The organism is Neptuniibacter marinus (assembly GCF_965223595.1).
In the GTDB taxonomy this organism is placed as follows: domain Bacteria; phylum Pseudomonadota; class Gammaproteobacteria; order Pseudomonadales; family Balneatricaceae; genus Neptuniibacter; species Neptuniibacter marinus.
Genome location: NZ_OZ245004.1, coordinates 3049155 through 3106087 on the forward strand (window position 1 = coordinate 3049155; position 56933 = coordinate 3106087).

64 protein-coding genes and 1 pseudogene (2 of these 65 cut by a window edge) are annotated in these 56933 nt (G+C 42.7%); 31 read left to right on the forward strand and 34 right to left on the reverse strand.

The window, feature by feature from the left end; genetic code table 11:
* The 4 genes and pseudogenes from ACOQOE_RS14290 to ACOQOE_RS14305 all read left to right on the forward strand — a co-directional run.
* Nucleotides 1-496, forward strand: a pseudogene (locus ACOQOE_RS14290) (DUF2057 family protein) (it extends 173 nt beyond the left edge of the window).
* Nucleotides 497-619: 123 nt separating this feature from the next.
* Nucleotides 620-1513, forward strand: a complete 894-nt coding sequence (locus ACOQOE_RS14295) for a porin (RefSeq protein WP_420555486.1) — start codon at nucleotides 620-622, stop codon at nucleotides 1511-1513.
* 199 nt (nucleotides 1514-1712) lie between these two features.
* Nucleotides 1713-3107 (forward strand): AmpG family muropeptide MFS transporter, encoded by a 1395-nt coding sequence (locus ACOQOE_RS14300; RefSeq protein WP_420554320.1) that lies wholly within the window; start codon nucleotides 1713-1715, stop codon nucleotides 3105-3107.
* Nucleotides 3108-3180: 73 nt separating this feature from the next.
* The gene (locus ACOQOE_RS14305; RefSeq protein WP_067868706.1) at nucleotides 3181-3402 is read left to right on the forward strand and encodes a hypothetical protein; all 222 of its coding nucleotides are present in this window, start codon (nucleotides 3181-3183) and stop codon (nucleotides 3400-3402) included.
* Between the two features lie 21 nt (nucleotides 3403-3423).
* On the opposite strand, the gene ACOQOE_RS14310 is transcribed toward ACOQOE_RS14305, so the two are convergent.
* Nucleotides 3424-3906, reverse strand: a complete 483-nt coding sequence (locus tag ACOQOE_RS14310; protein WP_067868708.1) for a YajQ family cyclic di-GMP-binding protein — start codon at nucleotides 3904-3906, stop codon at nucleotides 3424-3426.
* Nucleotides 3907-4054: 148 nt separating this feature from the next.
* On the opposite strand from ACOQOE_RS14310, the gene ACOQOE_RS14315 reads away from it, so the two are divergent.
* From ACOQOE_RS14315 to ACOQOE_RS14325, 3 genes are all read left to right on the forward strand, one after another.
* On the forward strand, nucleotides 4055-4945 hold the full coding sequence (locus ACOQOE_RS14315; RefSeq protein WP_420554321.1) for a 2-dehydropantoate 2-reductase: 891 nt from the start codon (nucleotides 4055-4057) through the stop codon (nucleotides 4943-4945).
* A gap of 144 nt (nucleotides 4946-5089) precedes the next feature.
* Nucleotides 5090-5665, forward strand: coding sequence for a cob(I)yrinic acid a,c-diamide adenosyltransferase (locus ACOQOE_RS14320; RefSeq protein WP_420554322.1), 576 nt, complete (start codon nucleotides 5090-5092; stop codon nucleotides 5663-5665).
* A 12-nt stretch (nucleotides 5666-5677) separates the two neighbouring features.
* The gene (locus ACOQOE_RS14325; protein ID WP_067868720.1) at nucleotides 5678-5968 is read left to right on the forward strand and encodes a hypothetical protein; all 291 of its coding nucleotides are present in this window, start codon (nucleotides 5678-5680) and stop codon (nucleotides 5966-5968) included.
* Nucleotides 5969-5996: 28 nt separating this feature from the next.
* Here ACOQOE_RS14325 and ACOQOE_RS14330 read toward each other — a convergent pair whose 3' ends face one another.
* The 4 genes from ACOQOE_RS14330 to cobU form a co-directional block, all read right to left on the reverse strand.
* Nucleotides 5997-7538: an HDOD domain-containing protein gene (locus tag ACOQOE_RS14330; RefSeq protein WP_420554323.1), complete on the reverse strand. Its 1542-nt coding sequence runs from the start codon at nucleotides 7536-7538 to the stop codon at nucleotides 5997-5999.
* A 73-nt stretch (nucleotides 7539-7611) separates the two neighbouring features.
* Nucleotides 7612-8220, reverse strand: a complete 609-nt coding sequence (locus ACOQOE_RS14335) for a histidine phosphatase family protein (RefSeq protein ID WP_420554324.1) — start codon at nucleotides 8218-8220, stop codon at nucleotides 7612-7614.
* Nucleotides 8221-8239: 19 nt separating this feature from the next.
* Nucleotides 8240-9286 carry a nicotinate-nucleotide--dimethylbenzimidazole phosphoribosyltransferase gene (cobT, locus tag ACOQOE_RS14340; RefSeq protein ID WP_420554325.1) on the reverse strand — a complete coding sequence of 349 codons (1047 nt, stop codon included), beginning with the start codon at nucleotides 9284-9286 and terminating at the stop codon, nucleotides 8240-8242.
* Nucleotides 9283-9810 (reverse strand): bifunctional adenosylcobinamide kinase/adenosylcobinamide-phosphate guanylyltransferase, encoded by a 528-nt coding sequence (gene cobU, locus ACOQOE_RS14345; protein WP_067868733.1) that lies wholly within the window; start codon nucleotides 9808-9810, stop codon nucleotides 9283-9285. The genes cobT and cobU overlap by 4 nt, the downstream gene beginning before the upstream one ends.
* 145 nt (nucleotides 9811-9955) lie before the next feature.
* On the opposite strand from cobU, the gene ACOQOE_RS14350 reads away from it, so the two are divergent.
* Nucleotides 9956-11134, forward strand: coding sequence for an NnrS family protein (locus tag ACOQOE_RS14350; protein WP_420554326.1), 1179 nt, complete (start codon nucleotides 9956-9958; stop codon nucleotides 11132-11134).
* Nucleotides 11135-11173: 39 nt separating this feature from the next.
* Here the strand turns inward: ACOQOE_RS14350 and ACOQOE_RS14355 are convergent, their stop codons facing one another.
* Nucleotides 11174-12157 (reverse strand): MDR family oxidoreductase, encoded by a 984-nt coding sequence (locus ACOQOE_RS14355; protein WP_420554327.1) that lies wholly within the window; start codon nucleotides 12155-12157, stop codon nucleotides 11174-11176.
* Between the two features lie 137 nt (nucleotides 12158-12294).
* On the opposite strand from ACOQOE_RS14355, the gene ACOQOE_RS14360 reads away from it, so the two are divergent.
* Nucleotides 12295-13026, forward strand: a complete 732-nt coding sequence (locus ACOQOE_RS14360) for a FadR/GntR family transcriptional regulator (RefSeq protein ID WP_067868742.1) — start codon at nucleotides 12295-12297, stop codon at nucleotides 13024-13026.
* A 261-nt stretch (nucleotides 13027-13287) separates the two neighbouring features.
* Nucleotides 13288-13812, forward strand: a complete 525-nt coding sequence (locus ACOQOE_RS14365; protein ID WP_067868745.1) for a YhcB family protein — start codon at nucleotides 13288-13290, stop codon at nucleotides 13810-13812.
* Between the two features lie 168 nt (nucleotides 13813-13980).
* Here ACOQOE_RS14365 and ACOQOE_RS14370 read toward each other — a convergent pair whose 3' ends face one another.
* Entirely contained in the window at nucleotides 13981-14319 is a 339-nt protein-coding gene (locus ACOQOE_RS14370) for a thioredoxin family protein (RefSeq protein ID WP_067868747.1), read from the reverse strand.
* 122 nt (nucleotides 14320-14441) lie between these two features.
* Entirely contained in the window at nucleotides 14442-15203 is a 762-nt protein-coding gene (locus ACOQOE_RS14375) for a Nif3-like dinuclear metal center hexameric protein (RefSeq protein WP_420555487.1), read from the reverse strand.
* Nucleotides 15204-15280: 77 nt separating this feature from the next.
* On the opposite strand from ACOQOE_RS14375, the gene ACOQOE_RS14380 reads away from it, so the two are divergent.
* Together ACOQOE_RS14380 and ACOQOE_RS14385 are read left to right on the forward strand one after the other, a co-directional pair.
* Nucleotides 15281-16429, forward strand: a complete 1149-nt coding sequence (locus tag ACOQOE_RS14380; RefSeq protein WP_067868749.1) for a S1C family serine protease — start codon at nucleotides 15281-15283, stop codon at nucleotides 16427-16429.
* A gap of 120 nt (nucleotides 16430-16549) precedes the next feature.
* A complete protein-coding gene (locus ACOQOE_RS14385) occupies nucleotides 16550-17692 on the forward strand; it encodes an IS4 family transposase (RefSeq protein WP_420554328.1) in 1143 nt (380 codons plus the stop codon).
* Between the two features lie 65 nt (nucleotides 17693-17757).
* Here the strand turns inward: ACOQOE_RS14385 and hisD are convergent, their stop codons facing one another.
* The 9 genes from hisD to ACOQOE_RS14430 all read right to left on the reverse strand — a co-directional run bounded on the left by hisD (nucleotide 17758) and on the right by ACOQOE_RS14430 (nucleotide 24374).
* Complete coding sequence (gene hisD, locus ACOQOE_RS14390; RefSeq protein WP_067868882.1) at nucleotides 17758-19065, reverse strand: histidinol dehydrogenase; 1308 nt, start codon at nucleotides 19063-19065, stop codon at nucleotides 17758-17760.
* Nucleotides 19062-19715 (reverse strand): ATP phosphoribosyltransferase, encoded by a 654-nt coding sequence (gene hisG, locus ACOQOE_RS14395; RefSeq protein WP_067868884.1) that lies wholly within the window; start codon nucleotides 19713-19715, stop codon nucleotides 19062-19064. Before hisG ends, hisD begins: the two co-directional genes overlap by 4 nt.
* 20 nt (nucleotides 19716-19735) lie before the next feature.
* Nucleotides 19736-20998 (reverse strand): UDP-N-acetylglucosamine 1-carboxyvinyltransferase, encoded by a 1263-nt coding sequence (murA, locus tag ACOQOE_RS14400; protein ID WP_067868886.1) that lies wholly within the window; start codon nucleotides 20996-20998, stop codon nucleotides 19736-19738.
* 19 nt (nucleotides 20999-21017) lie between these two features.
* A complete protein-coding gene (locus ACOQOE_RS14405; protein WP_067868889.1) occupies nucleotides 21018-21260 on the reverse strand; it encodes a BolA family protein in 243 nt (80 codons plus the stop codon).
* A gap of 114 nt (nucleotides 21261-21374) precedes the next feature.
* Nucleotides 21375-21665 (reverse strand): STAS domain-containing protein, encoded by a 291-nt coding sequence (locus ACOQOE_RS14410; RefSeq protein ID WP_067868891.1) that lies wholly within the window; start codon nucleotides 21663-21665, stop codon nucleotides 21375-21377.
* The gene (locus ACOQOE_RS14415) at nucleotides 21665-22294 is read right to left on the reverse strand and encodes an MlaC/ttg2D family ABC transporter substrate-binding protein (RefSeq protein WP_231867996.1); all 630 of its coding nucleotides are present in this window, start codon (nucleotides 22292-22294) and stop codon (nucleotides 21665-21667) included. The genes ACOQOE_RS14410 and ACOQOE_RS14415 overlap by 1 nt, the downstream gene beginning before the upstream one ends.
* 28 nt (nucleotides 22295-22322) lie before the next feature.
* Entirely contained in the window at nucleotides 22323-22781 is a 459-nt protein-coding gene (gene mlaD, locus ACOQOE_RS14420; protein WP_420554329.1) for an outer membrane lipid asymmetry maintenance protein MlaD, read from the reverse strand.
* Between the two features lies 1 nt (nucleotide 22782).
* Nucleotides 22783-23562, reverse strand: coding sequence for a lipid asymmetry maintenance ABC transporter permease subunit MlaE (gene mlaE, locus ACOQOE_RS14425; protein WP_197468072.1), 780 nt, complete (start codon nucleotides 23560-23562; stop codon nucleotides 22783-22785).
* Nucleotides 23562-24374 (reverse strand): ATP-binding cassette domain-containing protein, encoded by an 813-nt coding sequence (locus ACOQOE_RS14430; protein WP_067868900.1) that lies wholly within the window; start codon nucleotides 24372-24374, stop codon nucleotides 23562-23564. The genes mlaE and ACOQOE_RS14430 overlap by 1 nt, the downstream gene beginning before the upstream one ends.
* Before the next feature lie 216 nt (nucleotides 24375-24590).
* Between ACOQOE_RS14430 and ACOQOE_RS14435 the strand changes: the two genes are divergently transcribed.
* The 13 genes from ACOQOE_RS14435 (at nucleotide 24591) to yjgA (ending at nucleotide 34408) form a co-directional block, all read left to right on the forward strand.
* Nucleotides 24591-25547 (forward strand): calcium/sodium antiporter, encoded by a 957-nt coding sequence (locus ACOQOE_RS14435; protein WP_067868903.1) that lies wholly within the window; start codon nucleotides 24591-24593, stop codon nucleotides 25545-25547.
* A 19-nt stretch (nucleotides 25548-25566) separates the two neighbouring features.
* A complete protein-coding gene (locus tag ACOQOE_RS14440; protein WP_067868906.1) occupies nucleotides 25567-26538 on the forward strand; it encodes a KpsF/GutQ family sugar-phosphate isomerase in 972 nt (323 codons plus the stop codon).
* A complete protein-coding gene (locus ACOQOE_RS14445; RefSeq protein ID WP_067868908.1) occupies nucleotides 26538-27062 on the forward strand; it encodes a KdsC family phosphatase in 525 nt (174 codons plus the stop codon). The genes ACOQOE_RS14440 and ACOQOE_RS14445 overlap by 1 nt, the downstream gene beginning before the upstream one ends.
* Entirely contained in the window at nucleotides 27063-27635 is a 573-nt protein-coding gene (gene lptC, locus ACOQOE_RS14450) for an LPS export ABC transporter periplasmic protein LptC (RefSeq protein ID WP_067868910.1), read from the forward strand.
* Entirely contained in the window at nucleotides 27619-28149 is a 531-nt protein-coding gene (gene lptA, locus ACOQOE_RS14455; RefSeq protein WP_075107984.1) for a lipopolysaccharide transport periplasmic protein LptA, read from the forward strand. The genes lptC and lptA overlap by 17 nt, the downstream gene beginning before the upstream one ends.
* A gap of 4 nt (nucleotides 28150-28153) precedes the next feature.
* A complete protein-coding gene (gene lptB / locus ACOQOE_RS14460) occupies nucleotides 28154-28879 on the forward strand; it encodes an LPS export ABC transporter ATP-binding protein (RefSeq protein ID WP_067868921.1) in 726 nt (241 codons plus the stop codon).
* Between the two features lie 56 nt (nucleotides 28880-28935).
* Nucleotides 28936-30444, forward strand: coding sequence for an RNA polymerase factor sigma-54 (locus tag ACOQOE_RS14465; protein WP_420554330.1), 1509 nt, complete (start codon nucleotides 28936-28938; stop codon nucleotides 30442-30444).
* Between the two features lie 49 nt (nucleotides 30445-30493).
* Nucleotides 30494-30784, forward strand: coding sequence for a ribosome hibernation-promoting factor, HPF/YfiA family (gene hpf, locus ACOQOE_RS14470; protein ID WP_067868926.1), 291 nt, complete (start codon nucleotides 30494-30496; stop codon nucleotides 30782-30784).
* A gap of 21 nt (nucleotides 30785-30805) precedes the next feature.
* Nucleotides 30806-31264 (forward strand): PTS IIA-like nitrogen regulatory protein PtsN, encoded by a 459-nt coding sequence (gene ptsN / locus ACOQOE_RS14475; protein WP_067868929.1) that lies wholly within the window; start codon nucleotides 30806-30808, stop codon nucleotides 31262-31264.
* 8 nt (nucleotides 31265-31272) lie between these two features.
* Complete coding sequence (gene rapZ, locus ACOQOE_RS14480; protein WP_067868932.1) at nucleotides 31273-32130, forward strand: RNase adapter RapZ; 858 nt, start codon at nucleotides 31273-31275, stop codon at nucleotides 32128-32130.
* Nucleotides 32131-32135: 5 nt separating this feature from the next.
* On the forward strand, nucleotides 32136-32405 hold the full coding sequence (locus ACOQOE_RS14485) for an HPr family phosphocarrier protein (RefSeq protein ID WP_067868936.1): 270 nt from the start codon (nucleotides 32136-32138) through the stop codon (nucleotides 32403-32405).
* A gap of 120 nt (nucleotides 32406-32525) precedes the next feature.
* Nucleotides 32526-33875 carry a magnesium transporter gene (mgtE, locus tag ACOQOE_RS14490; RefSeq protein WP_420554331.1) on the forward strand — a complete coding sequence of 450 codons (1350 nt, stop codon included), beginning with the start codon at nucleotides 32526-32528 and terminating at the stop codon, nucleotides 33873-33875.
* An 8-nt stretch (nucleotides 33876-33883) separates the two neighbouring features.
* On the forward strand, nucleotides 33884-34408 hold the full coding sequence (gene yjgA, locus ACOQOE_RS14495) for a ribosome biogenesis factor YjgA (protein WP_067868950.1): 525 nt from the start codon (nucleotides 33884-33886) through the stop codon (nucleotides 34406-34408).
* On the opposite strand, the gene ACOQOE_RS14500 is transcribed toward yjgA, so the two are convergent.
* The 7 genes from ACOQOE_RS14500 to ACOQOE_RS14530 form a co-directional block, all read right to left on the reverse strand.
* Complete coding sequence (locus ACOQOE_RS14500) at nucleotides 34405-35223, reverse strand: carbon-nitrogen hydrolase family protein (protein ID WP_067868953.1); 819 nt, start codon at nucleotides 35221-35223, stop codon at nucleotides 34405-34407. The two genes, yjgA and ACOQOE_RS14500, sit on opposite strands and share 4 nt — an antisense overlap.
* Entirely contained in the window at nucleotides 35216-39115 is a 3900-nt protein-coding gene (locus ACOQOE_RS14505) for a YhdP family protein (protein ID WP_420554332.1), read from the reverse strand. The genes ACOQOE_RS14500 and ACOQOE_RS14505 overlap by 8 nt, the downstream gene beginning before the upstream one ends.
* Nucleotides 39116-39127: 12 nt before the next feature.
* Nucleotides 39128-40597 carry a ribonuclease G gene (gene rng, locus ACOQOE_RS14510; RefSeq protein WP_420554333.1) on the reverse strand — a complete coding sequence of 490 codons (1470 nt, stop codon included), beginning with the start codon at nucleotides 40595-40597 and terminating at the stop codon, nucleotides 39128-39130.
* Between the two features lie 19 nt (nucleotides 40598-40616).
* On the reverse strand, nucleotides 40617-41192 hold the full coding sequence (locus tag ACOQOE_RS14515) for a Maf family protein (RefSeq protein WP_067868962.1): 576 nt from the start codon (nucleotides 41190-41192) through the stop codon (nucleotides 40617-40619).
* Nucleotides 41193-41209: 17 nt separating this feature from the next.
* On the reverse strand, nucleotides 41210-41710 hold the full coding sequence (gene mreD / locus ACOQOE_RS14520; RefSeq protein WP_067868965.1) for a rod shape-determining protein MreD: 501 nt from the start codon (nucleotides 41708-41710) through the stop codon (nucleotides 41210-41212).
* Nucleotides 41707-42516, reverse strand: coding sequence for a rod shape-determining protein MreC (mreC, locus tag ACOQOE_RS14525; protein ID WP_067868968.1), 810 nt, complete (start codon nucleotides 42514-42516; stop codon nucleotides 41707-41709). The genes mreD and mreC overlap by 4 nt, the downstream gene beginning before the upstream one ends.
* A 145-nt stretch (nucleotides 42517-42661) precedes the next feature.
* Nucleotides 42662-43699 carry a rod shape-determining protein gene (locus tag ACOQOE_RS14530; protein ID WP_067868972.1) on the reverse strand — a complete coding sequence of 346 codons (1038 nt, stop codon included), beginning with the start codon at nucleotides 43697-43699 and terminating at the stop codon, nucleotides 42662-42664.
* 221 nt (nucleotides 43700-43920) lie between these two features.
* Between ACOQOE_RS14530 and gatC the strand changes: the two genes are divergently transcribed.
* From gatC to gatB, 3 genes are read left to right on the forward strand one after another with little or no spacing between them, the layout of a single operon-like run.
* Nucleotides 43921-44208 carry an Asp-tRNA(Asn)/Glu-tRNA(Gln) amidotransferase subunit GatC gene (gene gatC / locus ACOQOE_RS14535; RefSeq protein WP_067868975.1) on the forward strand — a complete coding sequence of 96 codons (288 nt, stop codon included), beginning with the start codon at nucleotides 43921-43923 and terminating at the stop codon, nucleotides 44206-44208.
* A gap of 57 nt (nucleotides 44209-44265) precedes the next feature.
* Complete coding sequence (gene gatA, locus ACOQOE_RS14540) at nucleotides 44266-45717, forward strand: Asp-tRNA(Asn)/Glu-tRNA(Gln) amidotransferase subunit GatA (protein ID WP_067868978.1); 1452 nt, start codon at nucleotides 44266-44268, stop codon at nucleotides 45715-45717.
* 13 nt (nucleotides 45718-45730) lie between these two features.
* Complete coding sequence (gene gatB, locus ACOQOE_RS14545; protein ID WP_420554334.1) at nucleotides 45731-47185, forward strand: Asp-tRNA(Asn)/Glu-tRNA(Gln) amidotransferase subunit GatB; 1455 nt, start codon at nucleotides 45731-45733, stop codon at nucleotides 47183-47185.
* A gap of 123 nt (nucleotides 47186-47308) precedes the next feature.
* Here the strand turns inward: gatB and ACOQOE_RS14550 are convergent, their stop codons facing one another.
* The gene (locus ACOQOE_RS14550) at nucleotides 47309-47938 is read right to left on the reverse strand and encodes a TorF family putative porin (RefSeq protein ID WP_420554335.1); all 630 of its coding nucleotides are present in this window, start codon (nucleotides 47936-47938) and stop codon (nucleotides 47309-47311) included.
* A gap of 268 nt (nucleotides 47939-48206) precedes the next feature.
* Here ACOQOE_RS14550 and msrA point away from each other — a divergent pair, with 268 nt between their 5' ends.
* The 3 genes from msrA (at nucleotide 48207) to ACOQOE_RS14565 (ending at nucleotide 51164) form a co-directional block, all read left to right on the forward strand.
* The gene (msrA, locus tag ACOQOE_RS14555) at nucleotides 48207-48677 is read left to right on the forward strand and encodes a peptide-methionine (S)-S-oxide reductase MsrA (protein WP_067868988.1); all 471 of its coding nucleotides are present in this window, start codon (nucleotides 48207-48209) and stop codon (nucleotides 48675-48677) included.
* 487 nt (nucleotides 48678-49164) lie between these two features.
* On the forward strand, nucleotides 49165-49932 hold the full coding sequence (locus tag ACOQOE_RS14560; RefSeq protein WP_420554336.1) for a class II aldolase/adducin family protein: 768 nt from the start codon (nucleotides 49165-49167) through the stop codon (nucleotides 49930-49932).
* A gap of 56 nt (nucleotides 49933-49988) precedes the next feature.
* Entirely contained in the window at nucleotides 49989-51164 is a 1176-nt protein-coding gene (locus tag ACOQOE_RS14565) for a mandelate racemase/muconate lactonizing enzyme family protein (RefSeq protein ID WP_420554337.1), read from the forward strand.
* Between the two features lie 69 nt (nucleotides 51165-51233).
* On the opposite strand, the gene ACOQOE_RS14570 is transcribed toward ACOQOE_RS14565, so the two are convergent.
* The 9 genes in view from ACOQOE_RS14570 to lepB are tightly spaced (at most 26 nt apart) and all read right to left on the reverse strand, a layout consistent with a single transcriptional unit that may run on beyond the window.
* The gene (locus ACOQOE_RS14570; protein ID WP_420554338.1) at nucleotides 51234-52079 is read right to left on the reverse strand and encodes an amidohydrolase family protein; all 846 of its coding nucleotides are present in this window, start codon (nucleotides 52077-52079) and stop codon (nucleotides 51234-51236) included.
* 26 nt (nucleotides 52080-52105) lie between these two features.
* Nucleotides 52106-52846, reverse strand: coding sequence for an SDR family NAD(P)-dependent oxidoreductase (locus ACOQOE_RS14575; protein ID WP_420554339.1), 741 nt, complete (start codon nucleotides 52844-52846; stop codon nucleotides 52106-52108).
* Nucleotides 52847-52871: 25 nt separating this feature from the next.
* Nucleotides 52872-53249: a holo-ACP synthase gene (gene acpS / locus ACOQOE_RS14580; RefSeq protein WP_420554340.1), complete on the reverse strand. Its 378-nt coding sequence runs from the start codon at nucleotides 53247-53249 to the stop codon at nucleotides 52872-52874.
* Nucleotides 53246-54019 carry a pyridoxine 5'-phosphate synthase gene (gene pdxJ, locus ACOQOE_RS14585; RefSeq protein ID WP_420554341.1) on the reverse strand — a complete coding sequence of 258 codons (774 nt, stop codon included), beginning with the start codon at nucleotides 54017-54019 and terminating at the stop codon, nucleotides 53246-53248. Before pdxJ ends, acpS begins: the two co-directional genes overlap by 4 nt.
* Nucleotides 54020-54029: 10 nt before the next feature.
* Nucleotides 54030-54725 (reverse strand): DNA repair protein RecO, encoded by a 696-nt coding sequence (gene recO / locus ACOQOE_RS14590; RefSeq protein WP_067869010.1) that lies wholly within the window; start codon nucleotides 54723-54725, stop codon nucleotides 54030-54032.
* Nucleotides 54726-54737: 12 nt separating this feature from the next.
* On the reverse strand, nucleotides 54738-55679 hold the full coding sequence (gene era, locus ACOQOE_RS14595) for a GTPase Era (protein ID WP_082792451.1): 942 nt from the start codon (nucleotides 55677-55679) through the stop codon (nucleotides 54738-54740).
* A 1-nt stretch (nucleotide 55680) separates the two neighbouring features.
* The gene (gene rnc / locus ACOQOE_RS14600) at nucleotides 55681-56361 is read right to left on the reverse strand and encodes a ribonuclease III (RefSeq protein WP_067869012.1); all 681 of its coding nucleotides are present in this window, start codon (nucleotides 56359-56361) and stop codon (nucleotides 55681-55683) included.
* Entirely contained in the window at nucleotides 56358-56735 is a 378-nt protein-coding gene (locus tag ACOQOE_RS14605; RefSeq protein WP_067869015.1) for a DUF4845 domain-containing protein, read from the reverse strand. The genes rnc and ACOQOE_RS14605 overlap by 4 nt, the downstream gene beginning before the upstream one ends.
* Nucleotides 56736-56751: 16 nt before the next feature.
* A protein-coding gene (gene lepB, locus ACOQOE_RS14610; RefSeq protein ID WP_067869018.1) for a signal peptidase I crosses the window boundary here: on the reverse strand, nucleotides 56752-56933 show its 3' end. 631 nt of this gene lie beyond the right edge of the window; the window shows 182 of its 813 coding nt (coding positions 632-813); its start codon lies beyond the right edge, outside the window — the gene reads right to left on this strand; it ends in the stop codon at nucleotides 56752-56754.

Sequence of the window (56933 nt, forward strand, 5' to 3'; positions counted from 1 at the left end):
ACTTCCTAATGGGATCAACCAGATTGTTGTTAGTTATACCGCTGAAATAAAAAACGGAAGCGAATATGAACTTGAATATACTAACGCTTTTGTTTTGTTATTCGATCAAAAAGATGAACAGTTACTTATCGCGGCCCCAGAAATAAAAAAGATAAAAGATATCAAATAATTAGAAGAAAAAGGAAACTGGATACTAACCGCTAAAAGTGGACAGCCCGTCGATTACAAAGTCTCTTTAATAAAAAATAATGGCTTTCAATTAAGTAGAGATTACGAACGGGAATTAGAAGATTTTAATAAAACGGATGCCGCAGCAGCACTGCCTAACAAGCCTTTATTCAACCCAAACCAATTAACCAAAAACAATACGGCAAAAGCGAAAAATAATAATACTAACGCCAAGAAAAACATGCCTGCTCAGATGCTTATATTTTGGTACAACCAGGCAGACGAAGAAACAAGAAAATCTTTCAAAAAATTAATTAACAATCATTAATTAAAAACCTCAATTAAGAAAATTAATTATTTATTTAAAACTCTTGGAGAGTATTGAAATGAAAAAGCTGATTCTGGCTTCGCTATTGCCGCTCTTGCAGCAAACTCTGCTACTGCAGCGACTATTTATGAAGATAAAGGTCTAACTTTCAAAATTAAAGGTGACTGGCAGGTTCAGCTACGTGATAACGCTAGCAAAACCAAAGACGCTGAAGTTGAGTTTGACGACCTAGAGATCAAAAACTCTATAATTTACGATCTAGGTAATGGTCTGACTGCTTACGGCCAACTAGATTTTGGCTTTAAAAAAGCAGCTGAAGACGACGGTACCGACGGCGATCAGCTAGAAGAAGCTTACTTAGGCCTTAAATCTCACGGCTACTCTGTTCAAGTTGGTAAAATGGACAATGCTGCCGATGACTTTGGTATTGAAAATGCAATTGAAAACAACCTAGGCGACGACGTTTTTGATGAGTTCGGTTCTGTAGATGGCGACGACGTTATCCGTTTTGATGCTGATTTTGATGTAGCACACGTAGCGATCTCTCACGAGCTTGAAGCTGATGGCGAAAAAAGTGCTAACGGCGAATCAACTGAAATATACGTTGAAGGCGGTTTTGACGCGATTACTCTAGGCGCGGCATACCAAACGCTTAAAGCAACACCTACATCCTCTTCTGTTGATGTATGGGGTGTAAGCGCATCTTTTGACGCTGGCTTCGCTGAGTTTGGTGTTGATTATGGTGAGTCTGATCAAGGTGGATCAAACAACGATGTTGCAATGACAAACCTTGTAGCAACATTTAAAGCATCAAAAACCACAAAAATCGCGGTAGGTTATGTTGACCATGACTATGATGCAGCAAATATGGATGAAGATGCTATCTACGCAAACGTTGTGTACAAATTCCCTGCCCAGAAAAACGTTTCTGTATTTGCAGAAATCACTAACCGTGACGACGACGCAGGTACTGATTACGACCTAGACGTTCTAGCAGGTATGCGTATTAAGTTCTAAGCAGATATAAGGCATCGGTTTACTTCCCCCCCTTCAGTAAACCGATGTTTTTATGAAAAGCCCAACAATCTAGCCGAGTGTTGGGCCTTTTTGTTTTCATTCTTCCGCTCATCACTTCTCTTATAAACCTTTTAGAAACCATTGCCTTGCTGACAGCAGATAGGGACAATAGACGCTTATTCATGGAAGGCGTTCTCAGATGTCATCAGTCGAACCTCAGCCGGTATCTTGGCTTCAATCCGCAAAAGTTTATCTACACCCCCGAGCCATTACACTTCTTCTTTTAGGCTTTTCATCTGGGCTGCCCTTATTATTAGTCTTCGGCACACTATCATTTTGGTTAAGAGAAGCTGGCGTTGAACGCAGTGTAATAACTTACTTCTCATGGGTTGGGCTTGCTTACGGAATCAAATGGCTCTGGGCTCCTTTAGTCGACTGCCTGCCAATCCCACTTCTTTCACGTTTGCTCGGTCGCCGCCGTAGCTGGCTATTTTTAGCTCAAAGCATGTTACTTGCGGGACTTGTTGGCTTAGCCTTTTCTAATCCTCTAGAGCATCTGGAATTTATGGCGTTTATGGCCGTATTAGTTGCGTTTAGCTCAGCAACTCAAGATATTGTTATCGATGCTTACCGTATAGAGTCAGCTGAGGAGCGCCTTCAAGCGGCGATGGCGGCAACTTATATGGCAGGCTACAGAATCGCCATGATTGTCGCGGGCGCAGGAGCCCTCGCCATTGCAGCATGGGTTTCGCCTACACCGGACAGCTATGACCAAGACTCATGGCGGATTGCGTATCTAGCTATGGCCTCTTTGATGCTAATTGGTATTGCAACAACCTTATCGGTATCTGAGCCTCAAGCGATTTCTATTGACGAAGAGACGCTTGAACAGAGAAATAAGGTTATTCAATACAGCGAAAAATATGCCCACCTACCGAATATCCTTTCGCGGTTTATCAGCTGGGCTTATGTCGCCGTGGCCTGCCCCTTTATCGACTTTATAAAGCGTTACGGAAAACAAGCGATTATCATTTTGGCCCTGATTGGCACCTATCGTATATCTGATGTGATTCTTGGCATTATGGCGAATGTGTTTTACGTAGATATGGGGTTCACTAAAGGGGAGATTGCACAGTTCATAAAGATCTATGGTGTGGTTATGACGATTGTAGGAGCCGGTTTAGGTGGCATTTTAGTCAACCGTTTTGGTGTAATGAAAATCCTATTTACAGGGGCTTTAATGGTCTCTTTGACTAACCTGTTATTCGCATGGTTAGCCACACTTGGTCATAACACAACCGCACTCACTATTGTGATCTCTTTGGACAACCTCAGCGGAGGCATTGCAACCGCAGCATTTATTGCTTACCTATCCAGCTTAACCAATATCCAATATTCTGCGACACAATATGCGCTTTTTAGCTCAGTCATGCTGCTGTTCCCTAAATTTTTAGGGGGATTTTCCGGTGGCTTCGTTGATGCCTATGATTATGAATGGTTTTTTATATCTGTTGCTCTTATTGGGCTACCCGTACTTTTACTGATTGTCTTAGCCGCCAAAACGATAAAACCCACAAATATAAATGATAATTAATATCATTTACATTTAAAAAATACTGTACTATGCTCAACGCTCTACTTCAGTTCACTTAAACAAGGAGAAGAGCATGACCTACGTAATTGATGCTTGGTTTGAAAGAAGTAACCCTTACCTAAGAGTGATTCATCGCTCTACCGGTATTCCTATCGTGCATTGGCAGGGTAGCTCACTAATGAGAAAGCTAGAGAACGGTAGTATCTGTGTTGAAGACTTTGCCGAAAGCCCCTCTCAAGAATTAGTAAAGGAGCTTTTTTTATTGGATTGTCTTGAGCAAAAGGGAGAGGTTTAAAACACCTCCCTACTCATCCCTTTAGTCTCGGAAATTATTAAACTGCAAAGGAAGCTCTAAATCGGCTTCACGCAAAAATGCCATGACGGTTTGCAGGTCATCTCGTTTTTTTCCTGTTACCCGGACTTGGTCACCTTGAATTTGAGACTGGACCTTAAGCTTTGCATCTTTAATCATTTTGACAATTTTTTTAGCAAAAGGCTGATCTAAGCCTTGTTTAAGCACAACTTCTTGGCGAGCTCTCATATTGGCTTTTTCTGGATCTTTGACCTCTAGACAACGAATGTCAATTTTACGGCCAACCATCTTTGTCCGCAGAACATCTAATAATTGCTGTAATTGAAATTCTACTTCTGCATGCATAATGACTGAGCTATCGTTTTGCTCAAAGCGAGCATCAACCCCTTTAAAATCATAGCGCATCTGTATTTCACGATTAGATTGATCAACAGCATTGGAAACTTCGTGCATATCCAATTCAGAAACGATATCAAATGATGGCATCTATTAACTCCTCAATTTTTTCAAATTCTAGCTGACCTGTATTGGCTTTTCACGTCACGATAATCATAAAATCTACAAACAGGTTAGAATAGACAATAATGATATGGAATTTTGCTCTAATTCCACAGCCTACTTTGATGGAGATATAATGAAACAACCATGGTATATCCTAGGTGCAGGGGCTATTGGATCATTATGGGCCTGTCATCTTACCGATCTAGGCTTACCTGTTAGCTTGATTCTGCGCAATCAAGCTAAAGTTGATCTGTTTCAGAAACAAAATTCAATTTTACTCGCAGGTCAGTGTTATCCAATGACTGCAGAGCTTGCTAGCGCTCCTAAAACAATTAAGCAGCTTATCATTACGACTAAATCAATCGATACAGAAAATGCCTTTAATAGCATTAAAAACCGTTTAGACCCTCACGCTAAAATCATCGTTTTACAAAATGGCATGGGCAGCCAACAGTGGATCCAGTCACAATGCCCCCATGCAGAGGTTGCTTGGGCTTCGACAACCGATGGCGCTTGGCTCAAAGCCCCCTTTAATTTGCAGCATGCTGGTAGAGGAGTAACACAGATAGGCGCTCCCGACCAAACATATACCTGGATCGATGACCTAATAAAGGGCGGTTTCCTCAATGTAGTGCAAGATAAGAATATTTCATTAACCTTATGGAGAAAACTCGCCATCAATTGCGCGATTAATCCTCTGACCGCTATCTTTGATTGTAAGAATGGTGAATTAATTAATAACCCTGACTACCTTTCAACCATGGCGGCGATCTGTCGAGAAGTGGAACTCGTTGCACACGCATTTGATATTGACCTTTTTGATGGTCCACTCATTGAGCAAGCCTGTCATGTAACGGAAATTACTGCTGAAAATTACTCGTCGATGCTACAAGACGTACGCCAAGGCCGTCAGACAGAAATTGATAGCATAACGGGCTATCTTTGTCGTCAGGCCAAAGCGCGAAGTATCCCTGTCCCCATCAATTTGGCATACCTTAAAAAGATTCAGAAAGTTCACCGATAGTAAAATTTCACCTCAAAAAGATAAAGTAGCTAAATCGCGGACAAGCTTGTAAAAATGAACCTAACATCGCTTTCTTGTTATTATGATGGAACCCTTTACCCTAAAAACAATCCAATTAAAGTATTCACTAATATAAGGCCCCTCATGTCTAATAGATTGACACGTATCTACACGCGTACAGGTGATCAAGGAACTACTGCCCTAGCCAATGGCAAACGCATTAGTAAAACAGCCCCACGCATTGAAGTATTAGGTACGGTAGATGAGCTCAATAGCTGTATAGGGCTGATTATTTCAGGCCTAGACCCAGACGATCCTTTACACTCTACTCTAACACTGATTCAACACCAGTTATTTGATTTAGGCGGTGAGATCGCAGTGGCTGATCAAAGCTATACAGTTATTGATCAAACAGAGATAGAATACTTAGAGCATCAGATAGATAAACTTAATGCTGAACTTCCTCCCCTTAAAGAATTTATTCTTCCGAGTGGTTCAGCTTCAGCTTGTTATACTCATTTAGCCCGTAGTATCTGCCGACGGGCTGAAAGACAAATTACAGCACTATTATTGGATGACGAAGAACAGGTTAATTCAGATGCAGTGGCTTACCTAAACCGTTTATCCGATCTACTTTTTGTGGCAAGTAGAACAGTTGCGCTGAGGCAGGGCGGCAAAGAAATCCTCTGGCAACCCAGAGATCAACGTAACCGCCTTTAAAAGGAGTACTTTATGAAAGCAATATATGGTCTTGGTCTACTATTTTTAGCCTCATTCACTTGGGCTGATTGCTCCACCGAGCAAACCTTGTGTGAAACACAATGTGCCGTTGTACATTTCACAGATGAGGCAGCCGAGCTAGGCTGTAAATCCAAGTGTGTCGCCAAACGCGCGCTCTGCTCAACGGAATCTGGTGCAAAAACAGCCGTTGACGCTGGAGGCGAGGTAATCGATTCAGGTGTTGAGGTGAGTAAAGATGCTTGGCAAGATACTAAGTCTTTCGTTAAAGGTTTGACTGAGTAGTTACCTGAGTAAGATTCAATTCAGCCCCCTAACGCTTAGCTTTACTATCAGCGTACATTAACGCTAAGCGTGTTTGGGTGGCGAAGCGATTGAAAATATTAAAATCATTGTCCGATACTGGGCCGTTACCTTTCAGACGATCGGCGTACAACATACCAATTACCCGCTTACCCATGACTAATGGAATCAGTACAAATCCTTGGCATTCAGTTTGGGAGACAAAGTCTTGAGGTAAACGGTCGCTCCAACCCTCGTCCTCAAGATCATTCACTAAAAGTGTAACCTGCTTTTCCATCACTCTAAAAAATAGATCACCACCTTTACTAGAGCGATCACGCTCAAAATAACGCTGCAAGGCTTCTATTTTTTTACCTTCAATCATCTTAACAGCAAGATGGTCTTTCTTTTTATTAAGCAGACAAAGTAAGCTTCGATCAAAATCACTACACTGATGAATCGCCTCTACAACCAATTTAAATATATCGTGTATAGTTCCTTCAGAACCGATTAATTCAGTCAGCTGATTGAGATACTCTAACTGCCCCTGACTACATACAACCGGTGTATCAGAGCTTTGTATATTATCACTAAGTTCAGATTCACCTTGCTCAGCTTCATCATGGGCTAAAAAAGCTAATTTACGCACCATCTCATCTTTAACAGCATTACCTGACTCAACATATTCCGGAATCAATAACTGAGCTTTGAGACCATAAGAGCGACTCACCTTAGAGACCTGCCGGAAACATTGTATGGCGACCTCTCCTACATCATCAAAGGATATGCCTGAAACACCCGATACTGCATCGATCAATTGATCATAAGATAGTTCATCACGTATATCGTGCCCATAAATCTGTTGAACTAAACCATTACAAAGAAACGGTAGACTAGTCAGTAAGTTACTATGCTCATCAAGTTTATTCATATCCACTTCAGACATGGTCTGAAGTACCTGTTTAGGGTACCCCCAGCCTGCAGCCATTTCTCGGCCTAATGCGTTAAAACTAATGCCTAACACCTCGGTCTGGATAAGTGGCCAGCTTTTATTACTGGTTTTTTTCAAGCTAAGTAGCTTTCGATATTCATCTGGTAAAGTACAAGCAACAACGATCTCACCCAAACCAAATAATAATGCTGCAAGATAAGCTTCTTCAGGATCTATACTTTTTTTACTTTTCAGAGCCAGTTCTTTCGCCATGTTTGCGCTAAGGAACTGCTTCATCATCATCCCAGGCACATCAAGGTCTGGATGCTCATCATGAAAGCTCTCTATCAGCTTAAGCGTTAAACTGATGCTCTTAATCTGGTTGAACCCCATCAGCACAACGGCACGGGATATAACACTTACATTCCCTTGTCCCCGTTTATATGCCGATGAATTAGCAAGTTTCAATAAACGAGCAGACAAGCCCGTATCTTTCATGATTGCCATAGCCAGCGCCATAGCATCGCCCTCATCCGATGAACTAATTTGTTGAATACGATTAATCGTTGCGCTAAACACAGGGAGGTCGCCTAAGCGATCAAGGCTATGATGAATATTCTTAAGCGTTTCTGTGTACTTCATAATTTCCCGTTTTAAGCCAATGTCCTTAATAGAGTAAGGCTTACTATGTGTTAGCACTCAACTCATGGAAAGACTAAATAGGAGACTTCACATTACTGCTAATTAATTGTGGCCAACTGTGTTCCAAGTCGGCATCAAACCTTAACTGAGTAAAGTAAGCATAGTCTACTTTTATTCTTCCCCAATACTGGGGCTTAATATCAAGTAAATCAGCTACCATTGCTCTAATTACTCCACCATGGGTAACGATAAGTATTCGCTTCTCATCTCTCGCTAAAAGCTGTGTCTTCGCAGCCCGAACTCGGCTGGAGAAATCAGCAACAAGCTCACCTGACGGGGGCGGATTAGCTTCGGGATCTAACCAAAAATTATCAGCCAAATGGGACTGTTGAGCATAAACAGCTTCAAACCGCTGCCCATCCCACTCACCAAAATTGTACTCTTGTAGCTGATCAAGTATCAAAAGGTTAAGACCTAATCGCTGGGAAACCGTTTCTGCTATATAACGGCAGCGCTGAAGCGGTGAACTCACCACCAAATCCCAGCCAGGATTATGCTCGATAGCAGTTAAACTATCACGCACACCCTGTTCTGAAAGTTCAGAATCAGTATGTCCTAAATACACACCCTTCAATTCAGGTTCGCCATGTCGCAATAGGTCAAACTGCGTGGATTTCAGCAAAACAATTTTCTCCGCCAACTTATTGGCTGACACCCGCATCAGCAAACGTGGCCATATCACGATGCAGCGCGCATGCGGTTCTCATGATATTAACGGCGACAGCCGCACCACTGCCCTCCCCTAAACGCATACCTAAATCAAGCAGAGGCTGAATATCTAAAGAGTCTAAAATACCTTGATGGAACGCTTCTGGCGAACAATGGCCAAAGACCATCCAATCTTTACTATTCGGGTTAATCTGAATCGCAATATAAGCCGCAACCGTACTAATAAAGCCATCCACCACTATAGTGATACCTAGATTAGCCGCCTTTAAATACGCTCCCACCATCGCTGCAATTTCAAACCCTCCTAGGCATTTTAGAATATCCATTGGTGAGGAAAATTGCGTTCGATGTAAAACCAATGCTTGATCAATCACTTTGGCTTTATGCTGAACCCCTTGCGAACTTATACCTGTCCCTGAGCCTGCAACATCGGCCCCACTCAAATCAAGAAAAGCAGCCATAAGCGCTGAAGCTGATGTGGTATTAGCAATCCCCATCTCGCCCGCAACAAATAACTCAACCCCTCGGCGCCCTGCTCTAATTACAGCGTCCGCTCCAACATTAAGAGCGGCTTCTAATTGAGGTACACTCATCGCCGCTGTCTCAGTAAAGTCAGAGGAGCTAGCGGCTATAACTTTACTAATCACATCAGGGTGTTCAACAGGTGTAACCGTACCAAGATTAATAACCTCAAAATCAGCGTTTAACTGTTGGGCTAAAACAGAAATTGCAGCCCCTCCTGATGCAAAATTAAGAATCATTTGGGTCGTAACTTCTTGAGGAAACGCGGACACTTTCTGTTTCGCTACACCATGATCCGCTGCAAAAATAGAGATGGCTACACGATCACATGAGGGACATTCAACCGCTTGCAATCCTGCTAAACGAACCGCTATATCCTCCAATAAACCTAACGAACCTAGTGGCTTAGTTAATTGTGACTGCCGTTCAGTTGCTAGCGCCTTATAATGAAGATCAACGGGCTGAACACTAATCGCTAACCAATCTTTTAAATTCACAAACCCACCTGTTTTTCTGTTTTAACATCTAAAGGAATACCTGCAACACTCAAGGTAACGCGCTCCGCAATTTTGGCCAGTTCTTGATGTAAACGTCCAGTATTATCTTGGAATTGACGGCTTAGCTCACCCATAGGCACTATCCCCCATCCCACCTCATTGGAAACTAAGATCAAATCACCTTTAAAAGCCGTAACCACCGCTATCATATCTTGCATTCCTTGCTGCATGACTGATAAATCTTTTAGCAATAAATTGGTAAGCCAAAGCGTAAGACAATCAACCAAAACAGTCTCACCGGAGCCGCTTAATTCAGAAAGCGCTTGGGGTAAATCAATAGGTACTTCTTTAACCCTCCATTCCGCTGGACGATCTGAGCGGTGAAGCGCGATTCGCTGCTGCATTTCCGCATCACCCGCATCGGCTGTAGCAATATAAATAACAGGTTTATTAATCGCTGTAGCTCGCTCTTGTGCCAAACGACTCTTACCAGAACGAGCTCCCCCTAAAATCAATTGCCGCACACAACCTCCCAACAGACTATATTAACTATACTAAACCGCTACTCTAACCTGTTTATAGGATAGATATTTATTAACATGTATGGATAATACATAATATAAAAATAGATCCCTAGTATAACACTAGAGTCCTTCAGCGGAGATTTCGATGATTCAATTACAGGAACGCAGAGAACCTTCAGCTTTCTCGCTTTTCAATCTAGGCTTTAGGCCATTTTTCTTAGCCGGAGCTGCCAGCGCTGTTATCCTAATTACTCTTTGGCTTGTTATATATAGCCAAGGTTACCAACCTCATTATTATGATTTAGCTATCACTTGGCATGCTCATGAGATGATATTTGGATTTAGCATTGCCATCATTGCAGGTTTTCTGCTCACAGCCGTTCGCACTTGGACTAATGTACAAACCCTGTATAGCTGGCCCTTAGCAGCGCTTTTTTTAGTGTGGCTCTTAGCTAGGCTACTCCCTGCATTTGAAAGCATACCCAAAGCAGTCATCGCTATTACAGATTTAATCTTTATACCTCTCGTTGCCATCAGCATCGCTTGGCCCATTATTAAATCCAAGAACTATAGAAATTTTCTATTTCTCCCTATTCTTTTCGCCTTTTTTATCGCTAATTTACTCATCCATCTAAATCTAATGGGCATAACAGAAGACACTATAGCAACAGGCATTCAATTAGGTTTATTTCTGATTGTTATGATCATTAGCATTGTCGGCGGACGCGTTATACCCTTTTTTACAGAAAAAGGGGTCGCAGGCACTCAAAGCAGAAAGTTTCCAATAATTGAACGCTCAATTATTCCGATGACCGCCATTTGGGTTATATCTACGCTGACCAGCTATACTGGAGTTATTGTTTTTTTCAGTGCACTTGTTGGGCTGATGAATTTAATTCGGCTCGGCGGCTGGTTCAACAACAAAGTTTTTACTGTTCCACTGGTTTGGATCCTTCAGCTTAGTTACCTATTTATCACTTTTGGCTATCTACTTTATGCTTTAAGCACCTTAAACTTGGTTAATCAGTCTATCGCTTATCATGCGTTTGCTACCGGTGGGATTGGCGGACTGACCTTAGGGATGATGTCTAGAGTTTCCCTCGGCCATACAGGACGAATACTAACCGCTGGCCCAATGATAATATCTGCATTTGTATTACTTATGCTCTCTGCGGTATTCCGTATCAGTATTGATATACTGCCACTACCCTACATGAGTACCTTGCACATTTCTGGCAGTCTTTGGGTTATCGCTTGGGTTTTATTCTTAATTAAATACACAACGATTCTAATCAAACCAAGAGTAGATGGGATCTACGGATAAAAAAAGGCCTCATATGAGGCCCTTTTTTAACCTTAAGGGTTATGCATTAAGATCAATAACAACACGGCCCTTTACTTGACCATTAGTGATTTTCTCTGCGTATTCAGGCACATTATCTAAAGCAATTATCTGAGCAATTTCACCTAAAGCATTCTCTGGTAGCTGAGTCAGTAAGCGTTGCCAAGCAATATTACGACGCTCGTAAGGGCAACTAACCGAATCGACACCCTGAAGGCGCACATTACGTAAAATAAAAGGCATAACAGTAGAAGGGAGTTTAAAACTAGCCGCTAAACCACAAGCGGCAACAACACCGCTATAATTTGTTTCAGCAATCATTCTAGCTAGTATAGTATCACCCGCTGTATCAATAGCCCCCGCCCATCTCTGTTTCTCTAAAGGTCTCGGCGGCTGCGCCATCTCATCGCGACTCAAAATTTCACTTGCACCTAAACCACGCAGGTAACCTTCAGTCTCAGCACGCCCAGTAATCGCTGCTACCTGATAACCGAGTCCAGCTAATATCGCGACTGCAACACTCCCTACTCCACCCGCAGCACCACTCACCACTATAGGACCACTCTCAGGTGTTACTCCGCCCTCTTCTAAAGCCATAACACATAACATAGCAGTTAAACCGGCAGTGCCTATTTGCATAGTACGAATCGGATCCATACCTTCAGGCAAAGGTACCAACCAATCAGCTTTCAAACGCGCATACTGGGAATATCCGCCCCAATACATTTCACCTACGCCCCACCCCGTTAAAACAACCTTATCTCCCTTTGAATAACGCGCATCTGCACTATCTTCGACAGTACCGACTAGGTCTATTCCAGGCACCATTGGGAAATTGCGAATGATTTTACCTTTACCTGTAACAGCCAGACCATCTTTATAGTTCAACGAAGAGTAATCCACTTTTATAAGGACATCTTCTTCCGGTAGGTCGCTCATCGCTAACTGCTCAATAGCAGACGTTGTTTTACCTTCATCTTGTTTCAAAACCAGTGCTTTGAACATACTAATCTCCGTTGAACGCTTAAATAAGTTAATTTGTCATACAAATATAAAATACTATAAATATTGAATCAATAGGCTATAATTAAATTTATCTTCTACCTTAGGTTAGTAAAGAATTTAAACGAGCGGAGTAAAAGGTGAATTTAGAGATAGGGCCAATCAACAAAAGCAGCTTATCAAAACAGGTAGCTGACCAGCTTCAAGAGGCAATTTTAGAAGGTACTCTGAAAGCCGACGACCGACTTCCCACAGAGGAGGAGCTCGCGCAACGCTTCCAAGTATCTCGCCCAACTATCAGAGAAGCGCTTAAAAGATTAGCCGCAAAAAACCTCATCCGCTCACGCCGCGGCCCAACGGGAGGGTCCTTTGTCAATCATTTAGGAACAAATGAACTCAGTGACCACTTAACCACCGCCACCACCCTTTTTGTCAGTATGAATGATGTCTCATTAGATGAGATCAGCAGCACTCGGCTTGAAATGGAAAGTTACTGCTTTCGCCTTGCCTGCCAACATCGTACCGAAGAGGACCTTAAACGATTAGAACAGCACCTCATCTATCAAAAAAATAAAAATATCAGCCCTGAAGAATTCTGTGCAGCAGATGTTCGTTTCCATCGTGCAATTGCGGATTCCAGTCACAATAAAATGCTGAGCTTTATTATGTACACTCTAATTGAAGCACTTCAACCTGTATCAAATATGATCGCTTACAGGTTTAGAGAAAGAGAAATCATTACCAGTCAGCACGAGAGAATATTTAACGCTATCAGCAATCAAGACAGAAAATTAGCTTGCGCTATTTTAGAAGAACAGATTAATTACCTGCAGCAATTACATGAAGAAGCCCAAGAGAACCACCAACAATAACAAAGCATATGATGAGTTCCGAAAAGCTAGTTCCTTATATAAAGCACCAAAAAAACACCTAAACGACTACAAAAAGTAGAATGCTCAAACCATAGGCATCACGCAAGATTTGTTTTATGCTAAGCACTTATTATACAACAGCCAAAACAAGCAATTTCTGCTACTCAAACTAAGCTCTGGGCTGCCTAAAATAGGGAGCAACTCTGTAGAATGAATGGCATAGTGTATCAGTTAATATTCGCAAGTTATTAAGGAGATCCCGTGGAAGATTTATGGTTAATCAGCATTATTTCTTTACTTATAGGTGCTGTTATCGGCTTTTTAATGGGGCGCTCAGGCAACACCTCTAATCGCCAAGCAGAACTTACTGAACAATTAGACAGTACAACCAAAGAGCTTGAGAACTATAAAGAAGAGGTCAATGAACACTTTGAAAAAACAGCTGCACTAGTTAACAACCTCACCAACAGCTATAAAGAAGTTCATGAGCATTTAGCAACCAGTGCCGTAGATTTATGTAAAGCAGGTACCATTGATCTCGCCTTAGAACCGGCTATGCATGCAAAAATCGAGAGTCAGGACAATGAGTCTGAAGAACCTGCTGAAAAAACAGAAGAAGTTACAGCTGACATTCCTCGAGACTACGCACCCAAAAGTCCTGAAGATGAAGGCACCTTATCTGAAACCTTTGGTCTGAAAGAAGAAACCGCTGAGGAAGAGCCTACTAAAGAAGGGAATGAATCTACTACAGCGGAAATAGTACCTCCTATTGCCAAGAATAAATAAGCCATCATCCTTTTATCTCGGCACCAGATTTTCGTATATCAATTAAAGGTTGCGCTATTTTTAGCCCAGCCTTTTTTTGTATTTATTGCTTTTCCACGAGCAAAAAAACAGAAAAAACTGCACAATAACCAAGTCCCCTCTGGAGTGTTTTGCTAAACGACTAATCCATCAGTGGGCGGATAAGAATAAATGACGAACATAACCACTATTTGTAGGTCTTATTAAACGGCCAATCTCTAAGCCATTGTGCAACAAGATCAAAGTTGGCCAAAGCTTAACTTTAAATGCTCGTCCCAACGGCTTACCCTTCCCATCATATAGTTTGATATGGGTAAGCTCAGGGTGATCTTTTAACTCCTCCTGCACTATCGGCTGTGCTAATTGACAATGCGGACACCAAGGCGCACCAAACTCAAGTAGAATATTTCCCGGCATCTCATTAATTTGCTCAAGAGTCGGCGCTTCTTCTAAATAATTTGCGTTAATTTCAGTTTGACCTCTACTCATATAAATTAAACCCCTCATATTTATTAAAATTAACCGAAAAAACGCCATGCTATGACTCCCACCGTTATAACAGAACAATACACTGCCTCTAAGTCAGACAAGCTTTAGACGGTTAATTTAGTCTATACAGGATTATCTATCTCTATATAGTGATGCTCTATACCAAAATGCAGCGCAAGCTCCTCTCCCAGTGCTTGCACACCATACCTTTCGGTGGCGTGATGCCCAGCGGCAAAGTAATGAATACCATTCTCTCTAGCACTATGGACTGTAGGCTCAGAAATTTCACCTGAGATGTAAGCATCCACCCCTAAATCCACTGCTTTATCTATATAGCCCTGAGCGCCTCCTGTGCACCAACCAATCGTTTTAATCTTATGCTCGCCCCCACAAATCAATAGAGGTTCTCGTCCTAAAATAGAACCTATATGCTCTGCTAACTGCTCTGCAGTAAAGGTACGCTGGAACTGGCCAATATTACCAATACTCCGAGGGTTATCAGGCTCCAGCCCTGACAGTATTTCAATCCCTAAGCGTTCTGCCAATTGCGCATTATTACCCAGTAACGGATGTGCATCTAAAGGTAAATGGTAAGCGATCAAACTGATATCATGGTCAAGTAACGCCTTAATCCTTTTTTTCTTAATTTTAGTAATACAACTATCTTCACCTTTCCAAAAAAAACCATGATGAACCAAAATAGCATCCGCCTTCTCAGCTATAGCTGCCTCAATCAGCGATTGAGATGCTGTCACACCAGAAACCAGCTTACCTATGACCTCTTTTCCCTCCACCTGAAGGCCATTGGGACAATAGTCTTTAAACTGCGATGGCTCCAAAAGAGCATCGATATAATTCATTAAATCTTCACGTTTCACTGACATTATTATCTTATCCATTCACAAAACTTTAATACGCCGTATAATTCTATGCTTATTCTGGGTAATTGATTACATAAGACATGCGTAAATTAAATTTTCTTGTTTGGCCGGTTCTAGCAGGAGTTCTCGTAGCGGTGTTACTTCTACAGCTATTCCCCAGCCTACTTTCATCAGAATCTCAGGCTATAAAATTCAGAGAAGCCCCCACTATACCTAAGAGTGGCATAGGGCTAGGACCAGTCTCATATGCTGATGCTGTCGAAGTTGCCGCACCAGCGGTTGTAAACATTTATACACGTACTATTATTCAACAGAAAGTACACCCTCTCTTCAATGACCCTTTCTTTCGTAACTTTTTTGATGCTGATAGCATCCCCCAACAAGAGAGAATCCAATCAAGCTTAGGCTCTGGCGTTATCCTTACCTCCCAAGGGTATATAGTTACTAACAACCATGTAATCACCGGCGCCGATAGTATTATAGTTGCGTTAAAAGATGGCCGTGAAGCTGTAGCTGAAGTGATTGGCACCGATCCTGAAACAGACTTAGCCGTTCTAAAAGTTGCCATGGAAGACCTTCCTAGTATTGCTCTAACCCAATCAGATAATAGCCGAGTGGGTGATGTTGTTTTAGCCATCGGCAACCCTTTTGGCGTCGGCCAAACGGTAACTATGGGAATTATAAGCGCAACAGGCCGTCATAGTTTAGGCATCAATACTTATGAAGACTTTATCCAAACAGATGCTGCCATCAATCCAGGCAACTCTGGTGGTGCACTAATCGACGCATACGGCAACTTAATTGGTATTAATACAGCTATATTCTCAAAATCGGGTGGATCCCAAGGCATTGGGTTTGCCATTCCTTCCAATTTAACAAAACAGGTTATGCAAGATCTGATCAAATATGGAAGGGTTGTACGTGGCTGGCTGGGGATTGAGATTCAGGAATTAACACCGAAACTAGCTGAATCCTTTGGCCTTAAAAACATGCAAGGGCTTATTATTGCGGGCGTATTTAGAAATGGACCAGCACACTTAGCAGGGCTTCAGCCTGGCGATGTTATGTTAACGATAAATAAACAACCCATAATGAACGGTAGAAAGTCTATGACTGAAATCGCTCGTTTCAAACCCGATGAAAGCATAGATATTGAAATACTTAGAGATGGTGAAAAACTTTCTTTCAAAGCGGTGATTGGTGAACGACCTAGAACACAAGAGCAATAAAATAAAAAAACAGGCATTCGCCCATTGCTGTCCCATAGTTTTGGATGGTAAATGAAAAAGCCTGAGATCCACTGGTAAACTGTTGTTACCACACACCAGTTAAACCAAAGGACTCAGGCTTTGTCACATCATAACACCGCTTTTCATCAGTTGCTGCAACCTCTGCCGAGACATGAATTCGAGGCGCTTGCAAAACAACATCACCAGGGGCAAAAATTACGTTCAGCATCTCGCTGGGATCAGTTCATTGGGATGTCCATGTCACAAATTTCTGGCCGTCAAAGCCTGCGTGATATTGAATCCAGTCTACGCAGCCAGCAGCACAAGCTTTATCATCTGGGCGCCAAACCCATCGCCAGAACAACATTAGCTCGCCTGAACGAAAAACAACCCGCTGAACTTTATGAAGCTGTATTTTATAAACTACTACAGCGCTGTTCATTAAGGGATAATAACCATAAGTTCCGCTTTAAAAACCCTCTCTATTCATTAGATGCCAGCGTGATCGACCTGTCTCTCAAGCTCTTTCCATGGGCACAGTGCCACCAAACTAAAGCGGCTATGAAACTACATGTCGGGTTGAATAACGCCTCACTCATTCCTGAGTTTACTGCCCTCAGCCACGGGCTGGAAAGCGAGCTAATCAAAGGCCGTCAGTTCCGTTTTCCGAAAGGCAGTATTGTTGCATTTGATAAGGGGTATAACGACTACAGCTGGTATGGATTACTGTCAAAACAAGAAGTTAGCTTCGTGACTCGCTTAAGACCCAATGCGGTCTATGAGGTTATCGAACACCATCAAAGCGCAGGTGTTGATTATGACCAGAGTATTAGGCTAACCAGTCAGCACGCCCAAAAACAAGGCGCGCCCAAGTTGCGCCTAGTGGGATTTACCTGCCCTGAAACCAAGCGACAGTATCGTTTTATAACTAATAACTTCAAATTAGCTGCCAGCACAATTGCGGCTATTTATAAAGACCGTTGGCAGGTGGAATTGTTCTTCAAAGCGATTAAGCAAAACCTGAAAATTAAAGCATTTTTAGGTAGTTCCCAAAATGCAGTCATGACGCAGATCTGGATCGCAATGATCAGCTATCTCTTGTTAGCGTATGCGCGGCACTGTGCGAAAAAGGGGTGGACCGTACAGAGAGTAATGCGGATTCTTCAACTAAGCTTATTTGAACGAAAAGCTCTGAAAGAGTTGCTAAACCCGTCACCGCCAGAGCGACAAAAAAGGGACCCTCAGATGAGGATCCCTTTATGATTAAAAAATTGTGGGACAGCAGTGGGCATTCGCCTGTTTTTTTTATTTATATAAGAGACAAGCGTTTAATCTTTAATTCGGTACTCAGCAGAACGAGCATGAGCGGTTAAACTTTCACCCCGAGCTAATACCGAAGCAACTTTCCCCATCTCAGACGCCCCATCTTCTGAAAACATAATCAAAGATGAGCGTTTTTGAAAATCGTACACGCCTAAGGGAGAGGAGAAACGCGCAGTGCCTGAAGTTGGTAGTACATGGTTAGGACCTGCACAGTAATCCCCAAGCGCTTCAGCGGTATAACGACCCATAAAAATCGCACCAGCGTGACGCACTTTAGGTAAAAGGCTTTCAGGATCTTCTACCGATAGTTCCAAATGCTCTGGCGCTATCCGGTTGGCAACGTCCATAGCTTCATCTAAATCTTTCACTTTTATAAGCGCTGCACGTAGACGTAACGAGATTTCAATAATCTCTTTACGTTCCATCGTCGGCAACAGCTTATTAATGCTTTGTTCTACAGCATCAATAAAGTCAGCATCAGGCGTCACTAAAATAGGTTGCGCATCCTCATCATGTTCAGCCTGAGAGAATAGATCCATAGCAACCCAGTCGGGATCCGTTTGACCATCACAAACCACAAGGATTTCAGAAGGCCCAGCAATCATATCGATGCCAACAGCACCAAAGACCGCACGTTTAGCTGTAGCAACAAAAATATTTCCTGGACCTACGATTTTATCCACTTGAGGAATCGTATCAGTACCGTAAGCAAGTGCCGCCACAGCCTGCGCCCCACCTATACAGAACACACGATCAACGCCCGCTAAACAAGCCGCAGCCAAAACTAGCTCATTCACCACACCACCAGGTGTCGGCACAACCATGATGATCTCTTCTACACCGGCAACTTTTGCTGGCATCGCATTCATCAGTACAGATGAAGGATAAGCTGCTTTACCACCTGGAACATAAAGCCCCACGCGATCAACAGGTGTAACTTTTTGACCCAGCATAGTGCCATCAGCTTCAGTATACTGCCAAGACTCACCTTTTTGACGTTCATGATAAGTCTGAACTCTTTGCGCTGCCGTTTCTAAAGCTTTACGTTGATCTGCTGGCAATCCATCCAATGCTTTCTGTAAACGCTCAGCGCTCATTTCAAGCTCAGCAATACTGCTAACCGAGGTACCATCAAAGCGGTTGGTATACTCTACAACAGCGCTATCACCTTCAGTACGAACACGATGTAAAATTTCATTTACTATTTGATTAACTTTATCATCAGACACCGCTTCCCAAGCCAACAGCTTGTCCATCTGTTCGTTGAAGTCCGATTGGTTTGAATCTAAACGCTTAATATTTACCTCACTCATTTAGTAACCTCCGCATCACGACGGTTAATAGCATCAGCTAGCTTATCTAAAATGGGTTGAATCTGACGATACTTCATTTTCATAGACGGCTGACCAACGACTAAGCGAGAACTGATATCTGCAATCTCCTCCATTGGCTCTAAACCATTAGCACGAAGCGTATTGCCCGTATCAACAATATCAACAATACGGTCAGCTAACCCCATTAATGGTGCGAGCTCCATAGCGCCGTAAAGCTTGATAATATCTACTTGTGCACCCTGTTTCGCAAAATAATCGCGGGTAACATTAACGAACTTACTAGCTACCTTCATACGACCTTCGACCGGCTGAGCATCTGTCGGACCAGCAACCATCAGTTTACATTTCGATATTTTAAGATCTAAAGGTTCATAGAGACCTGCTGCACCATGTTCAAGCAGTACATCTTTACCTGCAATCCCCATATCTGCACCGCCATACTCAACATAAGTTGGGACATCCGTTGCGCGAATAACAACCAATTTTATGTTCTCATGGTTAGTATCAAAAATGAGTTTACGGCTGCTATGAATATCCTCAGCTGGAACAATGTCAGCTTCTGCCAATAAGGGCAGTGTTTCTTTAAGGATACGTCCTTTAGACAGGGCAATCGTAAGTTGCTGCTTCATAGCTCTATTTATACCTGTATTTAACCTGGTACACGCTTAATACGTGCGCCTAATAACTGTAATTTCTCTTCTATACACTCATAACCACGGTCGATATGGTAGATACGATCAATAATCGTATCGCCATCAGCAACCAGCCCAGCAATCACTAAGCTTGCCGAAGCCCTAAGATCAGTTGCCATCACGGGAGCAGCTTGCAATCTTTCTACCCCTTCAACAATCGCGGTATTGCCATCAATATTGATTTTAGCGCCCATGCGAATCATCTCTTGCATGTGCATAAAACGATTTTCAAAGATAGTTTCTTTTAGAATACTGACGCCTTCAGATACCGCATTCATAGCAGAAAACTGTGCTTGCATATCTGTTGGAAAAGCAGGATACGGCGCTGTTGTAATGTTAATCGCCTTAGGTCTTTGACCTTTCATATCCAGCTCAATCCAATCCTCACCCGTTGTAATATGTGCGCCCGCTTCTTCAAGCTTCTGCAATACCGCATCAAGAATTCTAGGATTCGTGTTTTTAACTTTAACCTTACCGCGCGTAGCTGCCACAGCAGTTAAATACGTTCCGGTCTCTATTCGGTCAGCGACAACAGGAAATTTACAACCATGTAAAGTCGCCACACCATTAACGGTAATGGTGTCGGTCCCATGACCACTGATATCAGCCCCCATCGCGATCAAGCATTCAGCCAGATCAACCACTTCTGGCTCACGAGCTGCATTTTCTATAATACTCTGCCCCTCAGCTAGCGTAGCGGCCATCAGAATATTTTCAGTACCCGTTACTGTGACTGTATCAAAAAAGATACGCGCACCTTTTAAGCGACCATTACTTTTAGCGCGAATATAACCCGCTTCAACAACCACATCCGCGCCCATAGCACGCAAACCTTGGATATGAAGATCCACAGGACGAGAACCTATAGCACAACCACCAGGTAAAGACACTTCAGCCTCACCAAAATGGGCGAGCATTGGGCCTAATACAAGAATAGAGGCCCTCATTGTTTTTACTAGTTCATAAGGCGCAACTAACTGTGTAATCGTATTCGCATCAATCTCAACATTAAGCTTTTCGTCAATAACAAGCTCAACACCCATACGGCGAAGCAACTCAAGCATGGTTGTAATATCATGCAAATGAGGCAGGTTGCAGACAGTTACCGGCTCAGATGCTAGTAGTGTCGCAGCCAAAATTGGCAGTGCCGAGTTTTTTGCTCCAGAGATTTTCACTTCGCCCCTGAGCGGCTCGCCACCGGTGATCATTAATTTATCCATAGTATGTCCAATCGAGGATTTAATTCTGTGTCGCTTTCCACTGCTCTGGTGTGTAAGTCTTAATGCTCAGCGCGTGAATTGTTCCATTCGCAATATATTCGTTCAAGCAAGCATAGACTAACTGCTGACACTTAACAGGCCGTAAACCTTGAAAAAGCTCACCTACCACTGTTACCTGAAAATCGCAGCCTTCACCTGCGGTCGTTACGGTACAATCTTCAAGTTGAGATTCTATAATCTGCTTAACCTGTTCAGCCTGCATTAAAAGCTCCTGATCGAATGCTACAGATAGAAAAAAATAAGGCGGAAATGATACCGGATCATGATAAAAAAGGCGATGCTAAGCATCGCCTTAATTCAATACCTACAAGCTGTCTTAAATAAACTGCTTTTCCAACCCAACAAGCTCAGCAATACCCTTCATTTCTAAAGGAAGATTAATCGCTTTCAATTGGATCTCTCGATCTTGCACATAACGCAAACAGCAAAACCAAAAAGAGAGTGCCGAGCTATCAACAGCGGTTACTTCAGAAAAGTCGATCTCAACAATACCTTTACAACCACTTAAGATATTCTCGGCTTTTTTACGGGCCTGCATAATGACTGGAAATCTAAACTCCCCTTCCAGACTAATCAATTGTTCATTGATCTGCCTAACGTCTGTCATTACGCGCTGTCCTTTCCTGGATCAACCTTGTCTTTCCAGGTAGAGATAACCAATCCTACATCACCCTTATTGCGCTCCATTAAGTCCGCAAATTGGTTTTTAAAGCTCAGGCGAATATTAATAGATCCATCAAGAATAGCATTGACCAGCCTCCAAGCACCCTCTTCTTTCTTCATGTAGTAAACCAAAGAGTACTTTGTACCATCTGCAGAAAACACATCTACAGTGACAATTTGTTTATTGTTATCTGGGCTCTTTTTACGCGGAGGCACCATCTCGTACTTATCTATTTTGAAACCGACTAAAGCTTTTGCGTAAGTTTTCAACAAAGTCGTTTTAAAAACACTAGAAAATTCAATACGCTGTTCTTTTGAAGCACGGCGATAATATTTCCCCATCACCTGCTTCGAAATATAATCAAAATCAACAATCGGAGATAAAACTGTATCAATTTCAGCGACTAGCTGATCCTCTTGCCCCTCTTCGACAAGTTCTTCACGCTCTAATAACTTAAGAACATTCTGAGTCGCGGTCTGAATAACCCCACCCGCTTCATTATACGTATCGACTTCAGCTCGAACGGACATACTCAACAACGCAATAAAAGCAATTGCTAAAAACGTTCTCACTTGGCTCACCATTTGATAGAACATAGCCTTATTCACTCACCTCATTAAATAGGAATTTTCCTATTAGATCCTCAAGTACCAACGCCGATTGAGTATCCTCAATATAGGCGCCATCTTTAAGATTTTCATCTTCAGCCCCTACTGAAATGCCTATATATTGCTCACCTAATAGGCCCGCAGTCAGAATTGAAGCCGAACTATCTACTGAAAGGAAATCTACATTGCCATGAATATTCATGGCGACACGCGCCATCAACATATCACGATCTAATGTAATATCTGCCACTTCGCCTATTGCCACACCTGACATAGTCACTTTTGCACGCGGCGTTAAACCACCAATATTTTCAAAACGAGCATAGACAGTGTAAGTGTTGTCAGAATTAGACAGGTTTAAACCACTTACGTTCAATGCAAGCCCAACTAAAGCAACGACGCCGGCCAAAACAAAGGCACCTACGCTGATCTCCAAGATCCGCATACGCATATTAAAGCTCTCCAAACATTACAGCAGTAAGAATAAAATCTAGCCCAAGCACCGCCAACGATGCATAGACCACAGTTTTTGTTGTTGCCTGACTAATCCCTTCCGAAGTCGGCATACAATCATAGCCTTGGAACACAGCGATCCAAGTAACAACGAAGCCAAAGACAACGGCCTTTATAAGACCATTCAAGACATCATCATAAAAATCAACTGAGTTCTGCATGTTAGCCCAAAATGAGCCATCATATATACCCAGCCATTCAACACCAACTATCGCACCGCCATAAACACCGACAAGGGCAAATATAGCGGATAAAATAGGTAAGCATACAAACCCTGCCCAAAACCTTGGTGCCACAATCCGTCTTAAGGGATCAACACCAATCATTTCTAAACTTGATAACTGCTCAGTCGCTTTCATTAGGCCAATTTCAGCCGTCAAAGCAGATCCTGCTCGCCCAGCAAACAATAACGCAGTTACAACTGGCGCAAGCTCTCTAACCAAACTCAGCGCAACCATCTGTCCAACCGCTTGCTCAGAGCCATAGTCAACTAAAATTGTATAGCCTTGTAAACCAAGCACCATACCAATAAACAAACCTGATACCACAATAATAATTAGTGATAACACACCCACAAAATAAACTTGTTTCACAAACAGTGGAAACATAATTACCGGCTGGGGCTTAGCGACAAGAGATTGAAACAACATCATCCCTGCTCGGCCAAAAGCGGCTAATTTACTTAGTGCAGCGTGACCTAATAACGCTAATTGATTCATTATCCCTGACCTCTTAACAGATCGGTTTCATAATCACCCGCAGGATAATGAAACGGTACAGGCCCGTCAGGTAATCCATGCATAAACTGTTTAACCTGCGGCGAATCATCTTGACGCAATTCTTCCGGTGTACCTGAAGCGATCACCTTAGAGTCCGCAATAATATGGATGTAATCAGCAATACCTAAAGTTTCCTGAATATCATGGGAAACTATAATACTCGTATGCCCTAAGGAGTTATTTAAACGGCGAATAAGATTAACCAAGACACCCATTGCGATAGGATCCTGACCAGTAAAAGGCTCATCATACATAACAATATCAGGATCGAGTGCGATAGCTCTAGCCAACGCAACTCGACGGGCCATACCACCAGATAGTTCACTAGGCATAAGGTTATGCGCACCCCTTAAGCCAACAGCCTGAAGTTTCATTAATACGATATCGCGAATCATATCATCGCTTAAATCTGTATGGACGCGTATAGGGAATGCAACATTTTCAAATACACTTATATCAGTAAATAAAGCACCACTTTGAAAGAGCATACCCATACGCTCACGTACCGAAAAAAGATCGCTACGGTTGAGTTCTGGAATATTTTCATCATCAACCAATATAGAACCTGTATCAGGTTTCAACTGACCGCCAATTAATCTAAGCAGTGTTGTTTTACCTGTTCCTGACGGCCCCATTATTCCGGTAATTTTGCCACGCGGAATTTTAATATCGACCTCATTATAAATGGATCGATCACCACGAGAAAAACTCAGCTTTTGGATATCGATGACGACATCATCAAATTCGTTCATAAGATTCCGTTATAACTTTGAAAGGAACATTTCTATAGCTCCATTCAGACTTTGTTAACGTCCCTTTATCTAGTGCGTACCCTAAAGGGCTGGCAACTATACCATTTCGTTCTAAAAACGGGAATATTTTCAAACATGATGCTCTGTATTGATTTAAACAAAGATAGCATTCTGTTTTAATACCCCTCTTCAATTCTACTGGAACAACTTCTATCTATGTTATATCCAATTTTGGCACTCATCTCTGGACTTATTCTATTGGTATGGAGTGCAGATAGATTCGTTATAGGGGCCGCCGCCACAGCAAAAAATTTCGGCATGTCCACAATGCTGATTGGCTTAACTATCGTATCTTTTGGCACATCTGCACCCGAAATACTCGTATCTTTTATGGCCTCCACATCTGGGGCAGGCGACCTAGCTATTGGTAATGCACTGGGATCCAACATTGCTAATATTGCATTGGTACTAGGCATCACCGCACTCATCGCACCCTTACCAGTAAAATCGGGCGTACTAAAAAAAGAACTTCCTTTACTTTTAGGGGTGACCATTTTAGCAGGAGTCCTATTATTCGATCTCCATCTAGGACAATTAGATGGCATTATTCTATTAATTGCTTTAGCTGTATGCCTTTATCTTTTCAGTCGTTTCCAGAAAAGCATGCCTAAAGATGCTTTAGTCGAAGAAGAGGAAGAACTTCCATCCTTAGAAAACCGAAAAGCTATTTTTTGGTTAATCGTTGGCTTAGTGATCCTTGCCTGCAGTTCAAAACTATTAGTTTGGGGAGCCAGTGAAATCGCTTACTCTTTGGGTGTAAGCAAATTAGTTGTCGGCCTAACCATTGTAGCTATAGGAACAAGCCTGCCTGAATTAGCAGCCTCGGTGGCGAGCGCGTTAAAGAACCACCACGATATAGCTATAGGCAATATTGTAGGTTCAAATATATTTAACTTAGTAGCCGTTATGGCTATACCTGGGCTTATCGCCCCTATAGGGATGGCCGAGATTGTTTTTCAGCGAGACTATGTTGCAATGCTAGGCTTAACTTTCTTACTTCTAGCCTTCGCATTATGGCAAAAGCCTCCATCCATTAATCGCTTCGAAGGGGCGATTCTGGCCTCTGTCTATGCAGGCTATCTTATCCTGCTATACACTATGACCGTTTCTTAAGATAAAGTTGATCACAAAAATGAGCACACCTGACTTTTTACATTCAGCTAAACGAACTATTACGCTAGAAGCCGCCGCTGTGGCCGATTTACTAAAATATCTCGACCACAATTTTGTTCATGCCTGCCAATTGATGCTTAATTGTACAGGCCGGATCATTGTTACCGGTATGGGAAAGTCAGGTCATATTGGCAAAAAAATCGCAGCGACTTTGGCCAGTACAGGTACTCCCGCATTTTTCGTTCACCCAGGGGAAGCGAGCCACGGCGATTTAGGCATGATCACCGCCGATGACGTGGTAATTGCCCTATCAAACTCGGGTGAAACAGCAGAAGTCATTACAATCATTCCTCTACTCAAAAGAATGAATACACCTTTTATCAGCATAACGGCCAACAAAGAATCCACTTTATCTCAAACCTCTGCTGCTAACCTCCACATCGGCGTAGAGGAGGAAGCCTGCCCCCTTGGCCTTGCACCGACCTCAAGCACAACCGCACAATTAGTACTAGGTGATGCCCTCGCTATAGCACTACTTGAAGCAAAAGGTTTTAGCGCCGAAGATTTTGCATTTTCACACCCAGGCGGGACTCTAGGCAGGCGATTACTCCTTAAAGTTAGCGATATTATGCATTCAGGCGAAGCCACCCCTTGCGTAACCAGCGGAACATTATTAAAAGAAGCGCTTTTAGAAGTAACCCATAAGCGTTTAGGTATGACTGCCGTAGTTGATGACAACAAGCAGCTTATTGGCATATTTACCGATGGTGACTTACGACGCTCGCTTGATGACGATGTAGATCTCCACAAAACCGTCATTGATGATGTAATGACACCAAACGGTACAACAGTAACTGCTGAAATGCTTGCAGCAGAATGCTTACAAATTATGGAAACAAAAAAAATCAATGCACTGATCGTTACCAATGAAACGAATCAGCCTATAGGCGCTCTCAATATGCACGACCTATTAAAAGCGGGAGTTATTTAGTGTCAGAGTCTTCATTGCAGCAATTAAAAAACATCACCCTTGCGGTATTTGATGTCGATGGAATACTTACCAGCGGCCAGCTGCTATTTTTAGCGGACGGCCAAGAAGTCAAACAGTTCAACACCTTAGACGGGTTGGGTATTAAGCTACTAATGCAAGCGGGTATCGAGACCGCCATTATTACCGGCCGGCGCTCGCCCCAAGTTGAATTACGCAGCCAATCCTTAGGTATCAACTACCTTAAACAGGGCCGCGAAGACAAACTGGTTGCTCTCAACGAGATATGGGATAAAACAGCCCACAACGCATCAACCACCGCTTACATAGGTGATGACTTCCCTGATCTTTCAGCCATTATCCAATGCGCCTTTGGTGCGACTGTTCCTAATGGCCACACTTTCGTTAAAAAACACGCAGACTGGTGTACATCCCGTCAGGGTGGCGAAGGCGCTGGACGTGAATTTTGCGAGTATATACTTGAAGCACAAGGGAAATTGGATCAACTCAAACAGATGTATTTATAAATGCTAGATCTCAGCAATAAGATAAGAGTGGCACTCGCCGCTATTATTTTAATACCTGTACTACTTTATTGGGGCTTTGCATCCTCCCCCAATGAAGGCGCACGTACAAACAGTTCGCTGCTAAACGGAATAGATTACTTTGTCGAAGAAGCAACCATCAAAGAGTGGAATAACGAAGGCAAAATTTCAAGAGTGTTAAATACAGCCAAGCTAGAGCATTACCCTAATCTGAGCCTAAGTACACTAGATCATCCTGAGAGTCTTAGTGTTAGAAATGATGGTTCCAAAGTTAAACTTACATCAGACACAGGCACGGTTTTAGATGATAATAATCAAACAAACCTTGCAGGAAATGTCATAGTTAATGATAATCCTGATTCTATATCAGCAACCATACTTAACACTGAGCAACTTACAATCTATCCTGATAAAGATTATGCAGAAACTGATGAGCCCGTTAAGATCACATCACAACAAAGCATACTTGAAGGCGTAGGTATGGATATTGACTTCAATAATCGAGTTCTTAACTTACACTCCAGGGTAGAAGGGACCCATGACAATGCTAAATAAGCTCTATAATCTAGCCTTCATTTTTTTGGCTTTTGCAGTGTCGAATGCTTATGCCCTTCCTGACGACCAAGAACAGCCGATTTACATTACGGCAGATACTGCGCAAATTGATGACAAAACAGGCATCACCACTTACAAAGGCAACGTCATTATTAAACAAGGATCACTCCTCATTGAAGGAGAGCACGTTGATATGTATCGTGGTGAAGATGGAGTTGAAAAACTCATTACCAAAGGAAGTCCTGCACATTTCAGACAACTTCCTAGGAAAGGCGACCCATACAGCGACGCTTGGGGCAAGCACTTACTTTATCAGGTAGATGATCAAAAACTCACTATTACCGAAGAGGCCAAGGTTGTCCAAGCAGAAGACACTTTTACTGGAAACAAGATCGTTTATGATCTAGACAAGTCGATTGTGAACGCATTCGGTGGTGCAAGCAAAGACGAAACTGGTGAACCGGGACGTGTAAATATGGTTATTCAACCTAAAAAGAAAAATAAGGCCAACTAACCCTATGAGCTTATTAGAGGCCAAAAATCTTGCCAAGCGTTACAAAGGCAGGGAAGTTGTCAAGGACGTTTCACTAGAGATCAAAAATGGTGAGATCGTTGGCCTTCTAGGCCCCAACGGTGCAGGAAAAACGACCTGTTTTTACATGATTGTTGGTCTTGTGCAGGCCGATAATGGCGCCGTTAAAATCAAAGGACAAGACATTAGCGCACTACCTATGCACGGCCGTGCTCAACAAGGTATTGGCTACCTTCCCCAAGAAGCATCTATATTTAGAAAACTGTCTGTGAAGGACAATCTACTTGCGATTTTAGAAACAAGAAAAGACTTAGATAAACACGCTGCCCAGTTAAAAATGGAAGAGTTGCTTGAAGAATTCCATATCACACACATAAAAGACAGTATGGGCATGAGTCTTTCTGGTGGAGAACGTAGACGTGTAGAAATTGCACGGGCATTAGCAACCGAACCCGAATTTATTCTATTAGATGAACCTTTTGCAGGTGTTGACCCTATCTCAGTGAATGATATAAAGCAGACCATTCGCCATCTTCAATCAAGGGGCATTGGTATATTAATTACTGATCATAATGTGAGAGAAACCTTAGATATATGCGAAACAGCTTATATTGTTAGTGAAGGTACAATCCTTGCTAACGGCTCACCAGCCGATATTATGGCAAACGAAGCAGTAAGAAATGCTTATCTGGGCGACCAGTTCACACTTTAAGCATATACTTAGCTATAAATGAATTATGTAGTTTCAGGAGTTTGTCCCTTAGTATTATGAAACAAGCGCTTCATCTAAAAATTGGGCAACAGCTCACAATGACCCCACAGCTACAGCAAGCAATTCGCTTACTGCAGTTGTCTACGCTTGATCTTCAGCAAGAGATTCAAGAAGCATTAGAGAGCAATCCTATGCTTGATGTCTCTGAAGACGAGCACGCCTCGGCTTCCGAGACTCAAGAGAGCAATTCACAGGCACCAGAGACAGAACCTGAAGCTACAGCCACCGCGACAGCTGAAGCCGATCTTGACGATAACATTACAACTGAAGATAACTGGAATGAGAAAATACCAGAAGAACTATCAACCGATAGTAACTGGGAAGACACATTCCAATCATCTGGCCCTAATCTAAGCCAAAGCAAGGAAGATTTTGATTCCTTTGAATCTAATGATACTGCAGAAGAAACACTGCAAGACCACCTTCATTGGCAATTAAATCTTACGCCAATGAGTGATATTGATCGTCTTATTGCAACAAACATTATTGATGGCATCAATCCTGATGGTTATTTAACCATCACCCTAGATGAAATTTTAGATCACTTCCATGCGCAAACAGGTGAGCAGTTTGAAGAAGTAGAGCTGGATGAAATTGAAGCCGTTCTTCACCGCATACAGCAGTTTGATCCAGCAGGTATTGCCTGCCGTGACCTCAGCGAGTGCTTAAGCATACAGCTCCAACAGCTACCGCCTGAGACACTCTGGAAAAATGAAGCGATCAAAGTTGCACAACAATATATAAAACTACTCGGCGCGCACGATTATCGTCAATTGATGAGAAAAACACGCTTAAAAGAGCCTCAACTGCAGCAGGTCATCCAACTGATACAAGGGCTCAATCCTAAACCAGGCGCTTCAATCAGTAGCAGTGCAGCAGAATATGTTATTCCCGATGTGCTTGTGACCAAGCAACAGGGAGAGTGGCGCGTCCACCTCAACCCGGAAGTATCCCCTAAGCTACGTATCAACTCAGGTTACGCAGGTTTAGTGAAACGGGCCGATAATAGCTCTGATAACACCTACCTAAAAAACCACCTACAAGAAGCTCGATGGTTTATTAAAAGTTTACAAAGCCGCAACGAAACCCTATTAAGAGTGTCTAACGAGATAGTAAAACGACAAATCGGCTTTCTTGAACATGGCGAAGAAGGCATGAAGCCAATGGTGCTTCATGACATTGCTGAAGCAGTGGAAATGCATGAGTCCACTATATCTCGAGTGACTACACAAAAGTTCATGCACACACACCGTGGAATATTTGAACTAAAATACTTCTTCTCGAGTCATGTAAGTACAGCAACAGGGGGTGCAGCGTCCTCAACCGCTATTAGAGCGCTTATCAAAAAAATGGTTGCCGCTGAAAACAACGCGAAACCATTAAGCGACAACAAAATTGCGCAATTTCTTGATGAACAAGGCTTTAAAGTGGCTAGACGTACAATTGCGAAATATCGTGAAGCGATGGGAATTCCACCATCGAATGAAAGAAAACGTTTAGTTTAATAAAAGAGTGGCAAGAGTAGTATGTCACTGCAATAAATAGGAGAAACCTATGCAGATCAACATTACTGGACACCATGTAGAATTAACTGAATCAATGAATAATTACGTGCTCTCGAAACTACAAAAAATTGAGCGTCATTTTGATAACATCACCAATGTGCAAGTCACACTCAGCGTAGAAAAGCAACGTCAGAAAGCTGAGGCGGAGATGCACTTAGCAGGTGCCCAGCTCTTTGCTACACATGAACACGAAGATATGTACGCTGCAATTGACGGCCTTACTGACAAGCTAGATAGGCAAGTCATTAAGCATAAAGAAAAAACTAAAACTCACAAATAACTGGTCTGTACCCAAAAAATTATGTTGCTTCATGAACTATTAACCCCCTCAAGCGTCCTTTGTGGCCTTGAGGGTGGTAGTAAAAAGCGAATTCTGGAAAATGCTGCTGAAATAATATCGGAACAACATCCCGATATGAGCTCATCATCAGTCTTTAATGGACTTCATTCGCGCGAAAAGCTTGGTAGCACAGGAATAGGCGACGGGATTGCCATTCCACATTGCAGGCTGGCAGAATGTACTGAAGCTAAAGGCTATCTAGTAAAACTAGACACACCTATAGATTTTGATGCTATTGATGGAAAACCCGTAGACCTTCTATTTATTTTGATTGTTCCTGAAGACTCAACATCTGAGCACTTAGCTACACTAGCCTCAGTTGCAGAGCTCTTTAGCCAAGAAGAAGCCAGAACAAAACTAAGGGAAAGCCAAGACAGCCATTCTCTATATGAGACATTATGTGAATTGAGTGCTGCCTAGGAGTTAAAATGAAGCTTGTTGTGATTAGTGGTCGTTCCGGCTCAGGAAAAAGTACAGCATTACAAGCTTTAGAAGATATTGGTTTTTACTGTATAGACAATTTACCAGCTCTTTTGCTACCCGACCTTGTCCAACAAATGAGTAGTGATCCTAGTCACCCTGAACAGATAGCAGTCAGTATTGATGCGCGTAATTTGCTCAGTAACTTAGCCAAATTTCCAGATATCTTAAATCAACTTCGCCAAGATCATTGGGCTGAATATGAAGTTATTTTTTTAGATTCATCGGAAGCAACCCTCCTCAAACGCTATAGTTCAACCCGACGTAAGCACCCCCTTTCAGATACCCATAAGAATCTACAACAATCAATTAAGTCAGAGCTAAAGCTTTTAGAGCCTATCGCAAGCCTAGCCGATATTCGAATAGATACTACGCGCCTATCCCTGTATGAACTTCGAGATACAGTCAAACTGCGGGTTGCCAATCGCAAAGCCCAAACATTATCGGTCCAATTCGAATCGTTTGGTTTTAAACATGGCGTCCCCTTAGATGTAGACTTTGTCTATGATGTACGCGCACTACCCAATCCTCACTGGGTTCCTGATCTACGTAAGTATACCGGTCAAGAGAAACCGGTTCAGGACTTCTTAGAGGAATCACAGGAAGTTCGAGAGATGATAGAAGATATAACCAGCTTCCTTGAACGTTGGCTTCCCCGATTTTCAGAAAATAACCGTAGTTATATTACGATTGGTGTTGGCTGCACAGGTGGGCAACACCGATCTGTTTATATTAGCGAACGTCTAGCTTCTCATTTCTCTCAACATATGGATAATGTCCATGTTCGTCATCGTGAATTGAGCTAACTATCATGCAAGAAAAAGAACTACTCATTATTAATAAACTTGGTTTACATGCGCGAGCAGCCGCTAAGCTTATCGGTGTAACATCACGCTTTTCATCCGAAGTTTTAATGGAGAAAGACGGACGCGCTGTAGATGGTAAGAGTATTATGTCTGTAATGATGCTAGCAGCAAGTAAAGGCACAACGTTGACCGTTAAGGTGACAGGAAGTGACGAAGAGACTGCAATATCCGCCATTGAAGAACTGATCAATAACAGATTCGATGAGGAAGAATAAGGCTCTCTCGATTAATTTTTAGGCTTATCCCTTCAGCTTCCGTTATAATCAAAGGATTACATTCTATTTACTCTTCTACTGAAAAAAGAAGACCTAGCAAAGTCCATAAGCGATAAAACCATGGCCGTTGAAGAAACAAAATCACATTTTGATAAGCTTAACGATGCCTTAGATAGTGGTGAGTTTCGTCAAATTCGCTTCACCTTAAACAAGACTTTGCGACCAACCGAAGTTGCCCGCTTAATTGAGAAATCACCTCCCAAAGAGCGTCAGATCCTTTGGAACTTAATCTCACATGATTTAGAAGCCGTAGTACTCCAGCATTTAAACGACGATATCCAAGCGGATATCTTAAGTCGCATGAATACTGAAGAGGTACTAGCACTTACCGAATCTCTTGATTCTGATGATATGGTAGATGTGCTACAACAGCTACCTAATAGGGTAATGAAAGAAACCCTGCGCATCATGGACAAACAAAATCTGTCTAGGGTTGAAAAGCTGCTCTCTTATCCGGAGGATACTGCCGGCGGCTTAATGAATACAGATACAACAACTATTCGTCCAGATATTAGCGTCGAAACAACCTTACGTTATATTCGTCGCCACGATGAAATCCCCGAAATGACGGATAGCCTCATTGTTGTCAGCCGAAAAGACTCATATATAGGCCTACTACCCTTAACCAAACTATTAGTATCCGATCCCTCAATCAATATTCGAGAGATCATGAACACCGATATAAAAGCGATCAATGCCCAAATGCCCGACGACCAAGTGGCGGCTTTGTTCGAAGAACATGATCTAGTATCAGCCCCTGTTGTTGATGACAATGGCAAACTGGTTGGTCGTATTACGATTGATGATGTGGTCGATGTTATCCGAGAAGATGCCGATCATTCATTAATGAGCATGGCAGGCTTAGACGAAGATGAAGATACCTTCGCCCCAGTTATGAAAACCACACGGCGTCGTGCAGTTTGGCTAGGTATCAATTTACTCACTGCATTTATCGCTTCAGCAGTAATTGGTTTATTTGAACAGACTATTGACAAAGTTGTTGCCCTCGCCGTACTTATGCCCATTGTTGCCTCCATGGGCGGTATTGCTGGCTCACAAACCTTGACGCTTGTTATCCGTGGTCAAGCATTAGGGCATGTAGAACGATCAAATGCTCGATGGCTACTTAACAGAGAGGTCATTGTAGGTATATTAAATGGCCTACTTTGGGCTGCTGTCATTGCTGTAGTCGCGACAGTATGGTTCCAAGATATAAATCTCGGCATCATCATCGCTCTGGCAATTATCATTAATTTAGTTGTAGGTGCTATCTCTGGCACCTTACTACCTATAGTGTTGAAATCTATGAGCATAGATCCCGCCTTAGCCGGAAGTGTCCTGTTAACAACCATAACCGATGTGGTAGGCTTCTTTGCCTTTTTAGGTTTAGCCACCATTTTTTATGCCTGAGAAAACTCATGAGCGATAACGCAATATTTTCATCCTCTCATCTAAACGACCAAGATGAAGAGTTAAGCAAAACAGAAGCAAAACGCCAAATGCATGCCCTGCAAGCATTAGGGGCACGCCTGACAAAGCTTAATAAAGAACAACTTGAAAAGATGAAGTTAGATGAACGCTTACATCTAGCCATTGAAGAGTTTCATCGTATTAAGTCAAATGGTGCTCAGAAAAGGCATCTACAATATATCGGTAAAATAATGCGCACAGAAGATACCGATAAGATTGAACATGATTTAGGCCTATATGAAGCAGGCCAACAAGCACACACTCAAACTTTTCATAAACTGGAACGCTGGAGAGATCGCCTTATTACTGAAGGCAATAGTGCGCTTCAAGAGTATATAAATGAAAACCCAAGCGCCGACGTACAGCATTTACGTCAACTGATTCGTAACGCAAAAAAAGAGTTAGAATTACAAAAGCCACCAGCAGCAGCCAGAAAGCTTTTTAAATACCTACGTGAAGTGGCTGGCGCTTAAAAACCGGCCGTTTTTCTATGTTGCATAACTGGCATCGCCTCTCGTCGCTTATGCAGCATAGGCAAATTGATATCGGCTAGCACAATCCCCTTTCCTGCACGTTCCCGCAAAGCTAAAACTTCGCCCCAAGGATCAACAATCATACTATGCCCCCAGCTAGAGCGCGTTTCTGAGTGCTTACCACCTTGATTCGCTGCAAGTACATAACATTGGGTTTCAATCCCTCGGGCTCGTAGCAAAACCTCCCAGTGCGCCTCACCGGTCACATAGGTAAATGCCGAGGGTACAACAAGTATCTCTGCACCTAAGCCTCGCAGTTTTTGATAATGCTCAGGGAAACGAAGGTCATAACAGATAGACAACCCTATTTTTCCAAACGGACTATCAACCACAACAAGTTGATCTCCGGCTTCGATGAAATCAGACTCGCGATAGCTACTATGCCGATCCTCCACATCTACATCAAAGAGATGTATTTTATCGTAGCGACCGACTTGAACCCCTAACTCATTAAACACCAAACAACTGGCATAGACCTTATCGCCCGAACGCGATAATAGAGGTACGCTGCCTGCGATAATCCACAAATTATGTTTTTTTGCTAGGCTAGCAATTGTCTTCTGTATATTGCCACTACTCACCTCCTCTCGCGCTAAAGAGACAAGGGCTTTGGAATCTAACAACGCAAAATTTTCAGGAAGGAGTAAAAGTTTAGCTGATGCGGACGCCGCTTCTTCAGCTAGCTGCGCGACTGTTGCCAAATTATCGGCTAACACCTCCCCCGACACCATCTGAGCTACAGCTACTTTAACCATGATCATTATCCATTACTGATGGATTTTTTTTATTTGCAGGTTTAGTCGTTTTGCCATCATCAATCACAATTGAAGGATCGCCCCAATCACCGGACAAATGGTATTTTACGGTAGTAAACTTAGCTAAAGGGTCGCCAACAAGCTTATCAAACAAAAATACAGCACCAGCAACTTGAGGCGCCCCTAGCAAAACACTCACTAATGGAATATTACCCGTTACCGGCAAAGCCACCTCTATATCTTTATCCACTGTTTCATTGACTAAGTTTAAACTACCTTGCATCACCATATTGGCCGAAGGTCCCGTCATAACAAAAGGTGACGAAGTATGAGCTATGCCTTGCTTGATCTTATAGCTGGCTTTCATTTCATCAAAAGCAACACCACTTTCAACTAGATCGGTAAAATCCAATCTTAACCGACGCCCCAAAGATTGAAGGTTTAATATGCCGAACACACGTAAAATATTACCCGACTTGCCGACATCCAAAATACGCCCTTGCTTGGCTGTAAATTGTAATTCGCCATTTGCGTCTGCTATATCAAACGCCCAAGGTGCATGATTCCAAGATAGCTGAAGATAGGCATCTAAACTTTTTGTCTCAATCGCTTTCACATCAAGCGCCTTAAGCACCTGACTAAAATTACTGCTATTGAGTTTAAGCGTAAGATCAGAAACCTCGTTATCGCCCGTAACCCAGCGCAGCCCTCCACGCACCTCGGCCCCATGTATATCAGCTTGGATATCTTCAAGTCGAATATCATTTTCATAAGGTCTTAATTTAAAAGACCAATTACCTAATGGCTTGCTGCCAATAAACAGCTTTTTGATATTAAAATCCACCGAAGGGATCGATGCAGGATCTATATCAACAGATTCAGGAAGGGCCTCATCTTCAACTTCAACATCCGACTCATCACGTTTTAGTCTTAGCTCTGCCAACTCTACTTTATAAGAACTGCCTTCATTATTAGGCAACCACAATCCACCTGTAAGCTCCTTGCTTTGAGCGCGCAGCATCCAACCTAAAGGTTCAGGCTTCAAAGAGAAAGAAAGATTATTGAGATCAAAACCTCCCGCACTGAAGCGGGATAACGATAGCTCTACTTGCTTAAGTTTACTCCCCGCTAAATTACTAGACTGAGCCCCGCTTTTTCCCGCAACCCCATTAAAGCCTAAACCCGATAAAAACCCATCGAGCTGAGCATAGTCAAGATCAGCAAGAGCTCCATCAACCCAAATACCAGACTCTTCCGGTATCTCTGGCTTTGCTCCTCCTAAACTAAACCTAGCACGCTCAAGTCCTTTATCATTATCAATCAGCACGCCTCTTAACTGGTTCGCTAAATTCAAACGTACAACACTACGATCATCCGCATAAGTAAGACCAAGGTCACTGACCACAGTTAACGGCATAGTTTGTGATTTAGTTTTGCTTAATGGCGGAAATGCATTGATCTGCGTTCCCTTTAAATCGCTCTTGATAACCAATTGATTACAAACTTTGCCGGGGCAAAGATCCAAACGAGCATTGTATTTAAGTGGTCCCTGCAATAATGATAAGAAATCAGATTCAAGCCAATTTGCTAGATAGTCAGAGTTAACACTACCATCAATACTCACTTCAGTTTTGTTAACTTTATTCGAAATCAAACGTGAGGATATATTAGCGGTAACTGGCTGCTCAAATAGCTCCGCTTTTAATACGTCAGACGAAAGGCCGATACTATAATCATAATTAATAACGCCATTTATTTTACTGAAACTGATCTTATCTTTTACCGATTGGAAGCGACCTTGTTTAATCTCCGATTTCACAAAAACCTGCGGCTCAGATTTACCTGCTAAAGGTAAATTTAGATTAACTAAAGTACTTATAGGTCCGGAAAGGGCCCAATCACTAAAATCATCGCCTATCTCTGTTCTTAAATCACTTTCAGTTAATAGACGTTGTAAATCTATAGCATCGCCGTCGACAGATCCTGCAACAAATAACTTGTCTGAAGATTGAGGTAGATGAATCCATGCAAAATTTAAAGCAGAATCATAAATACTGCCACCGGCAGCTTCAGCCACCAGCTCACCATTACGGAAATAGATAAAACCATCCGCTTGTTTTATCGCAGGCCAGCCAGGCTGGTATTCAAAGGAGGCATCAGCTAAATCAAAGAACAACTGAACTGTCGGTAGCTGATAATCTGGCAACCGGGCACGGGTAACACCATTTAAGACGAAACCAGCTCGTTTAATCTCTCCTTGTTGAATCGCTTTAACTAGCCACTCATAAGTTTCAAGTCCAACCTCTTTAGGCGGAATATAATACTTTGCCTGTAAGCCATCAGCGCCTTGCAAACCTATCTGTAAATTAAGCAAAGGCTGCTCATCTCGATCAAAAGGAAGATAAAGACTAAAGCGTCCTGCCGCTGTTAACTTATCATTAGCTAAATTCAAAAGCTGGGAAGCAACCACTATTCCTTTGTCTTCAAAGCGCCAACCAATAACTCCTTCTGCATCATTATAATCCCACGCCTGCTCAAACAAGGTGGGATAATGCATTAAGAAGTCACTGCTTGCTAAGTGAATCTCACCTCCAGCTCGATTAACCATCAACAAGCCATTAATCCCTTTTATTTCAGGGACATCAGTCCAAGCATTAATACCAACATTCTCGAGGTCAGCCGCTAGTTCAAAATCTTGCAACTTAGCAAAGGAGGGCCAAGAAACCAAAATATTTTTAACTGTACCAACGGGAGAAAGACCAGAAAAAGCAGACTGTACCTCTTCAGGAAGAAACGGCCTTTTAAGTAAAAAATCAAATGTAGAAGCCAGCTCTATTTTATCAACCATTAAGCTCCGCGGTTTAACAAGGTAGCCTTCGCGCTCAAAATCTAAACTAATCTTGGGTATCTCAATACCACTGTTCTCACTATCAACTTGAAAGTCAGTAATTTGTAACTGATAGCCACGATCTCGACGATTTAATGCCGTCTGTACAGTAAACTGCTCTAAAGCATAATCTTGGTATTTAAAATCCTGAATTAATGTTCTACCGGTGAGGTAGGTTAAGCGGCCACGATAAGACTGCCCCCATACTTCTTGGGCCCCATTCAAACTATCTAGTTGAATATCGACAAGTTTAAGCCAAGGATTAAGCAGTTGCTCATCTACACCCTCAAACTTAAGATAAAAATTGACCGCTTTTTTTGAGGGATTTCCTTCAACTTCAGCAAGAAATTTAAGCGCTGCTTGTCCTGAGGTGGAAACCAAATCAGCATCAACTTTCAACTGGTGAAGTACACCATCATGCTGAAGGCTAAGTTGGATTGGTGCGACTGATACCGCATCACCATGCTTAGGTTGCATTACAATACGGGTATCGCTCATGTTAATGGAGCTTTGCTGTAATAAAAAAGCGAGAAAACCAGAATGAGGCAGTTCAATTTTAGTAAGGTCCGTCCCATCATTTTTCTCACTACCCGCTGCATTTTGCTCTCCAACAGCGACCTCTTGAGAAAGGTCATATCTCAAAGTCATACTCTTGAGATCAAGCTGTGAAAATATAAGAGTAAAAGCACGAATTGACGCTGCAGGATCAAACTTCACATCCCCACGTAACAGCACAAAAGATAACTCCGGCTGATCTGCAAGCTTATCTACTGACAAACCATCTATAGAAACAACAGGTTGCCATCCATCCCACCGACCTTGCAGATCCGCTATATGAACTTTTGCATTCAGCTGAGAAGAAAGAAAAGCTTCTACGTCTTGACGGTAAAGACTTAGATCATCAACCAATACTTTTAATACAATACTTGCACAAGCTAAAAGCGCGCACAAAAAAGCCAGCAGCCAATAAATAAACCACATAACCGAATGAGCATGACGTTTCACTATCTACACCTACTATCGTAAAACAACATCAAAACTTTCCGCGTTATACATAGGCTCAACTTGAAAACGAATGGTTTTACTAATAAATGATTCAAGCTCCGCCACATGGTTTGAAGCATCATCTAACAGATAATCTACAACCGCTTGCGCGGCCAAAACCAAATAGCTATCGGTATCATAAGCTCGGTGCTGTCTTAAAATTTCACGAAAAATCTCATAACAAACGGTTTCTGGAGTCTTAATTGACCCCCGCCCTTGGCACTCAATACACACATCGCATAGAACCTGTTCAAGACTTTCTCTAGTCCGCTTACGTGTCATTTCAACAAGTCCTAAATCTGACACACCTGTCAGCTTACATTTTGCATGATCCTTCTCTAAAACCCGCTCTAAGGTTCTTAAAACTTGGCGCTGGTGATCTGAGTCTTCCATATCAATAAAATCGATAATGATAATACCACCCAGATTACGTAACCGCAGCTGACGACCAATTGCTGTTGCCGCTTCCAAGTTTGTCTTGAAAATAGTCTCTTCTAGGTTTCTATGCCCAACAAAAGCTCCGGTATTAATATCAACCGTTGTCATCGCTTCTGTCTGATCAAAAATCAAGTACCCTCCTGACTTAAGTTCCACTTTCCGACCAAGTGCTTTTTGAATCTCTTCTTCAACATTGAACAGATCAAAGATAGGCCGTTCACCCGGATAATATTCTAATTTACCTGCAACCTCCGGCACGAGAGCATTAACAAAGTCCTGAGCCTTCTGAAAGGTTTCTCGCGAGTCGATACGAATTTTTTCGAGACCACCGTGAGCCATATCGCGCAAAGCTCGCATATTAAGAGGAAGGTCCTCATAAATCACGCTAGGGGCTTTTGCGGATTTGATTTTAACTTTGATGGAATCCCACAAACGGCGTAAAAACTGTATATCCTCAGCCAGTTCTGCCTCAGCTGCGCCTTCAGCAACAGTACGAAGAATAAAACCTGTCGGCTCTTCAGCCTCATCGGTCTCTGATAAGGTTTGAACTATACTGCGCAACCGATCACGCTCTTCGACATCTTCAATACGCTGAGAAATCCCTATATGCTCATTTCCTGGCATACAAACCAAATATCGAGACGGCAAAGATAAGTGAGTTGTTAATCGTGCGCCTTTAGTCCCAATAGGGTCTTTAGTAACCTGCACAATCAATGCTTGCCCTTCACGTAACATCATCGCAATTGATGCATTACTTTTTTTTTCGGGCGTCACATTCTGAGCTAAAACTTCTTCAACATGAATAAATGCAGCGCGCTCCAATCCAATATCAACAAAGGCAGCCTGCATTCCAGGAAGTACTCTAACCACCTTCCCCTGATAAATATTGCCCACGATACCGCGGCGGTGAACTCGTTCGATGTAGACCTCTTGAGGCATACCGTTTTCAATCACAGCAACTCGGGTTTCCATTGGTGTGAAGTTGATTAAAATCTCTTCGCCCATGACTGTTCCTTAAATATCTTTATGTATGCCAGATTTCTACGTCTGCCAGCTTCAACAATTCTGCCGTTTCAGATAAAGGCAAACCGACAACAGCGGAATAACTACCCTCAATACTGTCAACAAATACGGCACCTAAACCTTGAACCCCATATGCGCCTGCTTTATCTGCTGGCTCCCCAGTTTCCCAATACCGATCACACTCTTCTCGAGAAAGTGTTCTAAATTTCACATGAGTTGTGACCACACAACTATAGATTTGTTCTCTACACACTACAGCAACGGCAGTGATAACCTGATGAGTCCTACCCGATAGACTCATCAATATATTAACAGCATCCGTTTTATTTTGCGGCTTACCGATAATCTTACCCTCTAAAACAACCGTCGTATCCGCACCTAATACAACCCGCGGCTGCTCAACCTTATCGTGTCCAGCCTGCGCTTTCGCTAATGCGACTCTTTTTACATAAGGTACAGGTTGCTCATCAGGTATAACATCTTCACAAATATCAACAGGACTAACGTCAAACTGCACACCAATCTGCGCCAACAACTCTTTTCGTCTTGGGGAAGCAGAAGCAAGTACTAGTTTCACTTTAAAGCCTCAAATATTTATTTAATCCGGAATAGACGACGAATGCCACGTAAAACCACAAACAACCATGGCCATAATACAGCACTAATAAGACAAGGAAGGAGGAAAATCAGGTTATCACCCGTATATCCAGTGAAAGCCTGCATCCAATGAAATAATAACTGATTGATACCTACTAACACCATAACCATGAGTGCTTGCTGCACAACTGGAAACATCCGCAAACGCTGGTGTAATAGCAGTGTCAAAAAGGCGATGATCGTTAACGAAAGAGCATTTAATCCAAGCACACTCCCCTTAATCACATCAAGAAAAAGGCCTAGAAAAAAAGCGACACCCATTCCCACGCGATGCGGAAGAGCCATCACCCAATAGATCAATATCATAGCGACCCATTCTGGACGAGCCCATTCAAGGTAATAAGGTAACGGAATTTGACTGAGCATCAAACCCACAAGAAAAGTGGCTAATATAATCAATCCGCCACCGCCGCTAGGAGCTGGAGCACCAGAATTCACCGCTCCTCCTCTGAGGCTGTAACTGGATCTTCTGGCTGTGTATCAGCTGACACAATGGGAACCTCTGGCATACTAACCAACAGCAGATGTCGAGATTTATCCAGTAGCGCTGTTGGCTTAATGCGTACCCGAGCAAACTGTTGACCCGGATCACGTATAACTTTAGAAACTATAGCCACAGGGTAACCTCTAGGAAAGCGTCCTCCGAGGCCCGAAGTAATCACTAAATCATTTTCTTGGATATCCGCGGTATCGGGCACATGGTCCAATTCCAATTCATCGAGATCCCCTTTACCTATAGCTATAGTCCGAAATCCATTACGATTAATCTCAACGGGTAAAGCATGCCTTGCATCAGTGATCAGCATAACTCGACTAGTATAGTAAGAGATTTCAGTGACTTGACCCATTACACCACCTGCATCGAGAATTGGCTGGCCCAGCACTACATGATCTTCACTACCGCGATTAATAATCACTTGATGCTGGAATGGGTCTGGATTGACACCAATAAGCTCAACAAGCTGAACCTCTTCATCAACTCGATGACTACCTTTAAGCAACTCACGCAATCTATTATTTTCAAACCATAGTGCATCATTTTGCTGAACTTTACGTTCAAGCAACAAAGCTTCAGACTTAAGCTTGGCGTTTTCTTTTACCAGCAAACTCCTATCAACCACAATGTCTGAAACCTCACCAGCAAACCGGCTAGGTACATCAATTACCCATTGTAACGGAGTCAACAAGAGAGAGAGATAGGCGCGACTTTCTCTTACTTTTGCGGAATAGAGATCCGCAGCCATAAGCGCAAAAGCAATAATAATAAGGAGAAGGAAGCGGCGACCAGAAGACCGTCCGCGAAATATCGATTTAATAACCCACCTCCTGGCGAGCTCTCGCACATAGGAGGCGGGATATAAAAACTAAAACACTGACATCTGGCATAAGTTAATCATGACTTACCAGCTCAAAACCATGCTTATCAAGCATCTCTAATGCACGACCGCCCCCACGCGCTACACAAGTAAGAGGATCTTCTGCAACAATCACCGGCAAACCAGTTTCTTCACTAATAAGACGATCAATGTTTCGCAACAAGGCACCACCACCCGTTAACACAATACCGCGTTCAGCAATATCTGATGCCAATTCAGGAGGACACTGTTCCAAGGCACTTTTCACTGCCTGAACAATCGCAGACAAAGGCTCTTGCAAGGCTTCTAATATTTCGTTGCTATTCAAGGTAAAACTACGAGGAATACCTTCAGCGAGATTACGTCCACGCACATCAATCTCATGCATCTCTGTAGATGGATAAGCTGTACCAATCTCTTGCTTAATGCGTTCAGCCGTTGAATCGCCAATTAAACTGCCGTAATTTCTGCGCACATAAGTAACAATATACTCATCAAAACGGTCTCCGCCCAAACGGACAGAATCTGCATAAACAATCCCGTTCAACGAGATCACTGCAATCTCAGTGGTACCGCCACCTATATCGACCACCATAGAGCCACTCGCTTCATCCACCGGCAAACCGGCTCCAATAGCTGCAGCCATAGGCTCATCAATCAAATAAACTTCGCGCGCACCCGCACCCATCGCCGATTCTTTAATAGCACGACGTTCCACTTGTGTAGATTTACATGGTACGCATACAAGCACCCGCGGGCTAGGTGTAAGGAAGTTGGTATCATGAACTTTACTAATAAAATATTGCAGCATTTTCTCTGTAACATGAAAATCTGCAATAACACCATCTTTCATTGGACGGATGGCTGTAATAGAGCCAGGAGTTCGGCCTAACATTCGCTTCGCGTCTGCACCAACCGCAGCGACGGATTTCTGATTACCCGTCTGCCGTATCGCAACAACAGAAGGCTCATCCAGAACAATATCCTTGTCACGAACATAAATCAGTGTATTTGCTGTGCCTAGGTCTATAGACAAATCACTGGAAAAAAGACCACGAATTTTCTTTAACATGTAAAGGGAGTCCTAAGAAATCCTGCAGGTATAGCCGCTATATCCTGAAAACACGTAACTCTAACAATGGCACGCGTTTTGAGCAAGGCGTAAATGAGCAAATCTACCGAAATAACTTACTTATTTATCCTTCAGGATACAGCACCAATATGATAACGTATGCCTTTATTTTTTTCCTTTGTTATTTTCATTGATAACACCTCAAAAAGTGAGAGTAGATTATGTCTCTGGACCGCACTGATGTGGACAAAATCGCCCATCTGGCGCGACTTCAAATTGAAGAACAAGACGCTCCTGAATACGCGCAAAATTTGTCAAATATTTTAGATCTGGTTAACCAGATGCAAGCCGTTGATACAACGGATGTGTTACCTATGGCTCATCCTCTTGACGCAGCACAACGTCTTCGTAGTGATAATGTCACCGAAGATAATCAGCGTGAACTTCTACAATCAGTCGCTCCCGCCGTTGAAAACGGCCTATTCCTCGTTCCAAAAGTGATTGAGTAAAGCGGTAATTAGCAACCACTTCACCCATCAGGAATACATTTAAAGGATAAGAAGTCCATGTTTGACAAAACACTCGCCGAATTAGCAATAGGGCTAAAAACCGGCCAATTCAGCAGCGTTGAGCTGACTCAAGCCTATCTTGCACGCATCAAGGCTGAAGATGATAAATACAATAGCTTTATCACGGTTACAGATGAACTTGCACTAGAACAAGCCGCTAAGGCAGATGCCGCCATTGCGGCAGGCAATGCTGGCACCTTTACTGGCTTACCTATCGCCCACAAAGATATCTTTTGCACTCAAGGCGTTCGTACCAGTTGCGCATCAAAAATGCTTGATAACTTTGTTTCACCTTATAACGCAACAATCGTCGATAAGTTTAACCAAGCGGGTGCCGTAACTTTAGGTAAAACAAATATGGATGAGTTCGCCATGGGCTCATCCAATGAAAGTAGCTTTTATGGCCCATGCAGCAATCCATGGAATACTGATTATGTACCTGGTGGCTCATCCGGCGGATCGGCAGCAGCAGTATCGGCCCAACTAACACCCGCAGCGACTGGCTCAGACACTGGTGGTTCCATTCGCCAACCAGCAGCTCTATGTGGCATTACAGGCCTAAAGCCAACCTATGGCCGCGTTTCACGTTACGGCATGATCGCCTTTGCATCCTCATTGGACCAAGGCGGCCCAATGACCAAAACGGCTGAAGATGCAGCCATCATGTTAAATGTGATGGCAGGGTTTGATCAGCGCGATTCCACGTCAGCAGATCGTGACGTACCCGATTACACAGCAGAACTCAACAAACCACTTGAGGGCCTGCGTATCGGCCTGCCTAAAGAGTTCTTCAGCGGCGATATCAACGCAGATATTGCAGCACAGACTCAAGCGGCCATCAAAGAGTTTGAAACACTAGGCGCAACCGTTAAAGAGGTTAGCCTACCTAATACAGCACTCTCTATTCCCGCTTATTATATTATTGCGCCAGCAGAAGCCTCCTCAAACCTATCTCGCTTTGACGGTGTACGTTACGGCTATCGCTGCGAAAACCCTACGGATTTGGAAGACTTATATAAGCGATCACGAGGCGAAGGCTTTGGCCCTGAAGTAAAACGCAGAATATTGGTGGGCGCTTACGCCCTATCTGAAGGCTTTTATGATGCGTATTACAATAAAGCCCAGCAGATTCGCCGCCTTATTCGGGATGATTTCAGCAAGGTGCTAAGTGAAGTCGATGTCATTATGGGCCCAACAACACCTCACCCGGCCTTTAAGATAGGCGAAAAATCATCTGATCCTGTCGCAATGTACATGGAAGATATTTTCACCCTCTCTCTCAACCTAGCAGGCCTTCCGGGCATGTCTATCCCGTGCGGCACCATTGATGGTCTACCCACTGGGTTACAAATTATTGGCGACTACTTTGCCGAACAAAAACTATTAAATGTTGCTCACCAGTTCCAACTAGCAACTGATTGGCATAAACAGTCACCACAAGGCATCTGAGGGGTTAATTATCATGGAATGGGAAGCAGTAATCGGGCTAGAGATTCACGCCCAACTAGCTACAAAATCCAAAATTTTTTCCGGTGCCAGCACAGCGTTTGGCGCCGAACCTAATACACAAGCGTGCGCAGTAGACCTAGCGCTACCTGGCACACTCCCTGTATTTAATGAAGAAGCATTAAGAATGGCCGTAAAGTTTGGCCTCGCCGTTGATGCCGAGATTGGACGAAAATCTGTCTTTGATCGTAAAAACTACTTTTATCCAGACCTACCAAAAGGCTATCAAACCAGCCAACTTTTTCACCCTATTGTTGGTATTGGCCATATTGATATCACGTTAGAAGATGGCACAACAAAGCGTATTGGCGTAACACGCGCCCACTTAGAGGAAGATGCAGGTAAATCTCTACATGATGAGTTCCCAGGCATGACAGGCATAGACCTCAACCGCGCCGGCACACCACTACTTGAGATTGTATCTGAACCTGACATGCGCAGCGCTGAAGAAGCGGTAGCTTATGTACGCAAAATTCACTCTCTGGTCACTAGTCTCGGCATCTGTGATGGCAACATGTCTGAAGGTTCATTCCGTTGCGACTGTAACGTTTCCGTTCGTCCTAAAGGCCAAGAAGAATACGGTACACGTACTGAGACAAAAAACATCAACTCATTCCGCTTTATTGAAAAAGCCATTGTGGGTGAGATCGAACGTCAAATAGACCTTATTGAAGATGGTGGCCGCGTAATACAAGCAACACGCCTGTACGATGCAGACAAAAATGAAACCCGCTCGATGCGCTCAAAAGAGGAAGCTAACGATTACAGATACTTCCCCTGCCCTGACCTTTTGCCAATCGTCATTGATGATGAGTACATCGAGAACATACGCAACACATTACCTGAGTTACCTGATGCGCGAAAAGCTCGCTTTATTGAGGAATACAAACTCAGCGAATACGATGCAATGGTACTGTCTGCCGATCATAATATGGCAACGTACTTCGAGATTATCGTTGAAACAGCTAAGGATGCGAAGCTTGCAGCTAACTGGGTGATGGGTGAACTATCTAAACTACTTAATCAGCATGATCTGGATATCACCAACAGCCCAGTTAACGCAGAGCAGCTAGGTGGATTACTACTACGTATTAAAGACGACACTATTTCAGGAAAAATAGCTAAACAAGTATTTGAAGTGATGTGGTCTGAAGGCGGTAACGCTGATGAGATCATCGAATCCAAAGGCTTAAAACAAGTTACCGACAGCGGCGCCATCGAACAGATTGTCGATGAAGTCATCGCCAACAATTCGCCACAAGTGGAGCAATACGTTAACGCTGAACCTGATAAACGCGGCAAGATGATAGGCTTCTTTATGGGGCAAGTCATGAAAGCGTCTCAAGGCAAAGCAAACCCAGGTCAAGTCCAAGGTATTCTTAAGCAGAAGCTCGACGCACTGGTAAGCTAACACTTTAACCATCACAAAAAAACCGCGCTTATCGCGGTTTTTTTAGCGTTAAAAATCACATAAAAAAAGCCCGTCAAATGACGGGCTTAATACTAGTATGTAAAATCAAACAAGGAGCAAAACTTAGAAGTCGAAAGTTTTGCTAATGTAGAAATTGATAGTGTCTTTGCTACCGATTGTGCTATCAGGATCGATATAAGCAACACCCATATCTAGACCTTCATAAGTAGTACCGTAACCGATTTCCCAATAGTCGCCATCGTAATCATCGCCAAATGAACCGTATGTAAGGTAAGCACCTTCATATTCACCTGTAAGGGCTAGGAACGTGTAATCTAGCTCAGGCGTACCACCAGAAGTATCTTCAGTACCAACAGTATATTCTAAGCTTACAGGACCATAACCAACATTAAAGTTGATTTCATGGAAATCAGTAGCGCCATCTTCTGTATATAGGTAACCAGCATAGCCAACGTAGTAGGAGAAATCTTCTACTTCACCAGCATAACCGCCGTAAACATCAATCTCTTGCTCGCCATTGTTCAATGAAGCAGCCCAAGTACCTACAGAGATACCATTACCTGCATCATAATCCAAGCCACCCATCATGCTTGCGCCACTCACGCCCTGATCAGTACCACGGAAGTAGTAATCACTCATTGCACCGATGTTAGCAGACAATCCTGCTTCAGCCATAACAGAAGCAGACAATAGACTTGCAGCGATCAAGGTTTTTGTAGTTGATTTCATCATTAATTTCCCCCTAGGATAAAATGAAATTCTTTAAACTACACCCTATAAAGCACAGCACATGCCAATAAAATAATTTACATTAAAATCAATAAGTTAATTAACGTAAATCTCTATAAAACCAAATCAAATAGATCAAACACGCTACTGGCGCACCAAAAAGGCACACACCATTTGTTGCATCGCACCAAATGTGAACTTTTTGTTACTAAAAGAACTCATACAGATTACAGTATTAAAACGGCTTAGCCATAAACGAAGGAAATAGGATATGAATATTGCAACATTTGCAGCGGGCTGCTTTTGGGGAATAGAACTTCACTTTTCAAAGCTCCCAGGTGTTACCGGCACAGCAGTCGGCTATATGGGTGGCCATAACTCAAATCCAAGCTATCAAGATGTCTGTACTGGAGATACCAACCATGCAGAGGTAGTTCAAGTAACCTTTGATAAACAAGAAACAAGTTATGAAGAACTATTAAATGCATTCTGGGCAGCACATAACCCAACCACCTTGAATCGCCAAGGTCCCGATATTGGCACACAATACCGTTCCGCAATTTTTTATCATAATGAAGCGCAAAAAACATTCGCGGAATTAAGCAAAGAGAAACTTGATAATAGCGGTTTATTACCCTCAAAAATCGTTACAGAAATAGTGCCTGTTGAAACTTTCTGGCCCGCAGAGGAATACCACCAAAAATACTTAGAGAAACGAGGCATGGGTGGATGTGGAATTTAAAAACACCCTTCTAACCTATCTTCCATCGGCTTATCAATACCATAAAGGCGCTCGCTGGAGCGCCAAAATTTAGGTACTTATTTCAGAACAACACACTTCAAACAATGTAGAGAAAACCCCTAAAACAGAGCTTTAACTACTCTACACCCAGTATCATCCATACCAACCACAACAGAGGCTACCTTATGCTAAGCATGGAACTTAATTCAAAACAACTAGAAACATTAAGCCAAGTAAACTCGCACCGGCTAACGCAATTAACGGAAATTCTATTCTTGATTTAAAAGTACGCGTGTTCACACTTACCTCCGTTCGAACAATAACAATGAGAACCATTATCATTAAAAACCCAGTAAATGTAAATAGTTCTTATTACCAAATAAATAATTTTATTCCTCATCAATGCCTCCAAAAATCTCTGTATAATTCCCTTTTTGAATATTTTAAAAACTGAATAGCTCGGCATAAATAGCCTTTAGGGGGCACCATGTGTGAAGCACCTACATTAGACCTTAAAAACACTGTATCTCCAGAAGAATGGGAAACTCGGATAAATTTAGCAGCATGCTACCGTTTGGTAGAAAATTTGGGCTGGGGAGATCTAATTTATACCCACATTTCTGCAAAAGTGCCCAATACTGGGCACTATTTGGTCAACGCTTTCGGCCTGAGCTTTGACGAGGTTACTGCTTCCAATCTCGTTAAAGTCGATTTAGATGGTAAAATTCTGGATGAGACCCCTTTTGATATAAACCCTGCAGGTTTTACTATCCATAGCGCTGTCCATGAGGCCCGTGATGATGCTCACTGCGTAATTCATCTCCACACGAATGAAACAATTGCAGTAGCAACACTTAAAGAAGGACTCCTTCCTCTTTCTCAATATGCTTGCTTTTCCCTCTCCTCTTTAGGCCATCATGGTTATGAAGGTCTTGCGGTAGATCATGCAGAGAGAAGGCGTTTACAGAGTGATATAGGAACACATAACCACTTATTACTCCCTAACCACGGCGCACTGACTCTTGGCCCCACTGTCGGTGATGCGTTTATGCGTATGTATGATCTTCAGCGTGCTTGTGAAATCCAATTGATGATACAAGCAACAGGTGCAGAGGCCATTCCTATTGCTCCTGAAATCGTTGAAGGTATATATAAACAGGCTAACGTTGTGCATTCAGGCTCAACTGGCGGACAAAAATCTTGGCCTGCCATGTTGCGTAAAGCCTACAGACTTGACCCAACTTTTGCCTCTTAACATCGCTATATAATTCAGATAACAAGCTCCCTAGATTTGTTATAAAAGGTTAAATAATGAAAATTAATCACGTAGAAATTTTTGATATCCACTGTCCAGACCGTCCCGTATGGAACCCCGTTTTTATTCGCATTCATACAGATGAAGGCATTAGTGGCGTAGGTGAAGCTGGTTTAGCCTATGACCTTGGTCATAGCGCTGCAGCACATATGATCAAAGAGTTTGCAGAAGAGATGCTCATTGGTAGGGATCCATTTCAAACAGAAGACCTATGGAATTTAATGCTACGCGGTAGTTTTTGGGGCTTAGGTGGTGGCCCTATTATTTATTCTGCTATGAGCGCAATAGATACCGCACTCTGGGATATTAAAGGTAAGACATTAGGCGTGCCCGTCTACCAGTTACTAGGTGGGAAAGTTAACGATAAGCTTCGTACTTATGCCAGCCAGTTGCAGTTTGATTGGGATGCAGATTTCGCACGTTTAACCGACCCAGAGGATTACGCAAAAGCAGCAGAAAAAGCGTTAGCTGAGGGTTATGATGCGGTGAAAGTTGATCCGATCATGTACGATGCTAAAGGGGAAACCCATTTTGATCGTACTAAACTGTTTAGCAATCAAGATATGAAAATGTTCCGCGAGCGGCTTATGGCTATTCGTGATGTGATGGGAGACGATGGCGATATTATTTTTGAATGCCATAGCCTTCCTGGTGCATCCACGGCAATTCAATTAGGTGAGATCGTTGAAGAAGCTCGTTGTATGTATTTTGAAGAGCCGGTTAATTACCTTAATTCGGAACTGCATAAACGGGTAGCTGATAAAGTTAATGTACCTATTGCCGGTGGTGAGCGTCTCTATAATCGCTGGGGTGTACGCCCATACTTAGAAGATCAAAGCTTAGATGTACTGCAACCTGATATAGGTCTATGCGGCGGGTTTACAGAAACGAAAAAGGTATGCGACTATGCTGATGTATATGATGTCCGTATCCAAGCCCATGTATGCGGCGGCCCTGTAGCAACCGCTGCCTCGTTACATCTGGAAACAGCCATTCCAAACTTCTTAATTCATGAACATCACACATATGCTATTAAGAAATGGAACCGAGAGCTGTGTATTCAAGACCCTCAACCCGTTGATGGTTTCTTCCAAGTATCTGAAGCCCCCGGTATAGGTATTGAACTGAATGATGAAATTGTTATGCGCTCACCAAGAATGGAAATAAAATAGGCTATATATTTCCTATAGAAAAAAGGCTCATAGGGTTTCTCTTATGAGCCTTTTTAAAACAAATAGATCTCAATCAAATCCATATATACGTTTCGCATTTTCATAAACAAGCTTCTCCTTTTCAAGATCTTCCCATGACATCTCATCTAAATACCGAGACCATAGTTCCGAATAGCTACATGAAAGTTCTGATACAGGGAAATTACTAGCCAGCATCACTCGGTTCAAATCAAATTGTCGAATAACAAACCTTATCAGGGGCTCAATTGCTTCTGACGTCCAATCCACATTCAGCATCTCCCACCCTGAACATTTGATATAGCATCTAGGCTGGCGTGCTAATAGAGTAACCGAGTCCATCCAACTTTCTGATAGTTGATCTGATGATCCACAATGATTGATAACAACCTTAAGCTTAGGAACAGAGCATAAAACCTGATTTAAATGCTTAACTGCAGAGCGATCAGTTAATGGAAGTTGAGCTTCAAAGAGCAGACCTTTTTCAGAAATAAGGGATAAATGCTTAACTACACGCTCATTATTTAAAATCGCTTCAGCATGTTCATCAAGAATATGACGTATACCTACAAGTGATTTGAATTGCGCTAATCGATCTAATTGGGCGGGGAAGTGATTGGATGTTAAATCAGCAAAGGCCACGCTTTTAAAAGGTAGCTGGCAATGCTGCTCTAGCCATTCCAACTCACGCCAAGGTGATGCATTATCAAAACCGGCCTCTATATGCACAAAACCGGCAAGCTCCATTACTTGTCGACTAGCGAGATCTGATTCAAAAAAACTACGTCTAATTTTTTCTTTAAAAGGCCACTGAGGCTGACGATCAGCCTGCAGCCAGTCATAATCGCCCTGCTGTAAATCGATAAGGTGAATGTGGGGATCTATCACTCTACTCATAAAACACACTAAGCCTGATGAATATATTATTGTGCGGTATAACCACCATCAATAACCTGAGCACTACCAGTAATAAACTTAGCCTCATCGCTCCCTAAAAAAGCGATTAATGATGCCACCTCTTCTGGTTGACCGATTCTACCTAAAGGTTGAAGCCCTGCCTCTTCTGCATGGATAGCTGCTTTATTGGCTCCCATACGCTCACAATAGCGATCTATTGCCTGATGGTATAAAGGAGTCTCAATAGTGCCTGGACACACTATATTCGCTCTAATCCCATAAGCGGCATAATCCAATGCGGTTGTTTTCGCCATCGAAGCTAAAGCCGCTTTGCTCATGTTATAAACAAATGAGTTTTTCTTACCCACTAGCGACTGATCAGAACCAACCAAAACAATTGAGCCTGATTGCTGCGTTTTCATAATAGGCAATACGGCTTTGAGTAGATAAAAAGCACCTTTCACATTGATGCTCATTACGCGCTCAAACTCGGCATCTGAGGTATTTTCAATGGAAGCAGACAAATGTATCCCAGCATTAGACACAAGCACGTCAATGCGGCCTATACTCTCTTTAATCTGCTGAATAGCGCAATCTATTTGCTGCTGATCGGAAACATCGCATTGGATATAAACAGACTGATCCTCGGCTAAAGTAGTTGGCTTCAAATCAAGATTCACAACAGAATAACCTTGGTCTAAAAACTTACTAACAACCGCTCGCCCAATACCGAAAGAACCGCCAGTTATCACACAGACTCTACTCATTTAGCTATTCCTATATACAGTCAAGTTAGCTACTTTCCGCCACAACAAATGCAACAATATAGTCTTTTTCGTCACTGTAACTAAGTTGAATATTTCCTGCATTTAAGCTGGCAGCTCGTTCAGCTGCTCCTAAAGTTAAAACGACTAAAGGGCGCCCCAAACTATTTTTTGTGATTTCGATATGCTTCCAACTCACTCCTCGCCCTATTCCAGTACCCAGCGCCTTTGTCACTGCTTCTTTTGCAGCAAAGCGTTTAGCTAAAAACAGAGCGGGGTCGTTGGCTTCGGTACAAAGATCAAGCTCGTGAGAAGTCAGAATTCTCTCTGCTAGTTTGGGTGTTCTTACCCAAGCTTTTCGCAAACGGCTAATTTGAAGAATATCTGTACCAATACCGACGATCATTTTTTCAGCGCATCTCTTAATGGCTGAATACGCGCTTGCGTTTGTAGCATCTGCTGTTTCATCTCAAACACCGCGTCTTTAAGGCCAACAAACAAAGCCCGAGCGATAATACCATGCCCAATATTAAGCTCATTCATCTCTGGAATTTCGGCGATCTGCTCAACATTATGGTAGTTCAAACCATGCCCAGCATTTACAATTAGGCCTTTTTGATACGCATAAGCAGCCGCATCCTTAATTCGTCTTAATTCCGCCGCCTGTTCTAACGAATGTTCCGCATCAGCATAAGCACCTGTATGTAATTCAATCACCGGTGCTCCACAACGGATTGTCGCATCTATCTGCTCAGGAGCCGGGTCGATAAATAAAGACACTTCGATACCCGCCGCACTTAAACGACGACAGGCATCTTTAATTCGAGATTCCTGCCCCGCTACGTCCAAACCACCTTCAGTCGTCAGCTCTTCACGTTTTTCAGGCACAAGACAACAATGGGCAGGCTGGACTTTTTCTGCGATATCGATCATTTCATCAGTCACGGCCATTTCAAAATTCATCCGTGTCTGTAGCGTATCTTTTAACAGAAAAACATCGCGATCCTGAATATGGCGACGATCTTCACGAAGATGAATAGTAATACCATCAGCGCCGGCCTCTTCTGCTAATGCAGCGGCCTGAACCGTATCCGGATAACGGGTCCCTCTTGCTTGGCGAATCGTTGCAACATGATCAATATTTACACCTAACAAAAGACGGGACGGCTCTATCACCTTGTGCTCCTTACATTTTTTGAAACAGTTCACGACTGCGTAAAGGTTTATAACCAAGTACTCGATCTATGAGCGCGCGCATAAGGCGTTTCGATGCTCGTCGCACTTGGGGATTTTCATAATTATCATCTAAAATTGCGTTTAACTGCCAGCCATAAAAACAGAAAGGCTTACGTTTGTCACTTATATCACGACTACTTAAAATGGAAAATCCATGTTCAGGATCCAATAGGTAGATCTGCTCATCCTGTTGATTGCCTAACTCTGGAAGGTAACCTAACTCATCTAACAAGCGATGCTCAAAAGTACGCAAAGCACCTTCTATATCTTTACCCGATACAAGCTCATTAAGTACATACTGATAATAGACATAAAGCTGGGGGTGAGGATCAAAAGGCTGGAGTGTTCGCGAGAGCAGTTCGTTAACATACAAACCACATAATAAAGCATCACCGTTAAGAAACATCATCGCGGCGACGGGCTCTGCCTGGGTAATGGTTTTTAACTCATTCCGTCCTCGCCAGCCTATTTGTATAGGTACAAAAGGCTGAACGCTAGCCCGAAATTTAGATTTAGGGCGACGCGCGCCTTGAACAACAGCGGGAATTTTCCCATATTCCAAAGTAAAAAAGTCAACAATGAGACTGGTATCTCGATAAGGGCGGCCATGAAGCACATAAGCCGCCTGCTGATCTGTTTGACTCATACTGTATGCAAATTAGCTATTATCGTAACCTAAACTACGCAAGGCTCGTTCATCATCAGCCCAACCTCGGCGAACTTTTACCCAAAGATTAAGCATAACTTTACAGTCAAACATGCGTTCCATATCTAAGCGCGAATCACGACCAACGGTTTTAATTCGTGAACCTTTATCGCCAATCACTATACGTTTTTGACCATCTCGCTCAACAAGAATTAATGCACTTACGTGGAGAACACCGTTTTGAGCATACTTAAACTCTTCTATCTCAACGGTTGTACCATAGGGAATCTCATCACCTAAGTTACGCATCAACTTCTCCCGGACCATCTCTGACACCATAAAGCGTGAGCTTTTATCTGTTACTTGGTCTTCAGGAAAGTGGTGCATCCCTTTTGGCATATGTTTAGCAATCAATTCTTCTAACTGCTCAACATTATGACCATCTTTTGCCGATAAAGGCACCATCTCTGCAAAATCCATACGTCCGGCATGAGACTGCATTTGAGGGAGCAAGGAAGCTTTATCTTTTAATTGATCAATTTTATTAACTGCTAAAATAACCGGACAGCGAACATGTTTCACTTTATCTAAAACAAGCTGATCTTCTTCAGTCCAAGCCGTACGATCAACAATAAAGACCACAAGATCCACATCACGCAAAGCATCCGAAGCCGCTTTATTCATATAGCGGTTAAGCGCTTTTTTACCTTCATCTTTATGTAAACCTGGCGTATCAACATAGACAATCTGTAGATCGCCCTCTGTCTTAATCCCCATAATTTGATGACGTGTAGTTTGTGGTTTACGGGAAGTGATACTCAACTTCTGACCCAGTATATGGTTCATGAGCGTTGATTTCCCTACATTAGGGCGACCTACAATCGCTACAAAGCCACAACGCTGATCAGGGTTATCAGATCGCTCATCTAACAGGTGCATTAAATCTTCAGCCATTTTACTTTTCCACCTGCAAGAGAATGAGTGCATTTTTAGCTGCTTCTTGTTCCGCCTGACGACGGCTACTACCTACACCTTTAGCAGCTTGCTTTAGGCCATCAACACTACATTGAATATAAAATGTTTGTGCATGGGCCTCACCTTCCACGTTAATTAATTCGTATTCGGGTAATGATAAACGACGCGATTGCAGAAACTCCTGTAATTGCGTTTTTGAGTCTTTCATAGACTCGTTCAGATCAAGTTTGTTTAACCGTTCTTTAAACCAAGACAAGACAAAACCACGTGCAGTTTCCATATCTGTATCAAGGTAAATAGCACCAATAATCGCTTCAACGGCATCCGCTAAAATTGAGTCGCGGCGATAACCACCACTTTTAAGCTCACCACTACCCAAACGAAGGTAGTCGCCTAAATTTAACTCGCGCGCAACTTCAGATAAGGTAACGCCTTTGACCATACGAGCACGCAGACGGCTTAATTCGCCCTCTTTGGCCTTAGGAAAGCGTTTAAAAAGATCATCAGCTATAACAAAATTGAGTATGGAATCGCCTAGAAACTCTAAACGCTCATTATTCTTTTTGCCGCAGCTTCGATGAGTCAATGCTAATTCAAACAATGACTCATCGGCAAAGCTATGGCCTATACGACGGGATAATTCAGATGCTGGTTTTATCAAGGTGCTATTGCTTCATATTGCTTTTCAAATTTAACCATTGCGTCAACGTTATAAAACATTGGAACACGTATTTCATAATCGAGGACAAAACGAATCACGCCCTCTTTTTTAGTAATGATCAAGGAATCTTTATGGGGTAACTTCACTTGATTGATACGAAACTTTTTACCAATATCTAACTTCAAACTACTCATACTTTTTGTCAATTCATCCCTATCAGTACTTACCTGAGTCAATACTGAATCGATCGTATTATACTCCAGATAAGCTGGATACAGCTTAAATGCGACAGAAAAGAAAAAGCCTGCGACTAATAAGACAATCAAAATTGAGAAAAATGATGCGCCGGTTTGTTGCTTACGAGTAGGTTTCATTCCATTCTCCATTCCATTACTCAATCACACGAACATCGCCAAATTTTGGCCAGCTCAAGAAAGTCGGCCAATGCATCCATACAGCAAATGCCTTACCAACTAGTAAGTCCTCAGATACAAAACCCCAGTAACGACTATCGTTACTATTATCACGGTTGTCACCCATCATAAAATAATGGTTGTCAGGTACTGTCCATT

What these genes read in the sequence shown, in the direction of transcription:
- acpS (WP_420554340.1), bottom strand. Translation starts at nt 53,249, where the DNA reads ATGATCGTCGGTATTGGTACAGATATTCTTCAAATTAGCCGTTTGCGA.
- ACOQOE_RS14330 (WP_420554323.1), bottom strand. Translation starts at nt 7,538, where the DNA reads ATGAAGTACACAGAAACGCTTAAGAATATTCATCATAGCCTTGATCGC.
- ptsN (WP_067868929.1), top strand. Translation starts at nt 30,806, where the DNA reads ATGTTGCTTCATGAACTATTAACCCCCTCAAGCGTCCTTTGTGGCCTT.
- lptA (WP_075107984.1), top strand. Translation starts at nt 27,619, where the DNA reads ATGACAATGCTAAATAAGCTCTATAATCTAGCCTTCATTTTTTTGGCT.
- rng (WP_420554333.1), bottom strand. Translation starts at nt 40,597, where the DNA reads ATGGGCGAAGAGATTTTAATCAACTTCACACCAATGGAAACCCGAGTT.
- ACOQOE_RS14465 (WP_420554330.1), top strand. Translation starts at nt 28,936, where the DNA reads ATGAAACAAGCGCTTCATCTAAAAATTGGGCAACAGCTCACAATGACC.
- ACOQOE_RS14320 (WP_420554322.1), top strand. Translation starts at nt 5,090, where the DNA reads ATGTCTAATAGATTGACACGTATCTACACGCGTACAGGTGATCAAGGA.
- ACOQOE_RS14575 (WP_420554339.1), bottom strand. Translation starts at nt 52,846, where the DNA reads ATGAGTAGAGTCTGTGTGATAACTGGCGGTTCTTTCGGTATTGGGCGA.
- mlaD (WP_420554329.1), bottom strand. Translation starts at nt 22,781, where the DNA reads ATGCGTATGCGGATCTTGGAGATCAGCGTAGGTGCCTTTGTTTTGGCC.
- ACOQOE_RS14370 (WP_067868747.1), bottom strand. Translation starts at nt 14,319, where the DNA reads ATGAGTAGAGGTCAAACTGAAATTAACGCAAATTATTTAGAAGAAGCG.
- mreC (WP_067868968.1), bottom strand. Translation starts at nt 42,516, where the DNA reads ATGGCTGCGGATCTCTATTCCGCAAAAGTAAGAGAAAGTCGCGCCTAT.
- ACOQOE_RS14430 (WP_067868900.1), bottom strand. Translation starts at nt 24,374, where the DNA reads ATGAACGAATTTGATGATGTCGTCATCGATATCCAAAAGCTGAGTTTT.
- gatC (WP_067868975.1), top strand. Translation starts at nt 43,921, where the DNA reads ATGTCTCTGGACCGCACTGATGTGGACAAAATCGCCCATCTGGCGCGA.
- ACOQOE_RS14325 (WP_067868720.1), top strand. Translation starts at nt 5,678, where the DNA reads ATGAAAGCAATATATGGTCTTGGTCTACTATTTTTAGCCTCATTCACT.
- lptB (WP_067868921.1), top strand. Translation starts at nt 28,154, where the DNA reads ATGAGCTTATTAGAGGCCAAAAATCTTGCCAAGCGTTACAAAGGCAGG.
- ACOQOE_RS14565 (WP_420554337.1), top strand. Translation starts at nt 49,989, where the DNA reads ATGAAAATTAATCACGTAGAAATTTTTGATATCCACTGTCCAGACCGT.
- ACOQOE_RS14570 (WP_420554338.1), bottom strand. Translation starts at nt 52,079, where the DNA reads ATGAGTAGAGTGATAGATCCCCACATTCACCTTATCGATTTACAGCAG.
- ACOQOE_RS14500 (WP_067868953.1), bottom strand. Translation starts at nt 35,223, where the DNA reads ATGGTTAAAGTAGCTGTAGCTCAGATGGTGTCGGGGGAGGTGTTAGCC.
- ACOQOE_RS14605 (WP_067869015.1), bottom strand. Translation starts at nt 56,735, where the DNA reads ATGAAACCTACTCGTAAGCAACAAACCGGCGCATCATTTTTCTCAATT.
- era (WP_082792451.1), bottom strand. Translation starts at nt 55,679, where the DNA reads ATGGCTGAAGATTTAATGCACCTGTTAGATGAGCGATCTGATAACCCT.
- ACOQOE_RS14485 (WP_067868936.1), top strand. Translation starts at nt 32,136, where the DNA reads ATGCAAGAAAAAGAACTACTCATTATTAATAAACTTGGTTTACATGCG.
- mgtE (WP_420554331.1), top strand. Translation starts at nt 32,526, where the DNA reads ATGGCCGTTGAAGAAACAAAATCACATTTTGATAAGCTTAACGATGCC.
- ACOQOE_RS14310 (WP_067868708.1), bottom strand. Translation starts at nt 3,906, where the DNA reads ATGCCATCATTTGATATCGTTTCTGAATTGGATATGCACGAAGTTTCC.
- mlaE (WP_197468072.1), bottom strand. Translation starts at nt 23,562, where the DNA reads ATGAATCAATTAGCGTTATTAGGTCACGCTGCACTAAGTAAATTAGCC.
- ACOQOE_RS14405 (WP_067868889.1), bottom strand. Translation starts at nt 21,260, where the DNA reads ATGCAGGCTGAACAGGTTAAGCAGATTATAGAATCTCAACTTGAAGAT.
- ACOQOE_RS14380 (WP_067868749.1), top strand. Translation starts at nt 15,281, where the DNA reads ATGCGTAAATTAAATTTTCTTGTTTGGCCGGTTCTAGCAGGAGTTCTC.
- hpf (WP_067868926.1), top strand. Translation starts at nt 30,494, where the DNA reads ATGCAGATCAACATTACTGGACACCATGTAGAATTAACTGAATCAATG.
- ACOQOE_RS14530 (WP_067868972.1), bottom strand. Translation starts at nt 43,699, where the DNA reads ATGTTAAAGAAAATTCGTGGTCTTTTTTCCAGTGATTTGTCTATAGAC.
- hisG (WP_067868884.1), bottom strand. Translation starts at nt 19,715, where the DNA reads ATGAAGCAGCAACTTACGATTGCCCTGTCTAAAGGACGTATCCTTAAA.
- ACOQOE_RS14300 (WP_420554320.1), top strand. Translation starts at nt 1,713, where the DNA reads ATGTCATCAGTCGAACCTCAGCCGGTATCTTGGCTTCAATCCGCAAAA.
- recO (WP_067869010.1), bottom strand. Translation starts at nt 54,725, where the DNA reads ATGAGTCAAACAGATCAGCAGGCGGCTTATGTGCTTCATGGCCGCCCT.
- ACOQOE_RS14550 (WP_420554335.1), bottom strand. Translation starts at nt 47,938, where the DNA reads ATGATGAAATCAACTACAAAAACCTTGATCGCTGCAAGTCTATTGTCT.
- murA (WP_067868886.1), bottom strand. Translation starts at nt 20,998, where the DNA reads ATGGATAAATTAATGATCACCGGTGGCGAGCCGCTCAGGGGCGAAGTG.
- hisD (WP_067868882.1), bottom strand. Translation starts at nt 19,065, where the DNA reads ATGAGTGAGGTAAATATTAAGCGTTTAGATTCAAACCAATCGGACTTC.
- rapZ (WP_067868932.1), top strand. Translation starts at nt 31,273, where the DNA reads ATGAAGCTTGTTGTGATTAGTGGTCGTTCCGGCTCAGGAAAAAGTACA.
- ACOQOE_RS14410 (WP_067868891.1), bottom strand. Translation starts at nt 21,665, where the DNA reads ATGACAGACGTTAGGCAGATCAATGAACAATTGATTAGTCTGGAAGGG.
- msrA (WP_067868988.1), top strand. Translation starts at nt 48,207, where the DNA reads ATGAATATTGCAACATTTGCAGCGGGCTGCTTTTGGGGAATAGAACTT.
- ACOQOE_RS14355 (WP_420554327.1), bottom strand. Translation starts at nt 12,157, where the DNA reads ATGTTCAAAGCACTGGTTTTGAAACAAGATGAAGGTAAAACAACGTCT.
- ACOQOE_RS14435 (WP_067868903.1), top strand. Translation starts at nt 24,591, where the DNA reads ATGTTATATCCAATTTTGGCACTCATCTCTGGACTTATTCTATTGGTA.
- lptC (WP_067868910.1), top strand. Translation starts at nt 27,063, where the DNA reads ATGCTAGATCTCAGCAATAAGATAAGAGTGGCACTCGCCGCTATTATT.
- ACOQOE_RS14315 (WP_420554321.1), top strand. Translation starts at nt 4,055, where the DNA reads ATGAAACAACCATGGTATATCCTAGGTGCAGGGGCTATTGGATCATTA.
- ACOQOE_RS14440 (WP_067868906.1), top strand. Translation starts at nt 25,567, where the DNA reads ATGAGCACACCTGACTTTTTACATTCAGCTAAACGAACTATTACGCTA.
- yjgA (WP_067868950.1), top strand. Translation starts at nt 33,884, where the DNA reads ATGAGCGATAACGCAATATTTTCATCCTCTCATCTAAACGACCAAGAT.
- gatA (WP_067868978.1), top strand. Translation starts at nt 44,266, where the DNA reads ATGTTTGACAAAACACTCGCCGAATTAGCAATAGGGCTAAAAACCGGC.
- ACOQOE_RS14375 (WP_420555487.1), bottom strand. Translation starts at nt 15,203, where the DNA reads ATGTCAGTGAAACGTGAAGATTTAATGAATTATATCGATGCTCTTTTG.
- ACOQOE_RS14350 (WP_420554326.1), top strand. Translation starts at nt 9,956, where the DNA reads ATGATTCAATTACAGGAACGCAGAGAACCTTCAGCTTTCTCGCTTTTC.
- ACOQOE_RS14305 (WP_067868706.1), top strand. Translation starts at nt 3,181, where the DNA reads ATGACCTACGTAATTGATGCTTGGTTTGAAAGAAGTAACCCTTACCTA.
- gatB (WP_420554334.1), top strand. Translation starts at nt 45,731, where the DNA reads ATGGAATGGGAAGCAGTAATCGGGCTAGAGATTCACGCCCAACTAGCT.
- ACOQOE_RS14560 (WP_420554336.1), top strand. Translation starts at nt 49,165, where the DNA reads ATGTGTGAAGCACCTACATTAGACCTTAAAAACACTGTATCTCCAGAA.